We start from the raw sequence: 54,101 nt of genomic DNA, 5'->3' as shown, positions 1-54,101 counted from the left end.
CGCGCTTCAGGTACTATTACGTTCTCCGACTCCTGGCGGTGCATCGCTTCCCATTTCGCGTTCGCTTATAGGGTCGCTTACCTGGTTTAAAACCTTGGACACCGACAGGTCTCCTGGGGTCACGCATCAGTCTTCCGTATCGTGCCGTCAGCAAACACCTTGGTTCGATGGGTGAATGAGTAACGCCTTCGCCCCCATAGTGCGGGCTCGACCTTGCCCCATCTTTGGCCGACCTGTTCATCGTCGGGGTAGCCCCCATTGATTGCAGCCCGATACTTCTCCTCAAACCCTTCGGATTCCGGATCGCTCCGGACACCCTGTCCTCCAGCGAGTAAACCCGCTGGCCGACGAGGCATTACCCCCGCCTTTGGATACGGCGCTCCTCATTCGAGCGCCGGAGGGACTTGAACCCTCCTGACTCATGCGCTGCCCAGCGCACACTCGGCCTCGGCTGACTTCTCGCTCCGGCTCGACACCGTCGCCCTTTCGGGCACAAGGCGAGATCTCCCCAGGTAAGAACGCACTCCTTCACTGCACGGCCGCCGGATCTACGCCGCTTCCCCTTGATCACGAGAGCTTCGCGGTTTCTGGCCCGCTCGCCCTGGTCGGCAACGCCTTCTATCCGGTTCTTGTCCATCGGCCCGCAGCTTCGTTCCACGCTTCCTCCCCACAATCGGTCGCCCTCATGCAGTTGCGCTTCACTTCGCTCGTTGTGATCAACTCACGATGGGACTTTCACCCATAAGAGTGCACCCATGCTGGGCGCACCAAACAAAAAAGGTCGCGCCCACCTGGGCGCGATCTTTCTCGAAGTTCGCCAGAATTCGATCAGAAATTCATTGCTTCTCTTTGATAACGGTCGTGCTGCTGGTGCTGCTACCAACGGTGCCTTCCTCGCAGACTTTGGTCTGCTTGATGCGGTCTTCAGCTTCGACGCGGCTCTTGAAGGCCATCGGACCGATCTGCGTCACGACTTCCTTGTCCGCCGGGCGCGTGGAGGTAATCGTGCAGTTGTGGCTCGGTCCTTGCACGACGTAGAACTCGTCAGCGAGTGCTGGGGCGGCGCATCCGACGATGAGCGCGCCAGTAAGAAGAAGGGATGCTTTCATTGTCACCTCACTGTTCAAATACTGCCCAATAAAGAGGACGTACGGATAAACAGAACTCCAGCGTGCTATTACGCGCACGATTGGATTACCGCTTACCCTCCAAATCCTCTTCGGTTCTGTAACTCACCCGAGATTTCGAGGTTCCGCGGTTTCTGGTACAAACACAGGCCAGCACCAGGTCGAATTGAGGGTTGGCGCGCAACGGGTGTCTGATGCGAAATTCCAGGGGGACGGCCGCATGTCCGCCTTACCCCAACGGCCGCATTTACACATCGCGCCTTGTTCGTCGTCAGGATCACCGGCATCGCCTTCGGATGGATCGGTGCGACCACCGCATTCGGCGTAGTCGTCAGGAAACCATAGACAAGATGCGGCCCGGGTATCTGGCTTGGACTCCGCCCGGCGCCGACAGGTGCGGTCGCGACGTGCGTCTGTATCCTAATTCCCACACTTGCGACCAAAAGAGCGTCTGTTTGTCGCTTTTCGAACAGACAGGCCAAATCCGCTCCGTTCCAACTCCACTATTGGAAGCAGTCATCGGTTGGGGAGGCGAAAATGCAACGTTCCCTGAAAATTGACATGACGCGCGACAAATATGTCGAGCGGTGCAAGCAACGAGCCTTCGATCATCTCGACCAAGGCGACCTTAAGAACTCGGTCGCCTCGTTTGTCGGCAATATGAACGCGCGTCCCGATTGCAAGTTGCCAAACTACTTGGCAACGCTTGGCGGTTCGCTTCTGACGGCGAACGATGCGCTCGGCTGGAGAACGCTCATTGAAGGATTGAGGTGATGGTCCGATGATCAAGCCAGCCAGGGTCTGGCGGTCAAATTTGACAAGGAACAAGCCGAGCACATCGACCGGACACTGATGGATGAGCGCGGACCTTGGGGGGTGGGATGGCGCACTACCGAGCTTACCTTTTGGATCACGACCGCCACGTTATAAGCGTGGCAAATTTGCGGTGTGCCGACGAGCAGGAAGCACGGGAACGTGCTCAGCAGCTAGTTGATGCCAACGACATCGAGCTATGGCAACTCGACCGGCGTATTGCGGTGTTTGAAGCCGTCACAAGCCGAGCCTCGCACGCGGCAGGACAGGAAAGACCGCGGCGCCCTACAGACAAATGAAGCGTGCGTGAAAGTTCAGCGCGCGTCTCAGTCCTAGGCTTCGGTTGGTTACGGATCACAGGCGCGGGATAGCTGGGGAAGACGCCCGGCACGGGCTGCAAGTTGCCGACGTAGCGATTGACCACGCAGAAGAGCGCGAAGATGCGGCTCGGTTGGTGGTGTGATTGAATATAGGTTGCACGTTTCCATAAGAACTTTGTGTGGCCGTCTCTGCGGTTCTCACTACATTGAATTCGCTTCTCTGAATTCGCCTCTTCCACGTTGCATGATGTCACCCTCAGCAAGAGCCAACTTTGCCCATAGGGTGTACTTGTCTAGCGCTGCAATGCTTTCTTCCAGTGATAGGTTGTCGGGAAGTTCAGCGGTGATCGGCCTGCTGCCAACATCCTCCTAAACGTTTGGCAGTAGCGCCCAACCGACTTGTATCCAGTTACGCGCCTCATCAGTCTTCGCACCTACGGGCGCATAGCTCGCGACGCGTGGCGGGATTTCAGGAAGCAACCATGCGAGTTGATTTTGCCATCCGTTATCGGTCCCTCCGAAGCCGAGACGTTCTGGACGGCGTTTTTGCGCAAGCTCGCCCGCCGCGGCCTGCGCGCCGTCAAGCTGGTCGTGTCCGACGCCCATAAGGGCATCAAGGCCACCGTCGCCAAGGTGCTCAACGCCACCTGGCAGCGCTGCCGCGTGCACTTCATGCGCAACGCGCTGGCGCACGCCGGCAAGAGCGGGCGGCGCGTCGTCTCCGCCTTCATCGCCACCGCCTTCGCCAGGACGACGCGGCGTCGGCCAGCGCCCAGTGTCGCCGGGTTTCCGCCGAATCTCCGGCTCAACTAAACCGCGCCGTGCTTCGATGCCCCGAAGGAAGCGACTCCATAATACCCCTCAGCGCGAACATCATTCCGATCCTCGCACTAAAGCTGGCTGAAGAGCTCGCTTCAAGTTCGGGGAACTGAGCCACCGATTTTCTCAGTATGCCATCGAGGCATCTCCCGCCCTTAGAAAGCGGCGGTCGCGATGGTATGCCGCCGCTGCGGGGATCAGAATTTGGCGCACTGCGCCCTCCCCAAACCTTGAAGGCGCGCGCGTCCACAATGAATTCGCGCCCTGACTTGCTTGAGCCCGAACTCTCTAGAATGCCATCGACTTCAGAAGCCTTCGCGCAGATCGCGCAGTCTCAAAACCGCGTCGACAAATGCAATATCGATGATGCATTCGTCGGCGCCTCGACCAGAGCACAGCTGTGCTTTCAATTTGTGCCGTCGCTCAAATGATCGGCGGAGTTTAGCAATGACTCTTGAGCACCCCGACACGGAACAGGTTTGCGGGCCCGGTCAACTACCAACCCTCGTAATTGATCTAGATGACGGAAGCATGTCACCTATCGATTGATGAAATCGGCCGGTCTACACGTTAGGCCGGTCATCACAAGGAATTGGCATGCAAGACCGATTACCATCTGTTCTCGCCAACGGCCCTGATCAATCCGCCGGTTCCTCACGTGCTGAAATGCTGCGCGCCGAAATCTGCTCCCGCAGAGAGCTATCGTTCCTCATGGAAGCGCATGATGGTCTCTCCGCCGCAATCGCTGAGCGCGCAGGGTTCAAAGGCCTCTGGGCATCTGGCCTGTCTATTGCCTGCTCCCTGGGCTACCGCGATGCCAACGAAGCGTCGTGGAGCCAACTCGTAGACGTAGTCGAGCGGATCGTGGATTCGAGCGAACTGCCTGTGCTCGTTGACGGAGATGGCGGCTTCGGTAATTTCAACAATGCGCGCCTCGTGACACTCAGGCTCCGTCAGCGTGGAGCAGCCGGCGTCGCGCTCGAGGACAGCTGCTTTCCGAAGATGAACTCGTTTGTTGGGCATCGGCACCCCCTCGCCGATATCGACGAATTCTCTGGCCGCCTCCGAGCAGTGAAGGATACAGTCGCGGACGACTTGATCTTGGTGGCAAGGATCGAGGCGTTGATCGCTGGGCATGAGATGGACGAAGCACTTTCGCGCGCTCACGCCTACGCCGACGCGGGAGCCGATGCGATCCTCATTCATTCGCGAAGGAGCACCGCGGACGAAATCCTTTCGTTCGCGCGCGCTTGGCAGAACAGATTGCCGGTCGTGATCGTTCCGACGAAATACTATCGAACACCGATTTCTGTATACCGCAAAGCCAGCATCTCTACGGTGATCTGGGCCAACCACTCTATGCGAGCGGCAATAGCGGCAATGCGTCAAGTCTGCGGTCGCATCATCGCTGAGGAAAGCACCGCGAGCATTGAGCCGCACATTGCTACTCTCGAGGAAGTCTTCGAACTGTTCAAGTACGACGAACTCGCCCGTGCGGAAACGCGATATTTGCGGCCCGACGCTGAACTGCGCAAATAGGGTTTCGTCGACACAGGAGCGCATATTCGTTGTCGAAGACCTACTGTCCTGGACTTCCTCCTAGCTGGCCAGGTTCGACTGCAATCTCAAATGCCTAATCATTGCACTGAGATGTCCTTAGATTGCGTAGCACGCCTCACTCAACCGAAATGCGCACCTTGCCATCTCGGCAGCTCGAGGCACCGGATCCAGCGCCTCCCTTCTCTCTGGAGAAAGGACCGACGAGGACCATTTGTCTGTCTTCACGCTTGGGCTCCATTTTCAGATGGCTCCGGCAGACCTGATCTCGCTTCAGCACGCCTAAGCTGGCGCCGAAGAAGTCCGTCGGTGTTTCACCTTAGAGGCGCGACGAAAAAGGAACTAAACGGTGACCAATGCTCCCAAGAACGCCGTCATTCTCGCCGCTGGCTGCGGCTCTCGCCTGCGTCCTCTGACAGATCTGCGGCCGAAGTCGCTGGTCGAGGTCAACGGCACTTCGATTCTTCACAACGCTCTGCACAATCTGGAATCTGTCGGCGTGGAAGAGGTGACGATCGTGGTGGGTTACCGCAAAGACGCCATTCAATATGCCTGCGGTAGCCACTTTGGCGAACTCAAAATCAAATATGTCGAGTCGACCGTCTTCGACCGCACCGGAAGCGCCTATTCTTTGTGGCTGGCGCGCGACGCTCTTCTCTCCGGAGACTGCTTTCTTCTCGAGGGCGACGTCTTTTTCGAAGAGGATGCGCTGCGACACTTGATGGTCTGCCGGGGGACTGACGTAGCTGCAGTCGTTCCCTTCGATGATTCAATGGAAGGGTCGGCCGTTCTGTTGTCGCAGAACGGCTTCATCTCAGGTTTTCGATTGAAGCAAACCGCGGCAAATCTTGTTGCGGATGGCCCAAAGCTTTTCAAGACGATGAACCTTCTACGGCTTTCGGCGCCGACACTCAAGGCAACGATCGTTCCGACACTGGACGATATCATCGCCGCTGGAGCTCGGCAGACCTACACCGAAGAACTTTTGGGTTATCTGATAGAGAGGCGAGGCCTACAGCTCGCCGCGGCGCGATGCGATGGCCTCAGCTGGTACGAAATTGATAATGCTGACGATTTGGAGATTGCCGAGCGCATTTTCAAGGACCGAACGAAGGCCTACACGGCGAGACGTGATTTGCAAACGAGGTGAGAGTTCAATGCTGAAATACCTTTGGGATCCAGCGAACGCGATAACGATCACAGGTCTTCTCTTTTCCTCCGCCAGCCTGTTTTTAGCTCTCTCTGACCGCCTTGAGCTATCTGTGGCAGCAGCGCTTTGGGCTGTTCTATCGGACCACCTGGACGGGTTTGTGGCAGGTCGCACGAAAGGTCGCGATCCAGATGTCGCAAAAATGGGAGCGAGCCTCGACGGGTTTGCAGATATCGTCTATGGAGCCGTTGTGCCTGCGGTAGTTGTGGTACAAGTCAGCCAAGCTTCACAAGTCGCGCTTGCGACCGCAACCGCTCTACTGGTGACGGGAGCAATAAGGCTTAGCTACTTTGCGAACTTTGGCAGGTCGCGTGATGGACGCTTCTTGGGCGTCCCCTTGTCATACGACGTGCCGCTCCTGGCGCTTCTATTTCTTTTTAAGCCTCTTATTCCTGCTGAAGCATTTCCTGACGTCGTGAACATTGCCTTCTTGCTGCTCGCTATAGCGCATGTCGCGCCTGTTCGCGTGCCACCACTCAGCGCAACAATGTATACGGCAATAAGCATCTTCGCCGTCGCATCATCGGTGGTTTTAGCCAGTCGCTCCTTTTGATTGCGGATGGAAGTATGATCCAGCGACTGGCCTTCTTGGGCTTGCAGGCTTCACTCCATGCAGGTCACATGATGACGTGTAGTCTCGCCAACCGCGGCGTGCACCAGACTTGTTGCCGAGAACATTTCCGCACGGATCGGCACTGCTCGATGCTTGTTCGCCGGGAGCTTGTCGAGAGATCGCGACCATCCTACGATTTTCGTTTGTCCTGAAACGTTGAGCTAGTCGCACTCATGAACAGCGCAGCACAAATCGCCGTATCCCTTAGGCCGGACGAGGTCTCTGACCTGGTCAACCGATTCCCCGGCGGCTATTGGAAATATGACATCAAGGACTTCGTCCTTCTGGTAAATCCTTATTTTCCGCCGCAGGCGTTCCTTGACGAACTTAAGAACGCTCTACCGCGGCTTATTACTTGCTATCCCTCTCCCAATGCGCAGATGGTCCAGCTTCTTGCGGATGCGGTGAAGACGCCGGCGAATAATCTTGTCATTTGCAATGGCGTGGCTGAACTGATTCCCATCCTCCTTGGCCGACTGGGTATGAGGATTGCTGTCCCGGTCCCAACCTTCAATCCCTATGAAACCACCGCCTTGCCCGGGCGGTTGTCACGCTTTTTCCTGTCACCGCCAGATTTTGAACTCGATGTGCACCGCTATGCAGCATTTGCGCGTACAAATGGTGTCGACGGCGCAGTCGTGATATCGCCGAATAATCCCACTTCGCGGATGGTTCCCTATGCGGATTTACTATATCTCGCTTCCGCGCTTCGAGCTCAACAGCAACTCCTACTGATCGATGAGTCATTTATCGAGTTTAGTGAGCTCGGGCGAAGTGCGAGCCTGGAAAACCACTTGCTCGAATTTCCCAATGTGATCGTTCTCAAAAGCCTGGGAAAGATTTACGGGACATGCGGTTTACGGATGGGGTATGCGGCATCAGCAAATGTACAGACGATGGACGAAATTAGAGCCGCCCTCCCCACGTGGAATGTCAATACGTTTGCTGAGTTTTTTCTAAGCAAGCTTCCTCACCTGGCGCACGCGGCAAAGCAGAGTTGGGTGAGGGTAGGCAGCGACAGGGACAAACTATACGCAGACCTGCGCAGCATCGACGGAATGAGAGTTCTGAAGCCCGACGCAAATTTCGTGTTCTGCGAACTCCCGCCCCATTGGCCGGATGGGGACGTGATCGCCTCAACACTTTTAAAAGATAGACGGATATTGATCAGGCACAATGGCGGCAAGACGCTTCAGAATGGCAAACGATTCTTGCGCATCGCAAGCCGCACTGAAAACGACAATAGGCTTTTGGTAGAAGCACTGAAAGACATCTCTGATTAGCGCAACCGACGCCGGTACTGAGCCTTCTCATGGCTGATCCAGAAGGAAGAAACTTTAGTTGGGCGGCCAGAGTGCAATCACAGAAAACTCCATCACGCTTTTCTTCTATCTGGTCGGTCGAGCGGAATCAAAGCAGATCAAGGCGCCGCTGCAACCACATCGCGGTTCTCTTCGCGCGGTCGGCGACCACAATCTTCCAGCGCGGATCGGCTATGTACAGCACGGTGGCTGATCTTCATGCTTACCTAATCTGGTATGTGACACAAGAGCGCGTCCGCGCAGGCGGACCGAAGTCCGCCACGCTCAAGTAATAAGGCGCGAAAATTGCCTCATCGGGTCACATGCCCATCCTCAAGCCACGCACACTGAGTCTGCTGTCCAAGTGCGAGCGTCGTCCTCCCGGGGCAAGCCTCATCATTTCCGCCTTCGCGATGTTCGACCTCGCCCACCGGGCGTGGACGGTCCGAAAGCGGGTTCTCCCGATTCCCGGAACGACCGTATCTGCATTAAGTCGTCATGCCCTCGCCTATTGGTGTTGCCATCTCGTTGTGGGCCTGCCTCATGCCGCCAGCGACAGCTTCGGTTCCTTGTATATCTCTCGTCCCCGACAATCGCTAATCCTTAGTAACTCCGCTGTCCCGTTGCGCCCCTTGGCCTACGCGACGCCTAGTTCGGCCAGGTGCCCGCGCAGTGCATTGCTCAACATTGGTACGCTGGCGCACCAGCGATTGTCGGGTCCGGTGCAGCATCAAAACGGTCTGCTGCTCCGTCGTCTCTTGATGGGGACAAAACGCATGGACGGCCGCGTCACAGCCTCACAGATTGCAGCCGCATCATTCGCATCATTCTTGCTGCGGTTGAGGTAAGCCTTCACATAGCTCGGAGGTATCAGTCTGACCGTATGACCAAGCGCCTGAAGTTCGCGGCCCCAATGATGCGCTGATGGACATGCTTCGATCCCAACCAGCTGGCAAAAATACTCCAGCACCTTTGCCCGACTTACCCGCTTGCGATCAAGACCGCGCCCGTAACATCGATCCGATGCACCTGGAACACCGACTTCGCAATATCCAGACCAATCGTGCTAACCTCGCCCATGGACGGCTCCCTCAACGGGCAGATCAGGCTTCCCAGCACGCCCGGCATATTCCGGCGGTGCCAACGTGGCCGGCTTGGCGATGTCAGGCGTGCTGAGCAACATCGCCGATGTCCCGGCTGGTCACAGGTACGAACTGCAGATGAGGCAGTGACGACCATCTTCGAGACCGGCCGGTCCTGTCGCCCGCCGCAGCCTTGGGCAGCGGCATGCCATCGAGCGCCGGGTCGCCGGGCTCGACCAGATACGTCAGCAAGGCGCCAGGTGTATTGCGTTTGATTTTAGCCAGATCAGCGCGGCGGTGGTGACGATTACTCATGGTGATACCTCGTCGTCTCCCCGCAATCGTTTCTGTCACCCAGTTTGTCGTCGTAGCAAGCCATTTGGTGGTGCCTTGCGTGGCGGGCGTGGCGCGCGGCGGTGCATCATGCTGTAACGCTAGATGTAACGCCAAACGCTCGCGGCATGCGCGCGTTCTGCACGCCCCCGAACAGAACCGCGAGCTGGAGCGCTGCAGCGTTTAAGCCTTGCCGCACTGCTGGCATGTCCTGCACCATTCCGGAAGAATCTCGCCCTGCTCACGACCGTGGGAGACACGGCGGCTCGTGTGTCGGGCATCGAACCTGAACCATGCGTAGTTGTCTTTCCCGGTATGCTTCAAGCCAGGAATCCATTTCAAGCGGCCGACCGCCACGATGTGCGAGCACGCCTGCGCCCAGTCACGTGTTCCAGCAACAGCCACGTTGGCCGATGCGCTCGAAGTGCGCGATCAGCGCATGCATCACCTCGCGGGTGTAGGGCGGGCTGGCGGGCGAGGACATCTTTTAACTTCCGCACGTTCCGATGCCTGTACTGCCGGAAGACGCGCAGAGCGTCGCGCCAGAGGCGCCGTGCCTGACCATTGACGAGCTACTGGCGCAGATCGAGCGCCCCGTCACGCGCCTGACGCCACAGGAGCGAGCTAGACGATGCCCTTTATCAAGGAAGTAAAGTGGAAGCACGTTCCTAGCAGCACCAGCGGCGAGGATAATAAATGGTGAAGCCGCCGCGGCCTAGGCCGTGCTTGGATCGGATCAGTCGGCCATTTGACGGCGCGCAAGGCGCCGAAGGAATTGTTGCTTGGGTCTTTGACATCCCGCTGGAACATTGCCCAAGCGCGGTTCAAACATCTCGATCTTCTGTTTGATCGAACGCGCGACCGCGACCACCGCGTCGGTCCCCTGCCCGATCGCGTTGTTGAGATCGGGCATGCCGAAGTCAGGTCCTATTTCGCAGCAGTCACAATTCAAGCGGGCCGCCGCGAGTCTTCCGCAAAGAGACGTGGCCGACTCATCTAGCGGCGTTCCGCTCGCATAGACAAAGTGGCGGCGATCTCGCTCCTGCCGGAACTGGTAGGGGGCGCCGCTGAGTTTTTTGAATATTCTCTGCCGCTTCGGCGAGAAGCTCTTCCCAACTGAAGCACTCGGCACGCAATCCATGCGGTTACAACCTGTCGAGATCATGGTTCTCCAAAGAGAAAAGACCAAAGGACATGGTCATGAAAACGATGCGCGGAGGCGAAGATGTGCGCGGCATCCCGTTGAGCGATCTAGATGTAAGCGAACCTAGACGATTTCAAGATGATAGCTTATGGCCTTGCTTCGAGCGGCTGCGAAGGGAAGATCCCGTTCACCACTGCCAAGACAGCCCATACGGACCATATTGGTCGATAACGAAATACCGCGATATCGTGGCCGTCGATACAAATCATAAAACATTCTCGTCAGAGCAAGGTGTCACGATCCTCGACGTGCCCGAGGAACATTGGACACCGAGTTTCATCAAGGTGGGTCCTCCCAAACATGCCGCGCAGCGCAACACCGTAAGTCCGATACTCGCACCGGACAATTTGGAAAAACTCGAAGGATTAATCCGCAGTCGCGCTAGAACAATCCTTGATGGCCTGCCGCGCAATGAAGCCTTCAACTGGGTCGATATGGTCTCGATCGAGTTGACGACGCAGATGCTGGCCACGCTTTTCGACTTTCCGTTCGAGGATCGCCGGCTCCTGACGTACTGGTCGGACGTAGCCGTTGCAGCGCCGACGGTTGGGCAGGCGATCGACAGCTGGGGCAAGCGAAGCGCAATCCTGTCCGAGTGTTTGACATATTTTACTCGGCTTTGGCGGGAGCGGATAAATGCCGAGCCACGATTTGATCTCATTTCGATGATGGCGCACTCGTCCGGGACTCGGCATATGGAGCCACGTGAGTTTCTTGGCAATCTCATTCTACTGATCGTGGGGGGCAACGACACCACGCGCAATTCGATCACCGGTGGCCTGCTGTTCATGAACCAGCACCCCTCCGAGCTACGAAAGCTACGAGATAACCCCGCCTTGGTGTCGAGCGCTGTGTCCGAGATTATTCGATACCAAACGCCCATCGCACATATGCGCCGCAACGCCACCGCGGACATCATCATGGGAGGCAAACAAATCAGGCGAGGCGACAAGGTCGTAATGTGGTACATCTCTGGCAACCGGGACGATGAGGTCATCGAGGACGCCAACAAATTTACGATCGATCGCAAGAACGTGCGCCAACATCTCTCGTTCGGATACGGCATCCATCGTTGCCTTGGTCGACATCTCGCGCAGCTGCAACTTAAAGTCCTCTGGGAGGAGATACTGAATAAACGCATGGAGGTCGAGGTCGTTGGCGATCCGGAGCGCGTTGCATCGAACTTCGTGCACGGTTATTCCGCACTCCCGGTCCGAATCATAGTCTAGGCTGTGACGCCCTGAAATGACGCGTGAGCTACACGGCAGGACCGTCGTCGGCGCCCTGATGACTAGTTACGCCACTGCACGCGGACCGGCGCGCGCCCCGGCTGGAGCCGGCACCTCTTGACCAACTTGGTCCGCCACTACGCTTCGCATGACGCATCTCTCAAAGGCATCAAGTCCATGTCCGGGAACTCTGTCACAATCAGATTCAGACCGGAGCACGGGCGTATAAGGTGATAGGTAAGCGGCAAAGAGACCCGCAAACCCGAACCTTTGGCCGCAGCCGTCCTCCGGTGGCGGCTTATCGCTTCGAAGACAGGCGCTCCGGCGAATGCGCTGTTCGCTATTCAGTGGCCTTCTGCCCGCGCAGAAGCCGGCCGCCGACCGGCGTGCGGCCTGATCCTGAACCCCTGCGGCCATCATCGTCGGCAGCAACCGCAGCTGCAGCGCCCATCATCATCATGGCGGTGTCAGGCCGCAATGAATGCGCGATCATCGCGATCCGTCATCGGCGCTACCGGTCGATCCAGAGCGGGCGCGGGGCGACGGGCGGACCAACTTCACCGCATGGTCCGGCCTCGAGGGTGCGTGGCCACAGGTTCACATACACGCGTCAGCGACGGTCTGGTCAGGCCGAGGAGCATCAGTTCTTCTTCGGCACGAGGTTGAGACTGACGGCGCCGCAACTGCAGCGGAGCACTTCCTTGTCACCCTTGATGGGCGAAACGCAGAGGAATTCGCCGCAATCGGTGTTGGGGCACTGCATCATTTGAAGCAATTGTTGAAACGAACTCACGACCGCAGCGAATTCCTTCGATTGCAGGTCCGCCCAGGCGTTGTAGTGAACCGCCTTGTTGATCATCCACTCTTCGGACTTTGTCGCCGCCACCCGCTTTTTGGATTCTATCTGGAGCGTTTCGGCATCCTGAATATTTTTCCCCCATGAGGACGCGGAGTCGCGCGCCTCTTTGAGGCGGGCCTTCCATGCGGCCAACACCCCGAGCCAGAGATCGCCCAGGTCGTATTGTCCGTTTCCATGATATTCGATGCGAGCGCGCAGATTATCCGCAAGGATCGTCGAGGTGAACTCCAGATAGCGTCGCAAAGTCCCTGCCGCCAAGGATACATTGTCATTGGCGAGGTGTTTCTGGATCTGCGTCCAGACGTCACCTTCGTTCCAGACCTGTGGGCCACTGTCGACCGTCCAGCCGCCAAAGCTAAGAGTGCTCTGAACCAGCTTTTCGCTCTGCATGAACTTGAGCCACACGCCGTCGTGAGTGGTCAGGACAAACTGCGTGTTTGGAAATTTCTGCTTCAGGAGCGCGCAAACCTCACGACGATGGCCGGCGTCGACCGACATCAGCACATCGTCGAGGACGGCAAGCGTAAATCCGTCGCCGAGCGTGTGCTTCACCAGTGCAAGATAGAGGCAAAGCCCCATGCCATCCTGATGGCCCTCGCTGTGGTAGGCCCCGGGAGGAAATCTGCCTCGTCCGTAAAAGTCGACATCGAAGGCCAGTTTGCCCAATGATGCAGAGAGCTTGCCCTCGAACTTGGCCTCATCGTCGCGGTTGATGAAACTGTAGTATTCGGTGAAGTCCTTCTGCACCTTGTCGTAGATGCCTTCCAAGATTGCGGTGCTGACCGTGCCGTAGTGGCTTAACACCGCAGAAGCTGTTTCGGCCTGCTGGGCCGCGATATTGAGGGTCTGCTGCGTCCCACGGCATTGATCGTATTTCTCCTGGGCGACGATCAAGAATTCCTTGGCTTCTTCCTCCTTTGAAGGGTCGGAGAGCGTATCGATATAGGCCGCCAGACGATCGGTGGGCTGAAGCAACTCGACCGCGGGCGATGCCCCCAGTCGACCAAGGGCTTGCAGCGCCTCGGCGATCGCTGCCGGGTCGCGGACGACCTTGTCTAGTGTGTCGCGGTCACCGTCGACGGCCTTTGCGTGGGACCGCAGCGACGCGGCATCTATAGGAGGATTGGCCTTTTCGCACCATTCGGCCACTTTGCCCGCGTCAAGCGCCACAGCCCGCAGGTGAGCCGCGAGGGGGTCGATCGCCAGGGCCAGTTGCTTCAATACGGTCGAGGCTGCATCTGCCTTTGCGATCTTCTCTTGAAGATGCGCTGCCAGCAGGGCCATCTCCCAGGGACCGTCGCACAGCGGACAAGCGTCTCCTTCGACGAGCTCAAGACCCCGCTCAACCAAGGCGCGCTGCTTGACAACCCTTAACAGAGCCGGATCGTCCGTGAGCTGGGCGAGAGCGGCCACTGCTTCAGACTTTGCGCCAGCTATGGTTGTTTCCTGTGAGACAGCCAGCCTCTTCAGGAAGCTCGCAAGGTCATTGTTGGCGCTGAGCTTGGAGAACGGCTGCGACGCCCCGTGCTCGGCATCTGGATTGATGCCTACCTTCAAGGCATTTTCCGGCGCGAGGTCCGCCACAGGATCGAGCTTCAGCACAGCTCGACGAGCATTTACAGAAGCAAGCAGATCAGTTTTGTTTGGGGTGGCAATGCCGAGATGGCGAAAGAAATCGGACTTGGTCCGCCGATCCTCCGCCTCGGCCCTTCCGTGGTCGCGTTTTGCATCGTTGGCAACGCGTTGGAGTGAGACCCGCAGCTTTTCGAGCTGATCAAGGCGCAGCAGCTCTTGGACGTATTGTGATCGTTTGCCTGCAGGAACGAGAATGTATTTGATGATTTCTCGACGAGACAGGGCAAACTCAGGATGGGTTTCGAGCTGCGCCAGAAGCGCCCTGGTTTCAGCACTGCTCGGCTTGAGTACCGCGGCGCCTGGATTCTTCACGCTCCGCTCGATTATGAAGCTCTTTTTGAGAGCGGGCGCATAGACCTGCAGGCGAACGAACGCGCTTTCGGGCTTTTTGCTCGCGTCGACATGTGGAGCGTGCGCCTTGACACTCAGCTCCGCCGTGCCCGCGCCGCCGAGACGAGTGATGTTCCCGGTGAGGGCAAATTCGATCGCATCCACGATGCCGCTCTTGCCAGTACCGTTCGGCCCCGCAATGCCAAAACTCCTTCGGCCCAACGAGCGCTTGAGATGACGAATTCCACGGAACTCGACAATTTCGATTTCTTCAATCTGGATCATTGCTCGGCTCAGCAGCGTTGAAAATGGCCGCCCGCAGGCTCTCGGCGTCCAATTGATGATCCGCCAGTGCCTTTCGCAGCGCCGACAAAGACGCCGGCGAAAGGGTTTTCTGGTCCTCGAGCTTTTTCAAGAAGGCATCGACAACGGATGAGACCGTAGATGAAAAGGGAAGATCGTCAGCGGCCATATGGTTGCTATTCCTGGGCTGGCCACCTGCTTCTGTGCGGCAGCGTCAATCGCGAGACGTCTCGACAAACAGCGATTCCGGACGTGGTCCTAATGCTTGTGCACAATGCGCCGCTAATCGCTTACGTTACTAGCCGGGCAAAGCCGCCCAGAACGCTTCGCCAAATGAATTGAGATTAGAACTGAGCCACCCAACTGGCACGATGAAGCCGACTTGAAAGCGCTGCCTGAAAATCAATCAAGCCGACCGATCGACCATCGGAAAAATCTGCCAGTGACCTCGGCCGGAGTTTGTCTTGAACTGGGTTAGCGAGCACACCGCGGAGGCCAAGCCGACGCAAACGAAGCAAAGAACGCTGCCCTCTCAAGCTTGACATATTTTCCTGCCCCAGCCCCGTGGCGGGCCTCATTTTACCCGCCACGGCAGCTGCGAACTAGGCTAGGCGGCCGCAATGTTCGCAGCGCGGCCGCCCTCCGGTGCCGGAGGCGAGATACTGCCGTTCGATGTTATTGCCCTGGGTACACTTGTCGTTGTCGTGATAGACGTTTCGCGCACCAGGTTTTCGTTGAATGAAATGGTGAAACTTTCGACATAAATCGGTCCCCGACGGAGATGGGTGTATTTGTTCGTACATGGTAGCAAACATGAGGGTTTGAATTGATGCAATGACTCTCGAGCCAGCGCTTAAATTTGGCGCTGCATCGAATTTTTCGACGAATTCCACCATCGATGACAGCAGACCGGCCCTTGCGGGACGCAGATCGAGCTTGAGTTATGTCAGTTATTGGGACGCCCCACGACGCCAGCAAAATCAAGATAGACTGCCTCACCGACCTGCACACGACGAAGGTGCTGCCGGTATGCGCCGCTGCTGGTCTCGTATATCTTTTCAATCGTACGAGGCACGTCCTGTCCATCATCGATAAAGACCTCTGCGAGCGCACGACCGGTCATCGTTGCCGGTCGCGAAAGGCCCAGAAGACCGAGCACTGTCGGCGCAATATCGCAAATGTCTGAGGGAACTTGCGAGACGAAGCCGTTTTTGATCAGCGGTCCCGCCAAAATGCCGACCGACGACATCTCCTTGGCATGCAACCCGCCGTGCACTCCGAAGCCGACCGCCCCATCCGCACTCCAGGTGCGGCCCATAAGGCCAAATGGATCGAGACTGTCATCCGACCGGAACGAGAACAGAATGTCCGCCGATCGGGCATGGTCGGCGAACACCAAATGGCGGGCAAAGCTGCCCGGTGCAATGCCATCGACCGCGCCACCCGCGGTAAACACCGGACCACACCAGGGCCGCTCCATCATCGATCCTACTGTGCGGCGGATAACGGCGTCCGATGGCTCGGTGAGGTAAATTGCTCCGACTTGACCAGGTATGACGATGGCATCGATCCCGGCCGCCGGTGCCGGGCCGCAGCGCAGCCCGGCAGCCTCGAGCGTCTCAAATAGATCGGCCCGCGCATGCACCGTCACATGTCCATGATCGGAGGCGGCGATCAGGTGCACGCCAAGGGAGACGCCCTCAGCCTCCCACCAATCGAGCACGCGGCCCAACTGCCGATCGACAAAGCTGATCGCTTCCAGCGTCTTTGGCGCGCCAGTCCCACAATCATGCGAGGAAATATCGGGCTCGCCGAAGGAGAGAATTGCGACGTCGGGCCGAATTTGAGGCCAGATTACGTCGAGGAACGCTGAAGTCAGAAAGGCTTGAGAGGCAAGATCTGGGTTGCCGGGGGGCGGCGGCGCAGGCGTCGGCCCCAGCAGGGTCTCCACCTGTCTGAGCATCTCGGCGGAGGTCGCGATGCAAGGGAAGTGGCCGGAGAGCGTCACTTGTCTGAACTTTCGAGCTTTATGGTTCAGCAGGCGCGTTGCCCCCGCCGAGTTGGAAGCGAGGACTGAGAAGGTCCTGCCGTTCGCCGCGAGGATCTCACCAAGTGATGGCACACCGAGTAGATGGCCCTCGCTCGCGGCATCAAGGTGCTCGATCAGGCGCGCGTCGCTCGTGTCGACAGAGCGCGGTATCGGCGACTGCCTGTCGAGATATTGATTTCCAATGATGCCGTGGCGATCCGGCGTCGCGCCAGTGACGAGGCTCGTGAGCGCTATTCGTGTTTCACTGGGATAGACGGTGCGCTGCCTGGCCAGCACCGCACCGCGGTGCTGGAGCCTGACCAGATTCGGCGTCAAAGATGGTTTAACGAGATCGGGTCGAAGCCCATCGAACAGCACGATGAGAACCCGATTCCGGTTCGGTCGGTCGAACATGCGTAAAGCTTTCGTCTAGCTGGAACGTAGCGGACCGGGAGCGACCAGGACTTGGCTGGCGCAGCCCAGCGCCATTGACTTGGAGCCGAGGCTGATCGCTAGCGCGAGCGCAATGCGGGTATGGCGCTCCCAGCCATGCTGACCAAAGCCCGGCCAGCGCGACGGCCGGTCCCGAGCCGGGATTTAGCGGCGTGCGAGCGCCAGCAGCTCTCCTCAGCCGTAGATCGGCCCGGCTTGTCTTGGACGGAGGCTGCGGCGTCAGTGGTTTGGTCTGATCATGATCGCCTGATGCACCTCTGCGGGCGCAGCGCGAAGCCACGGAATTCATCACAGGCCCCGAGGATCGCCCAAATCCGGCGAGGACGTCAGGTAGGATGTCCAGCAAGCCGTCGATAACATGGCCTCGCAAGCAAGGGTGGCAAAAGCCGCGTCCAAGAGAACCTGCTCGGCGCCCTAGCCGATCCTGATCTGGTCGACGTCGCGATTGAGCCAGGAAGCGTGACTGATGCTGCCCGCGGATCGTTTCGCGTGGCGGCTTGATTCCGGCGAATGCGATGCATCTCGTGTGCTTGGCAGGCTTTTCACAGCTGTGGCGCTCGCAGACACCGGTCGGCGTCTCGAAAATTGATATGCCCTGACTAAGCGTGATCGTATCGACGCCGGGTGCGCGCCGCTGGGCCGCTCGATTTGCCGGCGTTGCTCTCGAAGGGAGGGACCCGTTGAGCCATTCTGGCAGGAGTGACAAGTTGGAAAGCCTGCAAATCGCCAGGGACGCCTTGAGGATTCCTACTCGCACTCAAACGAGCTAACCACTTTGGCTATCGTTTTTTGAAATGAAATGATCGAAAAATACGATGCTAGTCGAGTTACTATCTCTTGTTATGTTATCCCTGCAGTCGCGCCGTGACGCGAAACCTTCAATTTTCAGTGCGTCTTGCGTTCGGCCCGGTCACAACCGCACGGGCGAGCATCCCGGCGTATCGTCGCCGCTTGCCATCAGTGATGCGCGCGCATCAGAGAGGGCGACTTGCTAAGTGGCGGAACCGCAGGACGAGGATCGCCGCATAGATTGTGACTCCGGTCGACAAGCCAATCCATATACCGACGGCGCCCAAACCGATCTTCAGACTGAGCCAATAGCTGAGGGAAAAGCCGATCAGCCACCAAGCAATAGTCGCAAACAGCAGCGGCACCCGCGTGTCCTTCAGCCCGCGCAGGCCGCCTGCCGTAATGCACTGGGCGGCGTCAGTGATAAAGAGGGTTGCGCCGACGATGAGGAGCTTTGCAGCGAGGCTGATCGTTGCCTCGGAATCGCGGGCCGCTCTGCCCAGAAACAGCTCCACGATCTCAAAACGCGCGGTGATCAACGTAAGCGTTAGCGTTGCAGCTATGACCATACCGAGCAACATCGCCGCCAGATTCGCCCGCTTGACGCCTGCACGGTCATCGCGGCCGGCGGCATGGCCAACGCGCACGGCAGCGGCCGTCCCAATGCCGAGATAAATCATAAACAGGGTCGCGGAAATCTGAACAACAATCTGGTGAGCGGCCAGTGCGCTGTTGCTGATCAAGCCCGCAAGGAGCGACGTGGCCCAAAATAGTCCCGACTCGATCAATGAAGCGATGGAGATCGGCGTCCCAATTGCGATGAGCTGCCGCATTGCGCGCCAATCGAACCGCCAGAGATCCGCAAGCACATGGTACTCACGGAACGGCCGGCGCAGTGCAGCGAACCACAAGCCGGCCAAAAACATGCTGCAGTTGACCAGCGTGGTCGCAAGACCTGCCCCGAATAGCTCCAACCGGGGCAGCCCAAGCTTCCCATAGGCCAGAATATAGACCAACAACGCATTGAGGGGGATGGCTGATAGCGTAATCCAGAAGACTGGCTGTGGCCGATTGACCCCACCCATGAAACTGCGGATAGCCAAAAACGCCAGTGCCGGAGCCGTGCCGAGGGCTAGTCCGAAGAGGTATTGCTGGGCGAGCTGCGCCACATCTGGGGTCTGGCCCAAGGCGAGCAGTATTTGCTCTGCTCGCAGCGCCACAGCAATGATCGGGAATGACAGGATCAGGGCCATCCATAGGCCCATGCGCAGCGAGCGCCGTACCGCGCCTAGATTATTTTCCCCAAACGCCCGCGCCGCCAAAGGCGCGATGGCACTTAGTAGTCCCACGCCGAAGGTGACGCTAATGAGATAGAGCCGGCCTGCCAGGGCTGCCGCGGCGAGCGCCTCAGCGCTGATGCGCCCGATGAAGGCAAGATCAGTCGTCATCATCGCAACCTGCGCAACCTGCGTCAGCACCATTGGTAACGCGAGTTTCGCGGTTTCGCCGAGCTCGATAGAGAAGCGACGGATAGCCGCCCGTCTCGTCCCTTCTGGTTGCGAGATTAATGGCGGCTTTGTCTTGGCTATTTTGTCCATATGATCATGCCGCCGTTTGCGTCGGCGAACGAAATACCGCTTCTTTCACTAGAGTATTACGTTCTGAGGTGAATTCGCGGTCAGCCTGAGATGTTGCTCGCGGGCAGCCTCATGCGACCGCACGTTTAGACGCAAAAACGGACCACGGCTTGGACGCTGGGCTTCGATCAGCGCGGCTCCGATTTTCGCATGCGATAAGCGCCAAGAAGAGGTTGCAAATGCCGCGCCAGAATTGGCCAATCACCGCAATCGTGCAATGGTAACGGCGCGCATCGGGATCGAGCGAGGTCGATCATGGAGGCGATTCATGCGCAGGCCACTGCGTTGATGCCAAAGATTGGAGGCCCGAAGTCGGACCCGATCCATGCCATGAACTGAAGACTTATCATCCCGCAAGCCATCCCTGCACTCCTGAGCAATCGATGGGATCTCACTCTTCAAAGCCCATGCCAACTGCGACGGCTTGAATAGATGCTCGCTCTTCTCCACGCGGACTTGTCGGGAGATCGACAGCACGTCGCAAACAAGACAACCGGCATCGCCCGATCACCCGCGAGAAGGCGGCGATGCGACCACAAGGCGAGCGTGATTTCATCGGTTAGGAAGACCTAGCGGGATTGACTCGTTTGCTCGACTGGATCACAGATATCGATATGCAATCACATTGATGAGCTGCGTGGCCTCGATCCCAGTCTTGGCACCTTGGAAAATGAAGTGTTCTCGGCATTGGTGGCATAAGTCAGGAAGCCATAGACGTCGATCGTGACTTCCCCTTCCTAGGCCTTGCGCAGGCTTGTCCAGGAAAGGCTGCATATGAATGCGGTACTGTGCTGCCTCGTTAGCTTTATCCGGCAAGGTTTTCGTGTGAAAGCGCTGATGTGCGCTACCCGGCCGTGGCTAGCGCCGGTATCGTCGGGATTTCATTGAATCTTTGCGTGCGCATGTGAGCTTTCAGCTGTCCATATTGAAGATACTTGCCGGCCAGCCGGGCGGCCGAGCCGCTCTTGAAGTCGTCAAACAGCACTTGGCCATCTTTTACACCAGCGGACCCGAGTGGGCGGCGCGCATGAAGCGCATCGCGAGCCGCGAGCCGAACCTCGATATCTTCGGACAAAAGCTCATCGACCGGGAGGTGGGATACTGGACCATCACTGAGGAGGGACGGAAGGTCCTTGAGGCCCTTGAGAAGGTCGATCGATGTGTGGCGCAAGGCCAGCCCGAGGCACAGGCCGATGAGCCAGCTGCCGATGAGCGACCGCCATTGCCGGCTGCGCCGCCACGACCGATCGCCCGCAGGAACCGTCGTCGGCGTAAACGGTTGTGGACGCGTGAGGGGCGCTCAGCGTGAGAGGTACCTATCGCGCGGAAGTCCTTATGGTCAGGCAGTTCTTCGATTAGATCGCGGAACTTCGGTTTGGAAATAATGCAATGGCAATGGGGACTGTGAAGTGGTTCAACGCGGCCAAGGGATACGGCTTCATCCAGCCAGAAGACGGGGGAGCTGACGTCTTCGTTCACATCAGCGCGGTCGAGAAGGCCGGCTACACCAATCTCGCGGAAGGCGTTCGGGTCAGCTACGAGCTGATGGCTGGTCGTTCGGGCAAGATGAGCGCCGAAAATCTGCGCATCGGCTGATCGACTTGCCCTGAGGAATCTGCCAAGCTTTGGCGTTTCTGGATTAGCTTCTGGCTTGCGCGAGAAGCATCGACCGTTTCCTGTCCGACGCACGATCAGCGCTGCGCATCGGAGCGCCGTGCGAAGCGCTTATCGGGATCGCATTCTCAAGCAGACATTGCAGCGAGGGATGCGACAAATCTCTCGGCTGCTTCAACGCGCGAACACTGGATCCGCTGGTTCACTCCGTTGGACGAGCGAAGATCGATTTCACCATAGGCAGATCGGTAGTTCCCGGGTGTTGTTGAAGCGCCGGTCCGGGCCGCCCTTACGATTCACGTAGCGCCAGGTCTGGTCTACGACAGTCGCGTCGGCGGGCGGCGTCTCTTCCTCGATAAAGCGAGCGCTTCGAAACATGAATTCAACGTCTTCGTAGCCGAACCCGGCAACAGTCTTGCCGGCGGTAACCACGATCGCGTCAGGTGTCAGATAGAACGTCTCTTTTCCGAGTGGCAACTTCAGGAAATCGACGTTGCTTTTGACCAGCGGTGGCTTGTCCCTGCCTAACAAAATCTGGTGTCTTTGAATCAGCTTCGAGGCGCCCGCGTTGCGTTTCCAGTCCGCTTCTTGTCGCTCAAGAGGGACATTCCATATGCGACCACAACTCGCCAAGTCATGGAATGCGCCGCTCAGGGCCTCAAACCGCGCTGACTGCTCCGCTGAGAGCTCGTACACAAGCGACACGGTACTCGTTTCGCGGCAATGGATGGCCAGAGATCCGAGGACAAGAACCACCCCAGCAGTCAGGACAAAGGCTGCAACAGGAGGAGCGGCCGAAGCTGAACCCGCGAGCATGAGGGCACTGACCGCGAAGAGCGCCGACAATATCGCGATGAGTATCTTGTATCGGCGCCAGCGGGATCGGCCGACTGCCAAGGTTTGAGCAATCTCGATGGTCGAGTTGGCGACGAGTTCATCGATCGAAGCACCGTCGATGACAGTGCCGATTGGTTCACGGGTTGGGGAATTGGGCGCTTCCGGCAGAGGGGGCGGCGATGCGCCGTCCGATGCGTATGGCTGATAGGACGTCCACGAAACCCCCGAGTCTGGCAGGCCGACGGTCGTTCTCGTGCCGCGCGGCCCGATGGTGTAATGCAGTCCGCGCGGGCCAAGCGAGACGCTCGCTCCACTGCCGCTTAGATTTAAGCGGACGCCCGGGACAATCTTAAAGCTACGGCGAAATCGGAAACCCATCTGGAAATCGGTCGCAAGTTGTTCGTTTGCTTCTTATCGCGCATAGATCGAACGCCTTCAAGAGCGCGAGACAGGAGACTACAGATCATTTGAAAGCCGCCCGGACCGGGAAGCGCAAGCCGCTCAGTCCGCAATATAAGGGATCTCCGAGCGCTTGATCGTCAAGCGCATACGATGTGTGGTCAGCAGGGCTTCCACGGCGATTGTTTGCTGTCGCCCCAACGCGGGCCCGATGATGATTTCTTCGATGCCGCAATTATTGGGATGAAGAGCAGCATTGTTGATGACGACTTTGTCGAACAGACAAGCCCGGTAAGGAACAAGTCCGGCTGGTGAGACACGTGTCTTCAGGTCGCCAGGCCAGGAAACTCCAACCCAAATCAGGCGCGACTCCCGCTCCTCTTGGAAGTGTTGGTTCTTGAGAACAAGAGCAGTCTTCAACGCATGCGGCCACCAGGTCCTGACTTGCGCGCGGGCGCCCTCCGGCTCATCCGTTCCTTCCACCAGGCGTCCGATGAGCAGCGTCACCGCCCTATCAGCCGCCGCTCGCTGTTGCTCTGAGTCATAGAGGACCGGCGTGATATCAAAGTCCTGGGCTGCAGCGTTCTGCAAAAGCCAGTCTGCACTGAAGCCGATTGAGAATCCTTGTCCACGATTGTAGCCTCGCCATTGCGAGAGCAGATCGCCTTCAGATGTCAGAGATCCGACGAAGCCATGAATTTCGCTGCTATGTTGACGAAAGAGTGCGACCGTCTCCCAGGCAAGCGATGAGATATCTCTGATCTCGGCGCCACGACGGTCAATTGCGTCGAGGACGATCTTCCAGCCGTGCAGAAACTCCGATGTATCGTTGAGAAAGCGATAGTGTGACGTCCATAGCGAGCGGCTGGCCACGATGTCATGGAGACCTGCGGCGGTTGTGTAGTGGTACAGAATCATTCGTTTACCTCGATAGCCGTGCAATGGATTTCAAACAAACGCGATGCCGGACGCTTGCGGCCAACTTCGACAGCAGATCGCGAACATCTCAAACGCGGATCTTCATCGAGACTGGCCGAAGAAATTCTATTGAGAGCTTGACGGAGCTTTCTGGCTCCACCTGTTGCGTGTTCGTGATAGCAGCACCTCAGCGGATAGAATGTGGGCACACTGTATCTGCAGTTAAAACCTCAGCTGCCTCTGTCGGGTTTAGCGCATCTGCAGCGCCGAGATGGCTCGGTCAGAGCTAAGGCTGCGTTGGCCAATACTCATTGTGAGTACTATGGGGTCCCCACGGAGCTTTACTATTGCCGGTCGCGCTGAATGCCAAAGGAACGACCTTGAAGTTGAGTCCGTTGCCGATCAGGTGAGGCATAGTGACCGTCGCAGGTGGCGGTCACCGGGAATCGGCCCGCCAAAAACAGGCCGAAAGTGAACCTCGGCTCTTTCTGCCAGCCGACTTCCGGCGTATGAGCTTGAGACAGGCAGTGCTCGATCAGATCGCCAAACGCGACCCTTTGGTCATTGAGTAGCCAGGTCTTAAGACGGCCTAGACTCAGTGCAAACTGCACGCGCGAGACTCGATACAAATTCACGCCCACCAGCACCGATCGTCGCGTCACAAGCCTGGTCTCCCGGGTTAGGTCGCCTTCCCGATCCCGCGAACAGCGCGATCCCTATCCTCTCTCGTTTTCCGACCAGAGAGATGAAGCTCTGCCATTGTCCCGCCAGCCGCAGATTCAAGATCAAGAATCCAAACGTGATGCTCGCGCGCAGCGCCGTTGTCAGCTGCCGACATTTTATCCCGAGCTCATCATCAAGGCCAGAAGATTATGGCCTGCTCTGAAGTTTCGCCTTCACGCCAATGATGGTGCGTGTGTACGTCACCACATGATTAGCTCATGCAGCCGATTGGTGATATCGCCACGCTCGCGAATGCTGGCAACACGATCTTGGCGTCGGTGAGCAACAACTCACATGCCCATCTGGTCCATCAAGCCCAGCCGGTCGGGCCACCCTGGGCATCGTGCCTCCGGTCAATAAAGCGCCCTTCCCTATTCGTGCGGCCGCCGCGAGATCGCTGCAGCTTGTCGAAAGGCATGATGTTGCGGGGCTGAGGGATCGAAAGCAGGGTTCTGGAGGGCTCATGATAATGTCTTATCGATCCGATCGCGTAGCCAATCGCCAACGAGCGAAATCGACAAAGTGGTGAGCGAGATGACCAGCGAAGGGAGCACAAGGATCCAGGGAGCACGGGTCAGATAGTCACGACCGTAGCCGACCATATTGCCAAGCGACGTAAGCGGCGGCTGCACTCCAAGTCCAAGAAAGCTAAGGCCGCTCTCGAGCAAGATGACGTCCGGAAACGCGAGCGTCATGGTGACGATCAAAGTCGACGCGATGTTCGGCATGACGTGGCGCAGGTAGACGCGCCATGGCCTTGCGCCAAGCTGGCGTACGGCGATCACATAGGCTTGCTCGTTGGAACTCCTGGCAAGCGCGCGGGTGACACGCGCGTAGCGTTCCCATCCGTGCAGACCAATGAGCGCCACGAAAAGGAGCAGAGAGTTGCCGAAGAAAGCAAGCACCGCGAGCGCCAAAACGAGAAACGGCATGCTCGCCTGGAAATCCACACAACCGAGGATGACCTGCTCCACCCAGCCGCGGAAGTGAGCGGCCAAAATGCCAAGCGTGATGCCAATGACGGCGCCGATCAACGTCGCTCCGAAAGCGATAAGTAAGCTGATGCGGATGGATATAATCAGGCGCGCCAGCACGTCCCGGCCGAGTTCGTCCGAACCGAAGGGATGCGCGATGGTTCCGCCGAGGCCAAGAGGTGCAGCAAGGCGATGATGAAGGTCGAGGGCTGCATAGTCATAAGGGGCGAGGCGATCAGCGAAGATTGCGACAAGAAGCATAAGGCCTAGCCACGCAACCGCTATTGCGACCCCGCGGTCGCGCCACCACCACAATCTGCGCATCCTCCAAGTCGGCAGAACTCGATCTGCGGAAATGCTCGACAATTATAGCCTCCCAGAGCGCAACTCACGCATACGTGGATCGAGCACGCCATAGAGCAGATCGATCGTGACATTGGTGGTAATCATGGCGGCGGCCACAACGAGCAGGATGCACTGGACGACAGCCAAATCACGACTCGCAACTGAGACGACCAGCAGGCTGCCAATGCCTGGCCACGAAAAAACGCTTTCGACGAGCACCGTTCCCGCGATGAGATTGCCAACCATGAAGCCGACGATGGTCAGCACCGCTATCGCGCCGTTGGGCAGAGCGTGGCCGGTCACGACTCTCGCCCAAGGCACACCCTTGGCGCTGGCGGCACGGATATAGGGCTGCCCAAGTACCTCGAGCAGGGCGCTGCGGCTGAAGCGGGCCAAAACGGCCGCACCACCCAGACCGAGCGTGATGACGGGCAGCATCAAATGCTGCCAAGTGCCTGCACCGCCCGAGGGGAACCAAGAGAGCTCGACTGCGAAAGCCAATACGAACACGAGGCCGAGCACGAAAGATGGCACGGTGAAGCCCACGACCGCTACCATCATCACCAATCGATCCGCGATGCTATCTCGTTTGAGAGCCGCGTAGATGCCAGCCGGAATGCCGATCAACAGATTGAGGATCAGTGCCGGCGCAGTCAGCATCAGCGTGACGGGAATGCGCTCGGCCACGACAGTGATCGCGGAACGCCCGTCACGCATCGATTGGCCAAGGTCACCATGAACGACCGCAAAGAGGTATTTGAGGTATTGCACCCAGAGTGGCGCATCGAGCCCCCAGGTCTTTCGAAAGGCCTCGACCGCCTCCGCCGGGGTTTCCGGCGACAATAACGCGCGGGCGGGATCGCCAGCGGCGCGCAGCACCATGAATGCAAATGTGACCACAACTGCGATGGTCAGCAACGCGCGCGCCAAGCGGACCACTATGAAGCGAGCCATCATACCTCCTTGTCGAGTTCGGCACCATGAGCGCCGATCAGATGGCAGGCGACGCGGCGCCCGTCGGGAACGGATCTGAGCTCAGGGACGAACCGCGCGCAAAGTGGAAGCGCTACCGGACAGCGAGGATGGAATGCGCAGCCGCCCGGTCGCGCAGCCGGATCGGGCGGATCTCCTTGCAGGATCGTGCGAGACCGATGTCTCCCCGGCCTGGGCACCGCGGAAACGAGCGCCCGCGAATAGGGATGCAAAGGATCCAGAAGAACCGCCTCAGAGGCGCCTTCCTCGACGATGGCGCCGAGATACATCACAGCAATCCGATCGCTGATCAGCCGGACTACTCGCAAATCATGGCTGATGAAGATCATCGCCATGCGCCGCCGCGCCTGCAAATCCTGCAGAAGATTGATCACTTGCGCCTGGATCGAGACGTCGAGCGCCGATACTGGCTCGTCGCAGACAATGAGATCTGGATCGGTCGCAAGCGCTCGGGCCAGGACAGCACGCTGGCGCTGGCCGCCTGAAAGCTCGTGCGGAAAGCGCCTGAGGTGATCGGCCCTAAGCCCCACATCCGCGAGAAGCGCATTGACCCGCCCCTTTCGTTCCGACTTGCTGCCAAGCCGATGAATTTCGAGCGGCTCGGCTATTTGCGCGCCGATCGTTAAGCGGGGATCGAGCGCACCTAGCGGATCCTGAAATACCATTTGGATTCGCATCCTGAGCCGGCGCCATCGAATATCGCCGATAGCAGGCAAAGCTTCTCCGCCGAAGGTCACCGAGCCGGCATCTGGTCGGTCCAGACCGATCAGGAGCCGGCCCGCAGTAGACTTACCACAGCCGGATTCGCCAACCAGTCCGAGCGTTTCGCCGCGAGCCAGCTGCAGCGAGAGCCCATTGACCGCGTGGACCATCGCTGGACGCTGGAAAAGGCCCTGTGGCAAGCGATATCGACGGACAAGCCCATCAGCTTGGAGCATCGGCGGAGCAATCGTGGTCATGCAGCCACGACCTCGCCCGTGGGCACCTCGCTCGTGACATGCAAGCAGGCAGCCCTGTGTCTGATGTCGCCATCCAGCGAGGCGATCTCAATCGCCCATTCACTGCAGCGTCCGATCCGCCGATCGCAACGAGGAGCGAAAGGACAGCCTGCTGGAAAATCGGCTGCGTTTGGCACGCCCCCCGGAATGGGGAAGAGGCGTTGCCGCGGCGCATCCAGACTTGGAAGAGCCGCAAGAAGACCTCTCGTATATGGATGAGCAGGTTGGTCAAAGAGACGGTCGGTGGGCAAGTCTTCGACGATGTGCCCCCCGTAAAGGACCAGTACGCGTTCACAGATCTCACTGACGATGCCGAGATCATGCGAGATCAGGACCAGCGCCATGCCTGTCTCGCGTTGGATCTGCCGCAGAAGCTCAAGGATCTGCGCTTGAATAGTGACATCCAAGGCGGTGGTCGGTTCATCAGCGATCAAGATGTCGGGTTGCCCTGCAAGGGCCATGGCGATCATAACGCGCTGGTTCTGCCCGCCGGATAATTGGTGCGGATAGGCGCCAAGCCGGCGCGCGGCATCGGGTATACCGACCTGGTCGAGCAGACGTCGCGCCTCGGCAAGCGCCGTGCGGTGGTCCATGCCGCGATGAAGCCGCAAGGCCTCGATGATCTGATTGCCCACCGTGTGCACAGGGTTAAGCGCACTCGCCGGGTCTTGGAAGATGATGGCGATCTGCCCGCCGCGCACCTTGTCGAGGCGAGAGGCTGGCGCATGGAGCAGCTCCTCTCCGGCCAGGCGTACGCTGCCCGTTATGTTAGCACGCCGTGTCAACAGACCGAGCGCTGCAAGCCATGTCACGGATTTGCCGCAACCGCTTTCGCCGACCATGCCCAGCGATTCGCCACGCCTGAGAGTGAGATCGAATCCGCGTAGCGTCGGCACACCGTCGAACGCGACACGCAAACCTGCGATCTGAAGAAGCGCCTCCATGCGAGGTCCCTGCCCTTCTCGCATCATAGGGACCGCATCAGCTCGGTTTGAACGAAGCCCTTGCCACGGCAGGAGAGCAACGATGCTACAGCGGCATCCTCGAGTGGCAACTCCGCCGACATTCGGCGATCGGCGGCATGCATGCTTAGCCAGCGCAATTGTGCGACAGGTGTGCGCGCGCGCCTGGAATTGCTGGTATCGACAACGTCGGCAAAGGAGCACGAATGCTCCCGAAGTGAGATCGTACCATGCGCCTCGGAATGGCCGATGTTCGTGCAGCTTTCGAGTATCGGCCGGGCACCTCCGGCAGCCTTAATCTCGCATCCGATCTCAAGGCGCTCGGCTACTTGCCGGCGCGCTGTCAGATCGTCGGCGCAGTTCTGAGCCACGCTTTGATGAATGCCGCGCAGCGTCCGCGCCTCCCAGGCAACGCGGCTGTCCTCCCGAATCGACTGCGAGACCTTGAACAGGATCGCATGATCGCCAGCGGCAAGATTGTCGTCAGACCAGGTCATCGCCAAGACACTCTGCCCGAGGGCTAGCTCCAAGGGCGGATTGCTATCGCACAATGGTCGATTCAAGGTGTGCGTCATCGCGATCAGGTCCGGATCAGAGCTCTGTTGAACGGGCCGAAATTGAGGTCGAGCGTCAGCCCCGGCAGCCATGGCACATCGTGGCGCTTGCCATAGAACTGGCCCGAGACGTGCAGAATCACGCAAGGCGGATCGATCTCGTTGATGATCTCGAGCATACGACGGATAATCGGCCGGCGCTGTTCGGCCTCGACGGTATCCTGGAGCTTGGCCCCGAGCGCGAAATATTCCTCGTTCCTCCAGACTCCGATCGACTTTGGCAAGGTGCCGCTCGGACCGAATTCACGCCAGGGATGGCCGAGATGATCCAGAAAGAGCGCCGTATTCGACGTATCAAAGATGGCACGCACCGGCTGGCGCTGAATTTGCGCGAAGTTTTCCATCATCTGGATCTTGACGTTCAGGCCAATCGCACGCCACATCTCGATCATGGTCTGCGCACCAGAGACCTGATTGGGGTAGTAATTGTTGAGCAGACGATAGGTGATCTGCTCTCCCCTGTAGCCCGCTTTGGCCAGCAGCTCCTTGGCTTTGACGGGATCATAGGCAAGGGAGGGAAATTCGTGGATGTAGCCTTCGCCGTAGCTCGGCAGCTGGTAGCCGTTCGGAATCGGGAGCCGGTCCTCCCACAAGCTCTGCACGATCAGCTTGCGATCGAGCGCAAGGCTCATGGCGCGGCGAACACGCGCATCCTTCAAGATGGCATCGATCTGATCGAAGACGAGCGAGCGGATATTCTGTACGGCACCACCCACGATCTCGAGATCAGCACGCTTTTGGATGCTCGCGAACTGGTCCGGCGGAATGTCAGTGGCGATGTCGAGCTCGCTGGCGAGCAGGCCGTTCACGCGGGCGGAAAGTTCGGGAATGATGCGATATTCGATGCCATCGAACGGCGGCCGCCCGCCCCAATAGGCATCGTGGGCGGCCAACGAGACGCGAATATCAAGCTTGTGGTCGACGAGCTTGTAAGGACCGCTTCCAACAGGGGCTGTGGTCCAGCGCTCCCACGAGCCCGCCGCCACGAACGCGCGCTGACTGACGATCTCCGATCCCCAAGCAGCCAGGCGCTGCTCGAGGAGCGCGTCGCCGCCCTTGGCATGCACAATGACGGTGTAAGGATCGACGATTTGGACCTTCTCGAGGCGATCAAGCGACTGAAGCGCCTCGGACATTCCGCTGCGTCCAGGTCCCAGCAGGTGGTCAGGACCAAGGCTAAAGGCGACATCTTCGGCCGTCAAAGGCGTTCCGTCATGGAAAGCCACTCCCTTGCGCAAGAACAGCCGCAGTGACTGCGCATTGATTCGCTCCCAACGCTCGGCCAAGCCGGGCCGTAGCGCCATGTCGTGGGCGTGGTCGAAGGTGATCAGCGTATCGAAAAGCTGCGGCATGATCCGGCGAATGGCAGTATCGGTCGCGATGACCGGGTCGAAGGATCGCGGAAATCCGGACATGCCGACCTTGAGGCGGCGACGCGTCAATGTCTTAGGCTCACCCTCCGCAGCACCGGCGCCTGTGCTGGCCAACACGCTTGCGGCAACGGCGCCTGCAATAGCTTGCCGTCGCGTCAGATCGATATGGGTCATCACCGCCTCCGGTTCCACTTCCATTCATACGAATGCCACGCCCGTGAATTCTTAGACCGGCACGGATTTTTGCAGATCACTGAAATTGAGCGCTCGTGTCGCTCAATTTGCGATTGTGCGCGACCTTAAAGACCTGAACTGCTACGGCAGAATGACATTCATCGAATAAGTCGATGTAAGCTTGCGAACATGCGATGGTTGCCGCTCCTAGCGCGGGCTGATGAAGAGGGAGAGCTGAGACGCAACGCACTGCGAACGGCCCAACAGAGCCGCACGAAGAAGCGATACAGTTATCGTAATCTTCGATGATTTTATCCAATGCCGCGATCACCAGGTTAGTTTGGTCGTTCGCGTTCGGATAGATCGCCACGAAACCGCTCATTCGAACTCGAAGGATATTGTGTCTTGTCTCTCGTTTCAGAACGGCTCAAGCTCGTCCGTGCCTCTCAAACCAAGGTCATGACGGCTCGCGCCGCCGAGCTGCGAGATCAGGGCGCCGATGTGATTACGCTCAGCCAGGGTGAGCCGGATTTCGACACGCCGTCCGCTATCTGTGAAGCTGGCATCCGAGCCATCCGCGACGGGAAGACGAGATACACGGCGGTCGCCGGAATCAAGCCACTGCGGGCAGCGATCGGCGAGAGCCTCCGTCGCGATCATGGCCTTAATTACGGTATTGACCAGATCACGGTGGGCTGCGGCGCCAAGCAGGTCGTGTTCAACGCACTATTCGCTAGCCTCGATCCGGGCGACGAGGTTGTGATCCTAACGCCATGCTGGGTCTCCTATCCCGACATGGTGGCGCTGGCCGGCGGCAAGCCGGTGCTCGTCGCCTGCAGCGAACTCGATGGCTTTAAGCTCCGCCCCCGGGCGCTGGAGAAGGCGATCACGCCGCGCACCAAATGGTTGATGTTGAATTCGCCATGCAATCCGACCGGCGCGGTCTACAGCCGAGGTAATTTGCTCGCGCTCGCTGCGGTGTTGCACGAGCGTGCCCATGTGCATGTGCTATCCGACGACATCTATGAAAAGCTCACCTACGACGCCGACTTCGCAACAATGGCCGCAGTCGCGCCGGATCTCTACGAGCGCACCTTAATAGTCAACGGCGTGTCCAAAGCTGACGCGATGACCGGTTGGCGCGTCGGGTATGGTGCCGGACCTCTGGCGCTAATCAAGGCCATGAACCTCATCCAGGGCCAGACCTCTTCGCACACCAGCTCGATTTCTCAATATGCCGCGCTCGAGGCGCTGTCAGGGAGGCGGGACCATATCAAAGAGTTCGTGCGCGCGTTTTTGGAGCGCCGCGACCTTGTTGTCGCCAAGCTGAACCAGGCCAAGGGGCTTGCTTGCCGTGTGCCGGATGGTGCCTTTTATGTTTTCCCCTCTTGCAAGGGGGTTATCGGCAAGCGCACGCCGGACGCCAAGCTGATCGAAACAGACAGTGATTTTGCGATGTACTTGCTCGACGCTTTCGCCGTGGCTGTCGTGCCCGGCAGCGGCTTCATGGCCTCGCCCTATATCCGGATTTCCTATGCTTCCTCGCTCGAGGACCTCAACCGCGCCTGCGACCGAATCGTCGCCGCCTGCGCGACCCTGTCCTGAAAGATATTCTGATGTCCCCTGCCAAAAGCCTGCGCGCCCGCATGGCCGAGACTGGCCTGGTCCACATCATGGCCGCCCACAGCCCATTTTCGGCGATTATCGCGGAAGAAGCCGGATTTGACGGACTGTGGGCGTCCGGCTTTGAGCTGTCTGCGCTTTATGGGCTGCCGGACATGAGCCTCATCTCAATGACACAGCATCTCGACATGCTGCGGGCGATCGCCGGACGCACGAGGCTGCCGATCGTCGCGGACATTGATACGGGCTATGGCAATGCGATTAACGTCATTCACGCTATCACGGAATATGAGCGGGCCGGCGCCAGCGCCGTCGTGATCGAGGACAAGACTTTTCCAAAAGTAACGAGCCTTGTTGCCGACGGCCGTCAGCACCTATTGCGCGTTGAAGAGTTCCAGGGGAAGATCGAGGCCGCCATCACGGCCAGATCGGACCCGGATTTCCTCGTCATCGCCCGCACCGAAGCCTTGATTGCCAGCCTCGGCGAAGCGGAGGCCCTGCATCGGGCGCACGCTTATGCGGAGGCTGGCGCGGACATGATCCTGATTCATTCGAAAAGGACGAATCCTTCCGAGATCGAAAGCTTTTCGCGCGCCTGGACCGGAGCGGTGCCGCTGGTGATCGTGCCGAACGCCTGCCCTGACCTCGACGCCAAGCGGGTCAAAACGTTGGGCAATGTCAGCATGATGATCTATGGCAATTACGGCATCCGTGCTGCTGCGACCGCCATGCAGGAGTCCTTCCGCCGGATCATCGCTGACGGCGGCGTCCAGAACGTCTACAAGGATATTCTGCCGGTGGATGAGATCTTCAGAATCCAGAATATGCACGAGGTTAAGGCGGCTGAAGCTCGCTTCCTTCGCTGAACGCTGCGACTGATACTGCTGTCGAGATTTTGAGAAGGAACTCAGGACCGCGCTCTGCTGCGGCGCAATCTAAACGCTCTTAAGATGTGGGCCTGTCGTCTAGACGGCCCTCGATGTCGACTGGGATCAACGGTTAGCCGCCTTGCCGACGCCTGGAGATCACCTCTTAAAGAACCATCGACAGCAATCGTAGTTGCGGGCTAGACCGCACGAACCATACCGAGAAGGCGGATTTTGTGCGTGAGATATCGTTTATAAGCAGCGATCCGGATATACACATCGAATAATGTGATGGAGCATTTATTTCCGGCAATGGCCCGCCGTGACAATCAGCGGACATTCCAGGAGTTACCGGAGCAGAAAATGGCTGCCGAACACGATGAAGTGCCCCTCAATGCTATCCGGGTGTTTGTGACCATTGCGCGTGAGGGAAGCGTGACGCGTGCAGCGAGCACATTGGGAACGACACAGAGCTCGGTCAGCCGTTATTTGGCTGTGTTACAAGACTACTTTGGCACGGAACTTGTACAACGGCGAGGCCGACGGAGCGAATTGACAGAATTCGGAAGGCTCTTCGCGAACGCCGTTGCCGAACCGCTTGACACAGTGTGTTTCACCGCGAAGAGGATGCGGCGTAGGAGCCGAACGGACGCTAATCGAATCGTGGTCCACACGTCTCTTTCCACCTTCGCATACTCCTTTCTGATTCCGAATCTCCAGGCGTTCTCTGCCGAGATGGGCGGCGTAGTCGTCGACGTGATCAGTTCATTGTCTCCGCCGAGATCCTCCGACAATTTCGACATCTTGCTCACTCGCGATCTTTGTATCGCGGAACCGGCCGACGATTGGGCGATCTACAATGAGACGCTCGTATGCGTAGGTTCTCCAAATCACGTCATGGGAAAAACGCTCTCAACTGTCCGTTCGATGCCAATTCTGAACATCACATCGCGGCCCGACATACTGCCAACATGGCTTAGGGCCATGAGCCTTTCCGCAAAGGACATCAAATCGGGGGCGCGATACGATCATAATTACCTTGCTTTGCCGGCCGTCATGACCGGAAAATGCCTGCTGGTGGCGCCTGAAATTATTGTCAGCGATCTCGTGCGGACAGGGGCGCTCCATGTGATACCAGGATCGCGCACTTCGAGCGGCATGCAGTATCGGGCCTATGCGGTGGACCGAAGTGACAATCCCGAGATCGCTCGTGCCTTTTGCCGATGGGTCGCTCGGCTCTGTAAAAAGTCCGCAACTCCGGAAGCCGCCTAACCGCGTATCGGTGTTAGCAGAAGTTCGACCGATGCTTTGAATAATGCTAGCGTCCATTTGCACGTGCAGACCGTTCCCGATCGACGGCGAGGCTCATTTTTAGGCGAGTACCGCGGCCAACCCGCAGTCCAAAACGCTAGCCGCGCCTTGCTAGAACCCTCCGCCTTCAAACCGGCCGACTACAATGTCTTGTGAGATATCAGGGCCGCACCATCAACCAAAAGCTCAGGACCCCTCGCCCCTGTCTTTGCGGTTGCGACGGAGCAATGCGCGATAGCCGCCTCGCATGAGACGCAGCCCCGCCCGGACCAGGCGAATGGTCCGGCTGCGGAGATGGTCTGTTTTCCAGCCGCGATCGGGAATACGATGCTTGCCGAATAGGCCTTGCGCGATTTCGCGATAGCTGTTTCCTTCCAAGGACCCATCGACTGCACGCAAGGCGAGGATAAGCCGATGACGGGTCAAGATTGGCAGCGTCAGAGGGGATGGTCCGATGGGCCGCCGTTCGAGCGCCAGCCAAAGTCGATGAGCTGCCCGCACACGAACCTCGAAATTGAGATCGAGCGGCAGGTCGACAGTAACCGATGAGCCCACCGGTGGCAGTTCTGCTAGCCAAAGGCGATGCTTCGCGCCTCCGAGCGCCACGATGGCATGCCATCCATCCGGCGCGCAACGAAGCTCGCTACCCGCTAGTTTGCTGAAATCCAGGTCATACCGTTTGGACGCCGCCGAGCGGACAGCCGCGCGCACGGGCAGCACGGTCGACAGCACTTCAGGCGCCCAGAAAATGGCTTGTTGGTCGAACGTCTTTTGCGGATCAGCCGCGAAAAGACAGCCCCCACTGCTGTCGGAAGTGATCCGTCGTCGCGCTGGATCGTTGGCTGGCGGCGAGGGCCATATAGTCCCGCTGGTACTCGCAATTGCGGCGCAGCCATTCCCAGGCTATGTCCACAGCTTCTGCTTTCTTGGCGTCAGGATAGGCTTCCTCTGATTTCCAGTCAGCACCTGGCATCGTACCACTTTCCCCGTATGTTCTTAACGCACATGCAAGGAATTGCAGCCCGACAAATGTGACGGTTTATGGTTGCACAAACGCAGATATTCGCTGTTAAATACAGTTACGCGATGGGACGATCACATTTTGCGATCGGACATCAACAGAGGTGACGTCCGTTTCGAACACATTTATTGCTCGCTGTTCGGCCAACCGCGCTGCAGGAGATGCCGAAAGCCGTGACGCGCCGCCCATTTGGCGCGAGCCAGATGACTTTCAAAAGTACGGCGGGCGCGATCCGGATCCAGGGTGGGATCAATACCAAGCACAATGCGCGCAACTTCGCGCCAATCAGCGTTATCGGCCTCGGCATCCAGCAGACGCATATAGGTGACGGCATGTTGCTCGTCATACGGCGTGAGCTGGGGCGCGTTAGGTGCGGAATCTGCGATCTTGGGATCGGGCGGCACTGCCTGAAAGTCCTACCAGATTGAGAAGCATCGATTTAAGCGAGGGTAGCCGTATTCAGAGCCTCTTCGTAGAGCACCGATTGTCGCGGTCTGCAGGGACATTCCTTGCCGAGTTCAATTGATGGCTGGCAGCGGCTGTTCCCTCCTTCCCTTCGAACCCGTTCGCTCCAAGGCATCGCCAGAATACAATTCATCGCAGTTCCGTTACGCTCAGAGTGCGATCAGCAGAACTGCCGTTCGGCCTGCCGCGCCCGCAGCCCGAATTAACAGGTCGACATCGGATGCTGCTCGCCATAACTCGTAAGGCTGGCAAATCGGCGCGGCATCTGGCAGCTCGTTCATTTAGCTCAGGCGCGGACTCTGGGGCTGCATGTCGGAAAACTTACCGCAATAGTACGGTTATAGCCAGTGGTTTGATGGCCATCGGAATGGCTGCTTTAGCGCATGAAAGCTCGTGCGCTTGTTGCCTGGAATGTGCGCCGAATCCGCGTAGATCGCGGTATTTCGCAAGAGCGGTTAGCGTACGATGCCCGGATTGACCGCTCCTATATGGGCGGGATCGAGCAGCAATCGCAGAACCCGACAATCGATATTCTCGAGCGTATCGCGGACACGCTGGACGTTCATCTGTCTGAATTTTTTCTTCAACCACCAAAAGGGGCGACGCCACCTGAGACCTTACGTAAAGGTCGCAAGCCCGCGCGCTCACGTCGCAAGACGAAATAGCACGCCTCCCACGAGAGCTACTTATGACAGGCGGAGTCGCGGCGACAGCTCTGCTTGAGTTGAACGTCGCGTAAGTTGCCAGAAGCAGAGAAGCTTCACGAAGGATATTTTCTTCGCAGCTTGCGACATACAACATTGTCAGCGATTCAGATCCTGGTCAGCCTACGCCATTGCGGTGTTCCTGCTCGAAATCGCAAGGACGCTAGGCCAACTGCATCGATCGCTAACTCTCGGACGGGCATGCAAGAAGCGCTCAAGAACGCGGAGGCAAAAGAGCCTCGGCTGAGCGAAGATTCATCGGCAGCTTGGACGAGTCGTGGACCCAAAAGGAGGTCCCGCCGAACATTTACTTGGCTCTGAAACCCTGCGGCTATGCGGCCGAGAGATTCCTATGCATTTTTTTCAAGCTCCTGCCACATGCACTGCGAGCGTCCTTGATAGCGGTCCGCTCATTCTGTCGGATCCGTTGGAGAGAGCATCAACGAGTCCCTGACGGCGGCAGGGCACGTTTGCTCGTTTCCAGCAGAAGCGAAAGTGGATCTGCCTTCCCTAGAGTTGGTAGCGGGACTTGCTTCGTGTTTGCTGTAGACTTCCATTGAGATCGACGATCGGTTCGCGACTGAAGCGCCGCGATTGGTGACGGCGATCTGCCACGATCGTTCGTGATGACTACAATCCTGAGGCGGTAATGACGGGGTAGACTCATGGACTTATGGTCATGAAGCTTGTCGAATATCCTTCCGGAAGCTCCGCCGGGTCGACCGTCTTTGTTGGCAAGAATCGTTTTGGAAACTGGGTCGTCCGCGAGCAGAATGGTATTTTCGGAGGTCTGTTCGCGAGCCGCGCGCAAGCGCTCAAATACGCACTCTGTGAGAACGGCCAACATCCAGAAGCTATCCTCGAGGTATCTCGCGAGATCGACGTCTTTTACCGCAGTCCGCATGAGGCGAAAATCGGCGCAATTGAGCAAGGGTAGTAGCTTTTCGCGAAAACAGACCGCTACGCCCTTATGAGCATGTCGCTTGGCTGTAGCACGACTACGAGCAGCGAAAACGGGGTCCTCGGTCTTGCGCCAAGAGGACGGGAACCAAATCGCATCTTCGTCGAACACTGTCCCCGCGGGTTCACGCAGGCCATATCCCGGAAGGAATTCTGAACTGGTTGGGATGCCTTCGACCCTTAACTCCGAGCTGTCGATATCAGCCCATTGATTGCAACTCAACAAAGGCACGACGTTAGCGCTCGTGCCATCGGAGCTGGTCAGGGTCGAAAACATCGCGAGCGCGGCTGAGGTATATCGCTTCATCAGGCATTGGATCGGACTGTATTTGGAGTGGCCGAGCGCCTCATGGCGAGGTCCTGGTCGGGCGCTCAGCGTGTGCAGCGGAGTGCGGACGAGCCACCACCAGGCGATGGACCAGGTCATCACCGCTACTATCCCACCTGGATATCGCCGGCCCTCGCTTCGCCACCCTGGGTCACGGTCGGACGGCAATCTTTGGCCGAAGATCATCTTAACGTCAGGAAACCAAAAAGCATTGCCAAGACAGTGCGCTCATTTGCGTACCGTTATCGCACCCAACATGTCTTGATGGCTCTCGAGAAAGCCTACGAACACATCCACGATGAAGTCAGCGTCGGTGCGCGCCATCGGCGTCGAAATCGATGCGGCAGCACCATACGGCAGGATGATGCCATTCTCCGCAAAGAAGCGTGTGAGGTCCTTCATTAGAGTTGCTCCGGCAGGCGCAGGATAACTCTCGCGATAGTCATTCGGAGCTTCTGCCTGCGGATGAATGCGGAATAGCGAAGCGGCTCCCGTAACATACAGCGGCGCAGCCAGGTTCGAGATGGCCCGGCCAATCCCGTCACGAACAATGTCCCCAAGCATCTCCAGACGTGCAAAAGCGGCATGATCTAGATGCCGCATGGCGGTCAGCCCCGCGGTCATGGATAGAGGATTGGCGGAAAACGTACCGCCTTGCGGAAGCAGCGGCCGACCCGCTGAGGCATCAAATACCTTCATTACGTCCTCGCGACCGCCGATTGCTCCAATCGGCAACCCGCCGCCGATGATCTTGCCCATGGTGATGACGTCCGGAGCAAGGCCGTAACGTGCGGAAGCACCCTGGAAACTCTGCCTGAGATTGAGGACCTCATCAGCGATGACAAGAATGCCGTTTTTGAGGGTCGCTTCCTGCACGGCAGCGAAGAATTCAGGCTTCGGCGCAATGAGGCCGCCGCGGCTCGGCATAGGATCCAGAATGACAGCGGCCAGATCGTGCGCATTTGACGATATCAAGCGGCGCGCGCCTTCTACATCATTGAACCGGAGCACAACGACTTCTTCGAGCACGCTCGCAGGCATCCCGCGATAGAAGGCGGTGGACTTGGGCTCGATTGCGTCACCCCAATTGTCCGGTGCCGCCGCTTGACTGACCTCGACCCAATCATAGGCACCATGATAGGCGCCCTCGAGCTTGGCAATCTTCGAACGTCCGGTGAAGGCTCGCGCAGCTTTGATCGCAAACAGCACGGCCTCAGTTCCCGTATTGACGAAGCGAACGCGATCAATCCGCGGAATGCGGCCGCAAAGTAGTTCGGCGAGTTCGATCTCGCTCTCCGTCGGATTTGCGAAGCAGCTACCGCGCTGGAGTTGATGGGTTAGTGCTTCGACGACGGGGCCGAAGGCATGTCCATGGATCAAGGTCGTGAAGTTGCAATTGAGGTCGAGAAACCGGCGGCCGTCGACATCGAACAAATAGCTGCCCATCCCACGATCGATGTAGAGTGGAGTTGGATCTCGCTCAATCGTCACTCGCGAAGTGCCGTCTGGGAAAACCTTTTGTGCGCGGGCAAAGCTTTCGTTGGACCGCCGGCTAGCGCGCGATAATCCGGCCACCGTACTGGAACCTGCAATCTCCTGGTTCACTACAACCTCCTCGATTTCCTTCGCATTTTTGCTGAGTTGCCGGACCGACACCTGTTGAAGTGCCGACTTTCGACACCTGTTATTGGGGAACTGGTCCGGAGCGTTGCTCTTGTGTAATATGTGGCCAATGTGAGCATCGCGGCGACCGAGATAACTTAAACTAGAATAGCTGCCCGCGTCCCAAACCGCTGCCATTCGGCGTGTGCTCTCACTTTTCAAGATGAGCTGGGTACGTCCCAATCTGGGAGCCCCGATGGTAACAACTGCTGGCAGGCGCGCCTCGCGCGTCGCTGTAATAGCCGCTTTGGATCGCGGGTGAGTGTCATTACTTGGCGGCTGCGTCTGTCACAAGCTCTGCTGGTGCCCTCAGACTAGCTCATTACAGCCTTTACGGCGAATAGCTGACTTACCGTACACATTAACAATGAATCGAGATACTACCTACTCTGGTGAGATGAGAGCCGTCTCGCTACGCATCGCCTTGAAGCTGCACCATACAAAAAAACCGCCTACTCGTTTTATGCCCCACCGGTCGTCGAATTCTGACTTGCGACAATATTGTTCTCTTCGGTCGCAGCATTTGGCGCAGAGCTAACTTTCACGTGCAGTGGAGTACTTCTTGGTATCGCGCTGCGGAGTACTGAACAAGAGCGCCACGATGACTCTCTGGCTTCCAAGCCTGAGAGTTCGTTGGTCGGATCTAGTGTTGATTTTTCAACCTTGCGATACCGTTTTTGTTTTTGTTAGCTCCCCTTCTGAAAGCATCACTGAACCGATGATACCCTCCTTGGCCAAGTCAGCGATCTCTGTGTCGGAAAGCCCAAGAAGACCTGATAGAACCTCTGTGTTGTGTTGTCCAAGCGTCGGTGCCGCTGAGCGGATTGCATAGGGCCCTTCACCTTCCCGAATCGGCATGGACGGCTGTGGATGCGAGCCAATGAAAGCGCGCTCAATTTCTTGCAGACACCCGCGCGACCTAAGATGCCGATCGCTGAGCAGATCAATTGGAAGGCGGGCCACGCCGGCCGCAATCCTTGCGGCCTGCAACTCGGACATCGCCTGGTCGGCGTCGCGGGCGATCGTCCAGCCTTCGATCTCTCTCTCGATCAACTCCTCGATATCGCGGCGATCTTCCGCAGATCTCAGCGATGCGTCCATGGCCCAGTCTGGCCGCCCAATAAGTCTGGCAAGCCTCTGCCACATGTCCTGGTCGGTGGCGGCTACCACGATCCAATTGTCCTCACCTGCACACCGAAAGCAGCCATGCGGCACAAACTGCGGATGTCGATTGCCGTATCTTATCGGCAAGGACCCGTCGATCGAATGGACGATGATCCATGGCGCTGCGAAGGGTATCATGCATTCGATCTGCGCAAGATCAATGAACTGCCCCAGCCCTGTGGTGCGGGCGTGAATAAGCGCAACCAGAACTGCAGCGCAGCCGTTCAACCCACCAACGGCATCTCCAAATGCTACGTGGCTCATCACAGGTGGCCCGTTGGTCTTGCCCACCACGCTCGGCAACCCAGAGCCTTGCTCGAGAGTCGAGCCGTAGGCCCGGCAAGTGCGACGGACACTGTTCGTGCCAAAGGCCGACATCGACATCATGACAAGGCGAGGGTTGAGCGCTCTGAGCACGTCGTAGCCAAGCCCGAGCTTTGGCAGAACATCGGCCGAATAATTGTCGACGACAATATCGGCTTCCCCTGCAAGCCGCTTCGCAAGAGTGCGGCCCTGCTGCCGCGTCAGGTCAAGGGTAATGCCGCGCTTATTGCGGTTCGCCATGCAGAAGCGTGCCGTCTTTTCATACATTTGCTCCTCGATGTAAGCAGCACGCCGGTCAACACCGCGCCACCAGTCCGGATACTGGATGGCTTCTATCTTGATGACGTCCGCACCGAGATCAGCCAGCGTGCGCGTACACAGCGGGCCTGCCCAGCCCATCGAGAAGTCAACAACCCGAATTCCCTGCAGTGGCGCCCCGCCTGCATCGTTGCAGCCCGACGATACCGACGCAGTACCGGTGAGGCGTCTTCCTGTATTCGCGAAACTCTGATGCTCGCCTGGAGCCGGAACCTTGCCGCCCCGACGCGGCGGCGTCAGTGTCAGCCTCTGCATCGAGCCCGGCGTCTGGCCCTCTTCTTCGCCAAGCAGGACAGGCACGATTGCACCGCGCTCCCTCTTCTCCGCATCCTGCAGCAGATCGGACATATCGGGTGCCGGAACGAGCGGGATCTTGCGTTTCAATCCTTCCGCAAGCCACTCGTGCGCTGTGCGCGTTTTCAGCCTCGGAATGAAGTGTCTCTCGATCCGTTCCATGTGTTGCAGACGCTCGGTGCCGAGAACGAGAGCCGGATCGTCACGCAGTTCGGCCAGATCGAGCATGTCGCAGAAACCGCGCCATTGTGCCGGAGTGATCGTCGTGACGCCGAGCCAACCCTTTTTGGTCTCGTAAATGCCGATTGGAAAATTTGGCCAGAAGCGGTTGATGCCAATCCGGCGCATCACGTCGCCGCGCTCATAGGCCTCTAACATCTGATACTCGCTCAGAGCGAGGCTCGATTCAAAAATACTGAGAGACCACGACCGTCTTCTCCCACCGGCTTTTTCCTCCGGAATCGTCGAAGAAGCCGCGGCGATGAAGCCCCACAGACCGGCCAGAATACCAGTCTGGAAATCCGGTGCGTGCAACGGTGGGCCCTCGACAGCTCCAGCCAACTTGATGAGGCCGGCGAGCGCGCGGACCGTCGAATCGGTTGCGGCGAATCCTGCATAGGGTCCCCCTCCGCCAAACCAGCTTGCTTCAAGGTAAGTCAACCTGGGACATCTCTGCCGAATCGCGGCAATATCAATGGAAGGGCAATCTGCGGGATCAATATCGCGCCCGTCGATCAGAATGTTGCAATCTTCGATCAGTGCCGTCAGCTGCGGGATCGCGTCCGGGTCGGCGGCATCAATGACCACACTTGACTTGTTGAAGTTCAGGAATGCAAACCACGCGCTTTGGCCAGAAGCGGTGAGTGGCGCGCTACCGCGGAGTGGATCTCCTCCTGGCGGCTCGACCTTCTGAACGTCCGCGCCGAAGTCGGCAAACAATCGCGCGCAATAGCTGGTCGCGGCGGAGCTACCGATCTCGACGACCCGCAGATGCGAAAACACTTCCATCGAGGGTTTCATTTTCCCCGCCATCCGATACTCCGCATTGTTACTTGCTCGCAACGCAAGCTGCAGACGCGGCAAGCGCGGCGCCTCTTACCACGCCATTGGCGGAAGGGGCCGTACTGCAAGCCCGTGCAAACAAGCCCTTATTCAATCCTGGCATCATCCGCACCCGATAACGTTGTTGATATTGAACATCGCGAGAAAGAGGCATGAAAGCCGACACGAGGGGACCCCCGCCGCCGACTGGCATATCCGCTCCAGTCGATCCATCCTCTTCATGTTCCCGCGCGACTGTATGCCGTTTGCGCCGCGAGACAGTTGGAGACACGGTGAGCCTGAGCGAAGCCAGCATTTTAGTGTCGACGATCAAAATGCGATATGTATCGGCTTACGCGGCGAACTCGCCGCCTGTGATATCGATGGTTGCGCCGGTGATAAAGCCCGCCATCGGCGAGGCCAGAAAGGTTACGACGTGCGCCACCTCTTCAGCAGTTCCAAAACGGCCGACTGGAATCCTGCTGAGAGCGGAGCGGTTGACCTCGGTCTCGGGTGGTCCAGTCAGATCGCTGAGAATACGCCCAGGAGCAATACAGTTGACTGTGATACCGTGTGGAGCGAGATCCCGCGCAGCAGCGCGGGTTAAGCCGACCAGCCCCGCCTTCGATGCAGCATAATGTGGCCCTGCGATCATCGGCATGGCACGCCCCGCGAGTGACCCGACATTGATAATGCGTCCATAGCCGCTCGCGATCATTGCTGGCGCCAAAAGCCGCATAAGAATAAACGGTCCGTTGAGATTGACATCGATGACCCGCCCCCATTCATCCAAGGACGTCTGCGAAACCCACGGTGCATTTTGGTCCACGCGCTTGGGGGAGATGCCAGCATTGTTCACCAAAATCGCTATTTCCCCCCAACGTTCCCGGATGTGGTCAACAAATCCCTGGACATCATTGTGTCGAGTTACATCAATCCTCTCAGCATAGAGCCTATCTTCCGGGCAGCCGAGAAGATCAAGCGCGCGGTCGACATGCTCCGCTTTTGTCGCTACAAATGCTACGCGATAGCCATCGGCCAAGAACCGGCGCACGATCTCGAGTCCGATCCCGCGCGCTCCTCCGGTCACAAGCGCAACGCGCCGGTCGCTTTGACCCCTGAGTTTTCCTGGCTTCGGCATAATCAGACCGTCCCAAACAGCGTAACGAGCGAGTGGCGCCTCGCCGAGAACATTGGCGTAAGCGGTCTGGAGGCACCTTCGGCGTCGAACAATGGATCGAGACTTGACGAACTTTCATTATTCTTTCCGGCATAGGGGGATAGCAACCGTACCGGGCAGCTCCATGAATTCGTCGGCTGACTCATTACATCACCTCAGAGGGTATGGCTTTCCGGTCGTTTCGGCCACTGCTTCCAAAATGCAGTCGCACAATCGCTCTATATCGTTGTCTTCATGATCGGCCGTAATGCACACCCGAATCCCTGCCTTTCCTTGAGCGACCGTCGGGAAGAACGTCACCGAAGTGTAGAAGCCTGCATCGAGAAGCTCTTTGGCGATTGCAATCGCCTTGGTTTCCGATCCTATTGCAATCATTCTGATGGGAAATGAATTTCCTTGCTGAGCGGTTGCAACATGATGGTCAAACACCTTGATACGTTGCGCTAACCGCCTCTGACGATCGCCGAGTTCTGCCGATCGATGAATCTTGCACGAGCCAAGCGCCGCACCAACCGCCGCCAGATTGGGTGGCACCGAAAACGCATAGGGGATGGAGTAGCGTCGAAACAACGCTTCGTGATTAGCCGTTCCGAGCATCACCATGCCGCCCGATGCGCCGAAGCCCTTAGCGAGCGAGGCCACTATGATCGTCCGGTCACCCAGCACTTGCGGAAACTGAAAGCGAGCAAATCCTTCGCCTTGGCGTCCGAAGATCGATATGCCGTGAGCATCGTCGATATAGAGAAAGAGCCCGTACTGTTCCTGAAGTTGGCGCAGTTCCTTGATAGGCGCGTTCCCTCCCATAGAGTAAATGCCATCGCATACATAAGCGACCACCGGATGTTCGCGGCACAAGCGTTCGAGAGCTTCGATGTCGTTATGCGCGATCGTTTCCAGTCGCGTTTCATCAGCAACCACCGGCTTGTGATAGGCCAAGGATATGTGCGCAAGGCGGTCGAACACGACAAGCGGTTTTCTTCCGCCTGTCAGTTGGCCCGAAGCAAGGAGGGGCATCATACCTAGATTGGCGAGCATGACAGTGGAGAAGGCGATCACGCGTGCGCAGAACATCTCCGAGAGGGTTGCTTCAAGCTCTGCCAAGAGATCGAAATTGAGCCGCGTTCGTGCGCATGACCAGTGCAAGGACCGATGCGCCTCTATCGCGTCGATCGCGCCAGCGACGATCGCGGGATGATTGTCCAAGCCAAGGTAGGAACATCGCACGAAATCAATTTTTTCCGGCCGGCCTTCAAGCGACCCCGAGCCCAAAACAAAGGCACGTCCAGTCATCGAACGTCCATAGACGGCCATGAGACCAGCCTCATGAGCTGCATCGAAATAGGGACGGCTCTTATTGATCATGTAAGTGGTGTTCCGAAAATGTCCGGCCTGCCGACCATCCTCAGAGAGAGGGCTACGCTGTGGCATTTGATTCTCCGTTCTATTTGCCAAGCAAGCAGATCCGACGGATCGGCTGAGTAGCACGGTAGGCGCTTCCACGACCGCTCACACTGAATTCTCTACGCGCAGCTCGATCGCTTCCTTAGTTGGATAGAGACTTTATATCGGCGGGATCGCTTGGGCAGCTACCAACTCGGATAGCTTAGATTTGACAGAGTCGAACAGACGCTGAGACGGAGCCCGGACACGATGGCCACACTCCCTTCATGGATAAGATCGGAAATGAAACCGCGCACACCGAATAAACGGCGGTCACAGCTGCAGCTCTCAAAGATCGCGGCCTGAGTGTTGATGCCTCTTGCTCGCCGACCCGGGTGGCGATGGGCAAACACTCGCCCTGACCGGATGCCGCCCCTTCGTAGGAACGCGCGTATCATCAATGACCGAAGCTTCGATTTCTCGTGACATTCGGTGCCCCCAGCACCAACTCACGGTACCTGACCAACACCTGCTGATGCGACCAGTCGCCTCGAGGGCCGCCAACACGCGACGCTCTTGCGATCACCGCATCATCACCGCAGCGTAGCATCCGCCAAACGGTTCCAGCATGCTCCGCTCACGCTCGTAAGGTGCCCATGACGTATCGAAAACCGCGATGCTACGTCCCCCGATTAGTCAGCCCCATCTCAATCTCTCCTCGCTGAACCTTTTAAGATATATCACTCCTGGAGATAAGGGCCACGAACCTCTGGTTATCCTAGCCCGACCTCAAGGAAGTTCAGTGGCGGTCATCGGCTGCTTTGCGCGAAGCGATTAAGTGGCCGCTTGAGGCCGAGATTCTCTCTTAATGTTTGTCCATGGTACGTGGACCTGAATTTACCTCGCCTGCGCAATTCCGGGATGACGAGTTCAACAAAATCCTTGAGCTCGCCTGGAACAGTTGCTGGTAGCACGTTGAATCCGTCAGCAGCACGCTGGTCAAATCTATCGACCATGGCGTTGGCGATTTCGTCCGGCGTTCCAACAATCATGAGATGGCCCCGGCTGTCCGATATGAAGCGGATCAGTTGTCTCCAAGTGAATTTCTGGCGTACGGCCAGGTCGAGGAGCGTCTTCTGACGACTCTGGATAAAGTTCGTCCGCGGTAATGATTCAGGTACTAATGAGTCGAGGTCCATCGAACGGATATCAGTGACAAATCCCAGCCAACGATCGGCGGTCCCAATTTGAACGTCAATGTGCGTATACGATCGTAGCCTTTGGAGCTTGGCGGACGCTTCTTCCTTGGTCCTCCCAACAATCGGAACAATGCCAGGCATAATTAGAACTTGATCGTCCTTCCGCCCCAGTGCGCGTGCCTTCTCTTTGAGAGTAGCGTAGTATCGTTTACCGCTTTCCAAACAGGGTTCAGCGGTAAACACTACCTCGGCCAGCGCTGCAGCGAACCGTATTCCGGACTCCGATGCGCCTGCCTGAACCAACACGGGATGTCCTTGAGGCGGCCGTGCGATGTTCAGCGGGCCTCTGACTGATAGGTAGTCCGCTCGGTGATTGAGCAGATGCAGCTTCGTCGTGTCGACAAAAATACCTGTTTCCTTGTCGCGAACAAACGCATCGTCTTCCCACGTATCCCAAAGCCCCTTGACAACTTCTACAAATTCTTTCGCTCGGGTATAGCGCGTGTCGTGATCTGGAAGTTCTTCTTCGCCGAAATTTGGGGCCTCGTACTTATTTCCCGAGGTGACAATGTTCCAGGCCGCCCGTCCGAGCGAGAGGTGATCAAGTGAGGCGAGCATCCGTGCAAGGTGATATGGCTGCTGGTAAGTCGTTGTCGCTGTCGCCACAAGGCCGATGTCCCGCGTTCTCGATGAAAGTGCCGACAGAAGTGTGATTGGCTCAAACGTGTCGTTTCGGCTCACACGCGCAATATTTGCGTTATCTTGTTCTACCACGCTAGGGCTGTCGGGGAGAAACACGAAGTGAAATGCCGCAGCTTCGGCAAGTGCTGCTAGGTGAGCATAGTGGTTGACATCAACTCCACCATTGGCGGGCACGCTCGGATCTCGCCATGCACCTTCGTTATATCCCGCCTGAATCAGGTATAATCCGAGCGTCAGTTCACCATTGCGCTGCATGTCATGTCTCCAGTTGAATTGGACTAACTAGCGCACCATGTTCGGTTGGTAGTCCTCGTCGTTGAACAGAACAGATGCCTCACTCGTTCGCTTTTTCGTAATGCTTGACGGTCTCGTCGATTGAGCCGCAAATGGTTGCCACGCTTGTCGGTTTTTGTGAGATCCAGAGGATCCTAACGCCGCGCCGCCTGAGAAACATTCGTGCACCATCGTGGCCAAAGATTTTCTGCTTTCTAACTGCCTCGCCGAGACACTCGCTGGCTGTCGCCGCAGGTCACTTAGCCGGCGTCGACGTGTATCGACGGATAAGTGACATACTTGCGCTATGTAGATCAATTACTAGCAATGGTAGTTGATAGCACTGCACGTTGCGGGGGGCGGTCCTGTAGCACGGCTCGAAGTTGATTCGAGCTTTGGTCGTACAAACTAAAGAAATGCTGATTTCGGAATAGCTGGTCGGAGTCGACTGAGCTGACGCGCGCTTAGCGCTTTAGACTATTCACCGACGGCTTCTGCGATAATCATCTGCGAAGTGGTTCGCGCGCTCAAATGGACAAGAGCACGGTGCATTCGGTGCGCTCGAGTCCGGATCGTGCGGAAATGCACGATCACGATCACTCCCCTCGGTCGCGGTGTAGTTGTCGGCAGATCACCGCATTCACCGGCTAGAGCCAAACTGGTCAGTCGGTGATCGTCGGAAAGCTGCCGATGGATCATTGCTCGACTGGGTGGTGGTTCCAAGGTTATGTAGCAAGCACGCTGGCGGGCCATACGCTGTTTGAGCAGGATGGTGCGGTGATACGAACGATGACGCTCTCCATGGGAATCTCGGTCGGCCGCTTGATCTCGCCGTTAAGACGCTCGCTCGGTTCATAACCAGGATGAGAATTTTCGAGCCAACGTTCGGCTGCGGCGTTCGTGGCATGTGGCGCGACGTCGGAACAGCTGCACCGGAGCATTAACATGCGGGCAGGCCGATCTCAGGATGAGCCGACAACTCGAGCTAATGTTGACTCTGCGACGCTGAGCGCTGGACTCCTTTTGCCTTTCCACCGCGGCTCCCCTCATGTGTTCTGACAGGGTTCAAATGCGACGAATGATTGGCATCTGCGTCCGCTGAGCTTTCGGGACAGGGTTTGCTTTGGGAAGACTGCGGGCACCAACGCGGACGTGCTGGAGGGATTTCGCAACCCGTCTTTCAACCAGCGGTGAGATGGTGGTGGAAGCGACCGCCAACAGCATGGCGGTGTCACGCACCTATGCCGCAGGCCTGGTCTTTTCAACGTTCGGGCCGTTCACCAATTGCCGGATGATGTGCGAGCGTCGATCGGCCGACCATTTCGTAAGCTTGACGGGCTGGCGGAAGACTCGGTCCTGCTCGCGTCCTTCGCAGATTTGATGAGGATCACCGTCAGCGAGACTTCAGGAGGCTAAAGCCGACTTGCTGCTATCGTGATCGGCAACAAGGCTCCTCAACTCCTCGCCGGTTAGCCAAACAAGCAGATCGTGATCAATGATATTCTCCTCTACCAGATGTAGTATCGAACCGCCGTGTTCATAATGGGCGTGTCCGTATTGCGCAAGAACGCCCTTCTCGAGCAGCCAGCGCTCTGCAAGTCCACATACGAAGTCGGGAGACCACATGGCAAATGAAGCGCCGCGCAGTATTGCAGCCATGATGGTGGGTATGCCTTGTCGCCTAAAGTCGCTGCGCAGCCAAAAATCTCCATGGTAAGCTACTTTCCCAGTAATCTTCTTTGCGGTTGGCGCAGCGCAAGTACAACGGTCCTGAGGATGTGCATGTACGGCTGGATCGGCGTAGAACGCCCTCAGAGATTCAAGATGCTCTGCAAAGTTACTGTGCGAAAGGTCATAAAGTCGAGCAGCCTGTACGAGCGCAACCTGGTTGTCCTTGTCGACGCCCACCATCCAATATCCCTCACCCGATTTGATCGGCGAACGATCTGGCCGAAAGTTTGGATATGTCGGTTTCTTTGTTGGAAGGACCCGTGTGATCGAGACGTACTCATTGAAATCAAATCCTATCGAAAGCTTGATGCCTTTTTGGGCGGCGGCATCGTCATATACCCGAAGGAATCGCGAGACTTGCAACGGATTAACTACGGATTTCATTGCTGCCCCTCGTTTCTGATCCTGATGAATGCGTGTAGCCTCGACAACTCATCCAGCTCGCGTGTACAGCATAACCAATGAATCAACGGTACTACCTATTCTGATGAGAAATGCGTGGTTCGCAATTGATGAGGCCATTCGCAATGATTAGTCTTGCGGCGGCAAAACGTTCTCGAGCGGCACCGGATCAATAGGAGCTGCGGCCTGCGGCACAGCACATTGGCCAAGCCGACGCGAGGAGCTGCAGTCCCTCGATGGCGCGCTAAGGCCGAGGGACCGACATAGTCAAGTCTCACAAATTGCTCGAGAGCAACTCCCAAAACAGAAGAAAGCTCGCCTCAACACCTGCCTTTCCCGCACGGTCGAATACTTTATCCAGACAAATTCTACTTATCTTTCAATCTGCATTCTTGCAGGGGGCCCGGCGATACTAGTCGAGTTGAGTTACCAAGAATGCCATCGCTGCCGATGAAACTCCCGCCCACTCGCTAAACTCACCATCTCGTCGACCAGTTAATATCAGCCGGTCGCATACGGCGCGAAACTCTCCCTCGTTGAGCTGCGCCGATCGGATCGGCACGCAGAGCAAGGAACTATCACTTGTATTCTCGCTCCGTCCACCATGGAAAAAAATCCGGCATGTCGGCCGGCACCTTGTCTTTGAAAACTGCAGGCCGCTTCTCCAAGAATGCCATCACGCCTTCCTTAGCGTCGGCGGAACGGCCGCGCGTATACATGCCGCGGCTTTCGAGCTTGTGGGCTTCCATCGGGTCATCTGCGCCCAGCATGCGCCACATCAACTGCCGGATAAGCGCAACAGATATCGGTGAGGTCTTGTCGGCGATTTCGCGAGCGAGCTCACGCGCCGTCGGAAGCAGTTGATCTGACGGCACAACCTTGCTAATTAGCCGACCCGCGAGCGCTTCCTGCGCGGGAAATACCCGGCCACTGAGAGACCACTCCAGCGCCTGTGCGATGCCGACGACGCGCGGGAGGAACCAGCTCGAAGCTCCCTCCGGGACGAGGCCACGCTGGGAGAACACGAAGCCAAAACGCGCGGCTTCAGAGGCGATGCGGATGTCCATCGCGAGCTGCATGGTGGCGCCCATGCCGATCGCCGGCCCATTCACTGCAGCGATGACGGGCTTCAGACACTTGAATATCCGCATCGCGATCTTACCGCCGCCGTCGCTGACCTTCGGATCGCTATAGTCTACTGCGCCATTGGGCAGTCGTTTAACCGGTCCACGCCGCGTGTCGCGGTCAAATGTGTCGGCGCCCGAAGATAGATCGGCGCCAGCACAGAAGGCTCGGCCTTCGCCGGTCACGATAATGGCGCGGACGTCATTGTTCTTATCTGCTCGGTCAAAGGCATCGACGATTTCGCGCTCCATTAATGCGGTACAGGCGTTCAGCTTCTCCGGCCGATTTAGAGTGATCGTGAGGATTTGATCAACGAGGTCATATTTGATGGTCTCGTAGGCCATGGTGTTTCCTTCAGATGTCCGAAAGCGGCGGTTAGTCAGATCGCAGTCTGCTTCAGTGTTTCGGCCAGCGCTTCCTCGAATATTTCAAGCCCTTGGTTTAAGGTGTCGTGATCGATCGTGAGTGCCGGTAAGAACTTTACGACCTCATCGATGGCCCCGCATCGTTCGATGATCAAACCTTTCTCAAAGGCCTTGCGTGCAGTCGCTGCTGCAACCTCGGCCCGTCGGCAATCAAAGCCCACCGCCATGCCCCGCCCTCGAACCGCAAAACTATTTCCATACTTTAATGCAACGGCTTCAAGTCGGCGCCTCACAAGCTCTCCCATGCGCTGAACTCCCTGCGCAAAGGTCTCGCTCTGCCAATACAGGTTTATGGCCGCGGTTGCACACACCAGTGCGAGATTGTTACCGCGGAACGTACCAGTGTGCTCCCCTGGCTGCCATACGTCGCACTCCTCTTTAATCAATAACATTGATAATGGCAGACCGTACCCGCTTAATGATTTCGACAATACGACAATATCTGGCGATAACGCCGCGAACTCAAAGCTAAAGAATTCGCCCGTACGACCACAGCCCATCTGGATGTCGTCAACTATGAGCAGAGCGCCAGCGTCTTTTGCTATGGCCTGAATTGATTGCAACCGTGCGACATTTAGACCACCCTCCCCCTGCACGGTTTCGACGAGAATGGCAGCTGGGCGATCGATGCCGCTGCTCTCATCCACCAACACCTGTCGCAAATAGTCGGCCGTATCAACAGTTGACCCAAGATAGCCATCATAGGGCATGAAGGTAGTGCCCGATAAAGGAACGCCGCTGGCCGTCCGAAAGAAACGATTGCCGCTTGCGGCAATCGCTCCTAAGCTCATGCCATGATATCCATGCGTGAATGAAATGATGTTCTGACGTCCGGTGACTTTACGTGAAAGCTTCAGAGCTGCCTCAATAGCATTGGCACCTGTTGGCCCTGTGAATTGGAATCGGTAATGTAGATCCCGCTCCCGAAGTATGACAGAGCTGAACGTCTCCATGAACTCGAGCTTTGCAGGAGTGCCCATGTCAAGCCCATGGACGACGGCATCCGATGCGAGATACTCATTAATGACAGCTTTGATTTGATGATTGTTATGGCCGTAGTTCAACGCTCCAGCACCGGACAGGAAGTCAATTACCTTTCGGCCATCCTCCGTTAACAAAACGGAGCCCCGCGCGCGACTGAAGATAGCCGGAAACGAACGTGAGTACGCACGAACGTTTGATTCGAGGGCTTCGATGGTTTGCATATTGCGAAGCTCGCCAGTGACTTGGGCCATAATCGTCTTCTCCACCAAATCAGACGGCTCAGATTGCGCGAGCTGTGGACTCGCGAGCGGGAAGTGCCGCACGTCTCGGCGCGGCCTTCCACGCGTGTTCTCCCACAAGTCTCACTCACTTACCGGAGAGCCGGGAACGACGAACCTACTAAGATTGGGGGCTACGAGTCAGAGTTACGCATGTGCCTGCCATCCAGGTCGCGCCGGTGATTTTGGGTAGTGCGCGGCCGAAGTGGTCCACATCGATGCCTAGTGATCCGAGCCAATGTGAGTTGGAAGAGGCTCACGGAGCGGCATGTGGCGGACTGGACGGTCAGCGTCCGCGCCAGCCTTAACAACTCTCGGCGTTGGGGCGGATCGCATCAATTAGGACGGCGCCGGATCTGCCCGTTAAGACGCTCCAGCGTGTTGGTCGCCCCTCCTCATGTGCTTGCGCTGTGCCGGACGCCCTCAACCCAACCGGTGAGCTTGGGATACTTTCTTTTCCATTTGCCGAGCCAGGCGTCAAGATCGCGCCGTTCGTACATTTAACTAGCTCGAGCAGGCGATCGTTGTCACCCCTTCGTCATATCACTCGAGCAAATTGTATAGGAAGTGCACGCACGGATCGTCGGAAGAAACAGATCCGCTCTACGCCATCGGTCCGCTCATCCCGCTGAACACTGCCGGCCGCTTGAGGCTCATGGGGACGAGCGTCAGATCGTTTGGCTCTTCATGTTTGGAGACTGGACCGTACGGCGCCTGGAGCCCATGCTAGCTCTTGGCTTTGCCGTGGAAATCCTCCTACCGCAGCGAGGGCGCCAATAGAGTTGCCGAACCTGCGCGGTCCATCGCTCGCGACGGTAACGGCACTGAGCAGGACAATTGGCATCGAGAACAATTATCTTCTTGCCCGTTCAATCGGTAGTCAATTTTGAGCCGGCGTCGCGCTTTGGTAGAGCCGGCCGTGACCGCCTTATCGCAAGCGTAGTAATGGCCTCTCCCCCCTCCACCTCCGGTTTGGCCATATCGAGTTCGTTCGTTTGTCCAGTTGTGACCTCGACCTGCAGAACGACGCCGAGTTTGTCATCGACTTTCCGTGTGCTGCTTGGGTCGGCAGGCTATAGGCTCCTATTGGAGGGCGCCCGCTGAACCGCACCGGGATTGCCGGAGGCCATTTGGTTTAAGTTATGCCGCCATGGCGGGTTGTTCCAGCATGGCGTAGTAGCGTTGCTCGGCTTCGGCCGGTGGTATGTTGCCGATGGGCTCCAGGAGCCGCCGGTTGTTGAACCAGTCGACCCATTCCAGCGTCGCGAACTCGACGGCCTCGAAGCTGCGCCATGGCCCGCGCCGATGGATCACCTCGGCCTTGTAGAGGCCGTTGATGGTTTCGGCGAGAGCATTGTCATAGGAATCTCCGACGCTGCCGACAGAAGGCTCCACGCCTGCTTCAGCCAGGCGCTCGGTGTACTTAATGGATACGTATTGGCTGCCCCTGTCGCTGTGGTGCACGAGCCCGCTACGATGGACCGGCCGTCGATCATGCAGTGCCTGCTCCAGCGCATCGAGCACGAAGCCTGCATGCGCCGTGCGAGAGGCTCGCCAGCCCACGATCCTGCGGGCATAGGCGTCGATGACGAAGGCGACGTAGACGAAGCCGGTCCAGGTCGCGACATAGGTGAAGTCGGAGAGCCAAAGGACGTTTGGCCTTGGCGCCTTGAACGTACGCATCCGACGAGCGCCGTCTTGTCTGACGCGGGGTATTTCGCGAAGCGTGTGACCTTAAGTCTAGCTTTAAGGTCATCAGGCGATGCGGGTCGAG

The 54,101-nt window shown here is 57.8% G+C and carries 44 protein-coding genes and 5 pseudogenes; 13 read left to right on the top strand and 36 right to left on the bottom strand.

Going from position 1 to position 54,101, the window contains the following annotated elements:
- Positions 1 to 836: 836 nt before the first annotated feature.
- From IVA82_RS36545 to IVA82_RS36530, 4 genes and pseudogenes are all read right to left on the bottom strand, one after another.
- A complete protein-coding gene (locus IVA82_RS36545) occupies positions 837 to 1,109 on the bottom strand; it encodes a hypothetical protein (RefSeq protein ID WP_247380532.1) in 273 nt (90 codons plus the stop codon).
- Between the two features lie 272 nt (positions 1,110 to 1,381).
- Positions 1,382 to 1,492 (bottom strand): annotated as a pseudogene (locus IVA82_RS36540) (SOS response-associated peptidase); the annotation flags it as partial.
- 151 nt (positions 1,493 to 1,643) lie between these two features.
- Positions 1,644 to 1,955 (bottom strand): hypothetical protein, encoded by a 312-nt coding sequence (locus IVA82_RS36535; RefSeq protein WP_247380533.1) that lies wholly within the window; start codon positions 1,953 to 1,955, stop codon positions 1,644 to 1,646.
- A 331-nt stretch (positions 1,956 to 2,286) separates the two neighbouring features.
- Positions 2,287 to 2,428 (bottom strand): annotated as a pseudogene (locus IVA82_RS36530) (SOS response-associated peptidase); the annotation flags it as partial.
- Positions 2,429 to 2,767: 339 nt separating this feature from the next.
- Here IVA82_RS36530 and IVA82_RS36525 point away from each other — a divergent pair.
- The 6 genes and pseudogenes from IVA82_RS36525 to IVA82_RS36500 all read left to right on the top strand — a co-directional run.
- A pseudogene (locus tag IVA82_RS36525) lies at positions 2,768 to 3,057 on the top strand (transposase); the annotation flags it as partial.
- Between the two features lie 688 nt (positions 3,058 to 3,745).
- Positions 3,746 to 4,618, top strand: a complete 873-nt coding sequence (gene aepX / locus IVA82_RS36520; protein ID WP_247493787.1) for a phosphoenolpyruvate mutase — start codon at positions 3,746 to 3,748, stop codon at positions 4,616 to 4,618.
- Between the two features lie 367 nt (positions 4,619 to 4,985).
- Entirely contained in the window at positions 4,986 to 5,786 is an 801-nt protein-coding gene (locus IVA82_RS36515) for a phosphocholine cytidylyltransferase family protein (RefSeq protein ID WP_247493782.1), read from the top strand.
- A 7-nt stretch (positions 5,787 to 5,793) separates the two neighbouring features.
- Positions 5,794 to 6,399 carry a CDP-alcohol phosphatidyltransferase family protein gene (locus tag IVA82_RS36510; RefSeq protein ID WP_247493781.1) on the top strand — a complete coding sequence of 202 codons (606 nt, stop codon included), beginning with the start codon at positions 5,794 to 5,796 and terminating at the stop codon, positions 6,397 to 6,399.
- Positions 6,400 to 6,632: 233 nt separating this feature from the next.
- On the top strand, positions 6,633 to 7,742 hold the full coding sequence (locus IVA82_RS36505; RefSeq protein ID WP_247493780.1) for a histidinol-phosphate transaminase: 1,110 nt from the start codon (positions 6,633 to 6,635) through the stop codon (positions 7,740 to 7,742).
- 58 nt (positions 7,743 to 7,800) lie between these two features.
- Positions 7,801 to 7,974 carry a hypothetical protein gene (locus tag IVA82_RS36500; protein WP_247493779.1) on the top strand — a complete coding sequence of 58 codons (174 nt, stop codon included), beginning with the start codon at positions 7,801 to 7,803 and terminating at the stop codon, positions 7,972 to 7,974.
- A gap of 426 nt (positions 7,975 to 8,400) precedes the next feature.
- Here the strand turns inward: IVA82_RS36500 and IVA82_RS36495 are convergent.
- The 3 genes and pseudogenes from IVA82_RS36495 to IVA82_RS36485 form a co-directional block, all read right to left on the bottom strand.
- Positions 8,401 to 8,840 (bottom strand): annotated as a pseudogene (locus IVA82_RS36495) (IS110 family transposase); the annotation flags it as partial.
- An 83-nt stretch (positions 8,841 to 8,923) separates the two neighbouring features.
- A complete protein-coding gene (locus tag IVA82_RS36490; RefSeq protein WP_247493778.1) occupies positions 8,924 to 9,157 on the bottom strand; it encodes a hypothetical protein in 234 nt (77 codons plus the stop codon).
- A gap of 754 nt (positions 9,158 to 9,911) precedes the next feature.
- Positions 9,912 to 10,340, bottom strand: coding sequence for a hypothetical protein (locus IVA82_RS36485; protein ID WP_247493777.1), 429 nt, complete (start codon positions 10,338 to 10,340; stop codon positions 9,912 to 9,914).
- A 44-nt stretch (positions 10,341 to 10,384) separates the two neighbouring features.
- On the opposite strand from IVA82_RS36485, the gene IVA82_RS36480 reads away from it, so the two are divergent.
- A complete protein-coding gene (locus IVA82_RS36480; protein WP_247380578.1) occupies positions 10,385 to 11,608 on the top strand; it encodes a cytochrome P450 in 1,224 nt (407 codons plus the stop codon).
- A gap of 340 nt (positions 11,609 to 11,948) precedes the next feature.
- Here the strand turns inward: IVA82_RS36480 and IVA82_RS36475 are convergent, their stop codons facing one another.
- From IVA82_RS36475 to IVA82_RS36450, 6 genes are all read right to left on the bottom strand, one after another.
- Complete coding sequence (locus tag IVA82_RS36475) at positions 11,949 to 12,101, bottom strand: hypothetical protein (protein WP_247380546.1); 153 nt, start codon at positions 12,099 to 12,101, stop codon at positions 11,949 to 11,951.
- Between the two features lie 147 nt (positions 12,102 to 12,248).
- Positions 12,249 to 14,717 (bottom strand): ATP-binding protein, encoded by a 2,469-nt coding sequence (locus IVA82_RS36470; protein ID WP_247493776.1) that lies wholly within the window; start codon positions 14,715 to 14,717, stop codon positions 12,249 to 12,251.
- The gene (locus tag IVA82_RS36465; protein ID WP_247380553.1) at positions 14,704 to 14,904 is read right to left on the bottom strand and encodes a hypothetical protein; all 201 of its coding nucleotides are present in this window, start codon (positions 14,902 to 14,904) and stop codon (positions 14,704 to 14,706) included. The genes IVA82_RS36470 and IVA82_RS36465 overlap by 14 nt, the downstream gene beginning before the upstream one ends.
- Positions 14,905 to 15,681: 777 nt before the next feature.
- Entirely contained in the window at positions 15,682 to 17,178 is a 1,497-nt protein-coding gene (locus IVA82_RS36460; protein WP_247493775.1) for an alkaline phosphatase family protein, read from the bottom strand.
- A 1,013-nt stretch (positions 17,179 to 18,191) separates the two neighbouring features.
- Entirely contained in the window at positions 18,192 to 19,604 is a 1,413-nt protein-coding gene (locus IVA82_RS36455) for an MATE family efflux transporter (protein WP_247493774.1), read from the bottom strand.
- An 883-nt stretch (positions 19,605 to 20,487) separates the two neighbouring features.
- The gene (locus IVA82_RS36450) at positions 20,488 to 20,628 is read right to left on the bottom strand and encodes a hypothetical protein (RefSeq protein WP_247493773.1); all 141 of its coding nucleotides are present in this window, start codon (positions 20,626 to 20,628) and stop codon (positions 20,488 to 20,490) included.
- 42 nt (positions 20,629 to 20,670) lie between these two features.
- Between IVA82_RS36450 and IVA82_RS36445 the strand changes: the two genes are divergently transcribed.
- Positions 20,671 to 20,952 (top strand): hypothetical protein, encoded by a 282-nt coding sequence (locus IVA82_RS36445; RefSeq protein ID WP_247493772.1) that lies wholly within the window; start codon positions 20,671 to 20,673, stop codon positions 20,950 to 20,952.
- Between the two features lie 80 nt (positions 20,953 to 21,032).
- Positions 21,033 to 21,239 carry a cold-shock protein gene (locus tag IVA82_RS36440; RefSeq protein ID WP_247493771.1) on the top strand — a complete coding sequence of 69 codons (207 nt, stop codon included), beginning with the start codon at positions 21,033 to 21,035 and terminating at the stop codon, positions 21,237 to 21,239.
- A 249-nt stretch (positions 21,240 to 21,488) separates the two neighbouring features.
- On the opposite strand, the gene IVA82_RS36435 is transcribed toward IVA82_RS36440, so the two are convergent.
- The 10 genes from IVA82_RS36435 to IVA82_RS36390 all read right to left on the bottom strand — a co-directional run bounded on the left by IVA82_RS36435 (position 21,489) and on the right by IVA82_RS36390 (position 30,949).
- On the bottom strand, positions 21,489 to 22,472 hold the full coding sequence (locus IVA82_RS36435; RefSeq protein WP_247493770.1) for a DUF4236 domain-containing protein: 984 nt from the start codon (positions 22,470 to 22,472) through the stop codon (positions 21,489 to 21,491).
- Between the two features lie 123 nt (positions 22,473 to 22,595).
- Positions 22,596 to 23,411: a DUF2971 domain-containing protein gene (locus IVA82_RS36430; RefSeq protein ID WP_247493769.1), complete on the bottom strand. Its 816-nt coding sequence runs from the start codon at positions 23,409 to 23,411 to the stop codon at positions 22,596 to 22,598.
- A gap of 344 nt (positions 23,412 to 23,755) precedes the next feature.
- Positions 23,756 to 24,073, bottom strand: coding sequence for a hypothetical protein (locus IVA82_RS36425; protein ID WP_247493768.1), 318 nt, complete (start codon positions 24,071 to 24,073; stop codon positions 23,756 to 23,758).
- A gap of 522 nt (positions 24,074 to 24,595) precedes the next feature.
- A complete protein-coding gene (locus IVA82_RS36420) occupies positions 24,596 to 25,432 on the bottom strand; it encodes an ABC transporter permease (protein WP_247493786.1) in 837 nt (278 codons plus the stop codon).
- A 42-nt stretch (positions 25,433 to 25,474) separates the two neighbouring features.
- Entirely contained in the window at positions 25,475 to 26,407 is a 933-nt protein-coding gene (locus IVA82_RS36415; RefSeq protein ID WP_247493785.1) for an ABC transporter permease, read from the bottom strand.
- On the bottom strand, positions 26,407 to 27,405 hold the full coding sequence (locus IVA82_RS36410) for an oligopeptide/dipeptide ABC transporter ATP-binding protein (RefSeq protein ID WP_247493767.1): 999 nt from the start codon (positions 27,403 to 27,405) through the stop codon (positions 26,407 to 26,409). Before IVA82_RS36410 ends, IVA82_RS36415 begins: the two co-directional genes overlap by 1 nt.
- A complete protein-coding gene (locus IVA82_RS36405; RefSeq protein WP_247493766.1) occupies positions 27,402 to 28,388 on the bottom strand; it encodes an ABC transporter ATP-binding protein in 987 nt (328 codons plus the stop codon). The genes IVA82_RS36410 and IVA82_RS36405 overlap by 4 nt, the downstream gene beginning before the upstream one ends.
- A 23-nt stretch (positions 28,389 to 28,411) precedes the next feature.
- Positions 28,412 to 29,053, bottom strand: a complete 642-nt coding sequence (locus tag IVA82_RS36400; protein ID WP_247493765.1) for a hypothetical protein — start codon at positions 29,051 to 29,053, stop codon at positions 28,412 to 28,414.
- Positions 28,987 to 30,567 (bottom strand): ABC transporter substrate-binding protein, encoded by a 1,581-nt coding sequence (locus IVA82_RS36395; protein ID WP_247493764.1) that lies wholly within the window; start codon positions 30,565 to 30,567, stop codon positions 28,987 to 28,989. Before IVA82_RS36395 ends, IVA82_RS36400 begins: the two co-directional genes overlap by 67 nt.
- 76 nt (positions 30,568 to 30,643) lie before the next feature.
- Entirely contained in the window at positions 30,644 to 30,949 is a 306-nt protein-coding gene (locus tag IVA82_RS36390; protein ID WP_247493763.1) for a hypothetical protein, read from the bottom strand.
- 23 nt (positions 30,950 to 30,972) lie between these two features.
- Between IVA82_RS36390 and IVA82_RS36385 the strand changes: the two genes are divergently transcribed.
- From IVA82_RS36385 to IVA82_RS36375, 3 genes are all read left to right on the top strand, one after another.
- Entirely contained in the window at positions 30,973 to 32,172 is a 1,200-nt protein-coding gene (locus tag IVA82_RS36385) for a pyridoxal phosphate-dependent aminotransferase (RefSeq protein ID WP_247493762.1), read from the top strand.
- 41 nt (positions 32,173 to 32,213) lie between these two features.
- A complete protein-coding gene (locus IVA82_RS36380) occupies positions 32,214 to 33,056 on the top strand; it encodes an isocitrate lyase/phosphoenolpyruvate mutase family protein (protein WP_247493761.1) in 843 nt (280 codons plus the stop codon).
- A gap of 363 nt (positions 33,057 to 33,419) precedes the next feature.
- On the top strand, positions 33,420 to 34,328 hold the full coding sequence (locus tag IVA82_RS36375; RefSeq protein WP_247493784.1) for a LysR family transcriptional regulator: 909 nt from the start codon (positions 33,420 to 33,422) through the stop codon (positions 34,326 to 34,328).
- A gap of 225 nt (positions 34,329 to 34,553) precedes the next feature.
- Here the strand turns inward: IVA82_RS36375 and IVA82_RS36370 are convergent, their stop codons facing one another.
- The 3 genes from IVA82_RS36370 to IVA82_RS36360 form a co-directional block, all read right to left on the bottom strand.
- A complete protein-coding gene (locus tag IVA82_RS36370; RefSeq protein ID WP_247493760.1) occupies positions 34,554 to 35,099 on the bottom strand; it encodes a DUF2285 domain-containing protein in 546 nt (181 codons plus the stop codon).
- Between the two features lie 46 nt (positions 35,100 to 35,145).
- Positions 35,146 to 35,340 (bottom strand): DUF6499 domain-containing protein, encoded by a 195-nt coding sequence (locus tag IVA82_RS36365; RefSeq protein ID WP_247493759.1) that lies wholly within the window; start codon positions 35,338 to 35,340, stop codon positions 35,146 to 35,148.
- 173 nt (positions 35,341 to 35,513) lie between these two features.
- Positions 35,514 to 35,792: a DUF2285 domain-containing protein gene (locus IVA82_RS36360; protein ID WP_247493758.1), complete on the bottom strand. Its 279-nt coding sequence runs from the start codon at positions 35,790 to 35,792 to the stop codon at positions 35,514 to 35,516.
- Between the two features lie 444 nt (positions 35,793 to 36,236).
- Between IVA82_RS36360 and IVA82_RS36355 the strand changes: the two genes are divergently transcribed.
- Positions 36,237 to 36,518: a helix-turn-helix transcriptional regulator gene (locus IVA82_RS36355; protein ID WP_247493757.1), complete on the top strand. Its 282-nt coding sequence runs from the start codon at positions 36,237 to 36,239 to the stop codon at positions 36,516 to 36,518.
- Positions 36,519 to 36,996: 478 nt separating this feature from the next.
- On the opposite strand, the gene IVA82_RS49195 is transcribed toward IVA82_RS36355, so the two are convergent.
- From IVA82_RS49195 to IVA82_RS36305, 10 genes and pseudogenes are all read right to left on the bottom strand, one after another.
- Positions 36,997 to 37,944 (bottom strand): hypothetical protein, encoded by a 948-nt coding sequence (locus IVA82_RS49195; protein ID WP_346659687.1) that lies wholly within the window; start codon positions 37,942 to 37,944, stop codon positions 36,997 to 36,999.
- A gap of 129 nt (positions 37,945 to 38,073) precedes the next feature.
- A complete protein-coding gene (locus tag IVA82_RS36345; RefSeq protein ID WP_247493755.1) occupies positions 38,074 to 39,450 on the bottom strand; it encodes an aspartate aminotransferase family protein in 1,377 nt (458 codons plus the stop codon).
- A 714-nt stretch (positions 39,451 to 40,164) separates the two neighbouring features.
- The gene (locus tag IVA82_RS36340) at positions 40,165 to 42,639 is read right to left on the bottom strand and encodes a CoA transferase (RefSeq protein ID WP_247493754.1); all 2,475 of its coding nucleotides are present in this window, start codon (positions 42,637 to 42,639) and stop codon (positions 40,165 to 40,167) included.
- 361 nt (positions 42,640 to 43,000) lie between these two features.
- A complete protein-coding gene (locus IVA82_RS36335; protein ID WP_247493753.1) occupies positions 43,001 to 43,789 on the bottom strand; it encodes an SDR family NAD(P)-dependent oxidoreductase in 789 nt (262 codons plus the stop codon).
- A gap of 189 nt (positions 43,790 to 43,978) precedes the next feature.
- Positions 43,979 to 45,256: an aminotransferase class I/II-fold pyridoxal phosphate-dependent enzyme gene (locus IVA82_RS36330; protein ID WP_256469777.1), complete on the bottom strand. Its 1,278-nt coding sequence runs from the start codon at positions 45,254 to 45,256 to the stop codon at positions 43,979 to 43,981.
- Between the two features lie 761 nt (positions 45,257 to 46,017).
- A complete protein-coding gene (locus IVA82_RS36325) occupies positions 46,018 to 47,364 on the bottom strand; it encodes an LLM class flavin-dependent oxidoreductase (RefSeq protein WP_247493751.1) in 1,347 nt (448 codons plus the stop codon).
- Between the two features lie 1,422 nt (positions 47,365 to 48,786).
- Entirely contained in the window at positions 48,787 to 49,497 is a 711-nt protein-coding gene (locus IVA82_RS36320) for a hypothetical protein (RefSeq protein ID WP_247493750.1), read from the bottom strand.
- Between the two features lie 596 nt (positions 49,498 to 50,093).
- Complete coding sequence (locus IVA82_RS36315) at positions 50,094 to 50,984, bottom strand: crotonase/enoyl-CoA hydratase family protein (protein WP_247493749.1); 891 nt, start codon at positions 50,982 to 50,984, stop codon at positions 50,094 to 50,096.
- A 35-nt stretch (positions 50,985 to 51,019) separates the two neighbouring features.
- Positions 51,020 to 52,270, bottom strand: coding sequence for a diaminobutyrate--2-oxoglutarate transaminase (ectB, locus tag IVA82_RS36310; RefSeq protein ID WP_247493783.1), 1,251 nt, complete (start codon positions 52,268 to 52,270; stop codon positions 51,020 to 51,022).
- 1,197 nt (positions 52,271 to 53,467) lie between these two features.
- A pseudogene (locus IVA82_RS36305) lies at positions 53,468 to 54,007 on the bottom strand (IS3 family transposase); the annotation flags it as partial.
- Positions 54,008 to 54,101: the final 94 nt, after the last annotated feature.

It is taken from the genome of Bradyrhizobium sp. 142 (assembly GCF_023074015.1).
In the GTDB taxonomy this organism is placed as follows: domain Bacteria; phylum Pseudomonadota; class Alphaproteobacteria; order Rhizobiales; family Xanthobacteraceae; genus Bradyrhizobium.
The sequence above is the reverse complement of the archived record's forward strand: the minus strand, read 5'-3'. Positions and strand labels throughout refer to the sequence as shown.

Excerpts from the sequence above, each read along its gene's own strand:
- IVA82_RS36365 (WP_247493759.1), bottom strand. The coding sequence starts at position 35,340 with ATGCCAGGTGCTGACTGGAAATCAGAGGAAGCCTATCCTGACGCCAAG.
- aepX (WP_247493787.1), top strand. The coding sequence starts at position 3,746 with ATGCTGCGCGCCGAAATCTGCTCCCGCAGAGAGCTATCGTTCCTCATG.
- IVA82_RS36355 (WP_247493757.1), top strand. The coding sequence starts at position 36,237 with ATGAAAGCTCGTGCGCTTGTTGCCTGGAATGTGCGCCGAATCCGCGTA.
- IVA82_RS36395 (WP_247493764.1), bottom strand. The coding sequence starts at position 30,567 with ATGACCCATATCGATCTGACGCGACGGCAAGCTATTGCAGGCGCCGTT.
- IVA82_RS36490 (WP_247493778.1), bottom strand. The coding sequence starts at position 9,157 with ATGAGTAATCGTCACCACCGCCGCGCTGATCTGGCTAAAATCAAACGC.
- IVA82_RS36405 (WP_247493766.1), bottom strand. The coding sequence starts at position 28,388 with ATGGAGGCGCTTCTTCAGATCGCAGGTTTGCGTGTCGCGTTCGACGGT.
- IVA82_RS36435 (WP_247493770.1), bottom strand. The coding sequence starts at position 22,472 with ATGGGTTTCCGATTTCGCCGTAGCTTTAAGATTGTCCCGGGCGTCCGC.
- IVA82_RS36480 (WP_247380578.1), top strand. The coding sequence starts at position 10,385 with ATGCGCGGAGGCGAAGATGTGCGCGGCATCCCGTTGAGCGATCTAGAT.
- IVA82_RS36440 (WP_247493771.1), top strand. The coding sequence starts at position 21,033 with ATGGCAATGGGGACTGTGAAGTGGTTCAACGCGGCCAAGGGATACGGC.
- IVA82_RS36445 (WP_247493772.1), top strand. The coding sequence starts at position 20,671 with ATGAAGCGCATCGCGAGCCGCGAGCCGAACCTCGATATCTTCGGACAA.
- IVA82_RS36510 (WP_247493781.1), top strand. The coding sequence starts at position 5,794 with ATGCTGAAATACCTTTGGGATCCAGCGAACGCGATAACGATCACAGGT.
- IVA82_RS36415 (WP_247493785.1), bottom strand. The coding sequence starts at position 26,407 with ATGGCTCGCTTCATAGTGGTCCGCTTGGCGCGCGCGTTGCTGACCATC.
- IVA82_RS36430 (WP_247493769.1), bottom strand. The coding sequence starts at position 23,411 with ATGATTCTGTACCACTACACAACCGCCGCAGGTCTCCATGACATCGTG.
- IVA82_RS36460 (WP_247493775.1), bottom strand. The coding sequence starts at position 17,178 with ATGTTCGACCGACCGAACCGGAATCGGGTTCTCATCGTGCTGTTCGAT.
- ectB (WP_247493783.1), bottom strand. The coding sequence starts at position 52,270 with ATGCAAACCATCGAAGCCCTCGAATCAAACGTTCGTGCGTACTCACGT.
- IVA82_RS36505 (WP_247493780.1), top strand. The coding sequence starts at position 6,633 with ATGAACAGCGCAGCACAAATCGCCGTATCCCTTAGGCCGGACGAGGTC.
- IVA82_RS36545 (WP_247380532.1), bottom strand. The coding sequence starts at position 1,109 with ATGAAAGCATCCCTTCTTCTTACTGGCGCGCTCATCGTCGGATGCGCC.
- IVA82_RS36335 (WP_247493753.1), bottom strand. The coding sequence starts at position 43,789 with ATGCCGAAGCCAGGAAAACTCAGGGGTCAAAGCGACCGGCGCGTTGCG.
- IVA82_RS36315 (WP_247493749.1), bottom strand. The coding sequence starts at position 50,984 with ATGGCCTACGAGACCATCAAATATGACCTCGTTGATCAAATCCTCACG.
- IVA82_RS49195 (WP_346659687.1), bottom strand. The coding sequence starts at position 37,944 with ATGACCTGGTCCATCGCCTGGTGGTGGCTCGTCCGCACTCCGCTGCAC.
- IVA82_RS36325 (WP_247493751.1), bottom strand. The coding sequence starts at position 47,364 with ATGCAGCGCAATGGTGAACTGACGCTCGGATTATACCTGATTCAGGCG.
- IVA82_RS36475 (WP_247380546.1), bottom strand. The coding sequence starts at position 12,101 with ATGATCGCGCATTCATTGCGGCCTGACACCGCCATGATGATGATGGGC.
- IVA82_RS36330 (WP_256469777.1), bottom strand. The coding sequence starts at position 45,256 with ATGCCACAGCGTAGCCCTCTCTCTGAGGATGGTCGGCAGGCCGGACAT.
- IVA82_RS36455 (WP_247493774.1), bottom strand. The coding sequence starts at position 19,604 with ATGGACAAAATAGCCAAGACAAAGCCGCCATTAATCTCGCAACCAGAA.
- IVA82_RS36470 (WP_247493776.1), bottom strand. The coding sequence starts at position 14,717 with ATGATCCAGATTGAAGAAATCGAAATTGTCGAGTTCCGTGGAATTCGT.
- IVA82_RS36485 (WP_247493777.1), bottom strand. The coding sequence starts at position 10,340 with ATGATCTCGACAGGTTGTAACCGCATGGATTGCGTGCCGAGTGCTTCA.
- IVA82_RS36465 (WP_247380553.1), bottom strand. The coding sequence starts at position 14,904 with ATGGCCGCTGACGATCTTCCCTTTTCATCTACGGTCTCATCCGTTGTC.
- IVA82_RS36375 (WP_247493784.1), top strand. The coding sequence starts at position 33,420 with ATGGCTGCCGAACACGATGAAGTGCCCCTCAATGCTATCCGGGTGTTT.
- IVA82_RS36340 (WP_247493754.1), bottom strand. The coding sequence starts at position 42,639 with ATGGCGGGGAAAATGAAACCCTCGATGGAAGTGTTTTCGCATCTGCGG.
- IVA82_RS36390 (WP_247493763.1), bottom strand. The coding sequence starts at position 30,949 with ATGAGCGGTTTCGTGGCGATCTATCCGAACGCGAACGACCAAACTAAC.
- IVA82_RS36320 (WP_247493750.1), bottom strand. The coding sequence starts at position 49,497 with ATGAAATCCGTAGTTAATCCGTTGCAAGTCTCGCGATTCCTTCGGGTA.
- IVA82_RS36420 (WP_247493786.1), bottom strand. The coding sequence starts at position 25,432 with ATGCGCAGATTGTGGTGGTGGCGCGACCGCGGGGTCGCAATAGCGGTT.
- IVA82_RS36380 (WP_247493761.1), top strand. The coding sequence starts at position 32,214 with ATGGCCGAGACTGGCCTGGTCCACATCATGGCCGCCCACAGCCCATTT.
- IVA82_RS36400 (WP_247493765.1), bottom strand. The coding sequence starts at position 29,053 with ATGGCTGCCGGGGCTGACGCTCGACCTCAATTTCGGCCCGTTCAACAG.
- IVA82_RS36410 (WP_247493767.1), bottom strand. The coding sequence starts at position 27,405 with ATGACCACGATTGCTCCGCCGATGCTCCAAGCTGATGGGCTTGTCCGT.